The sequence below is a fragment of the Vibrio crassostreae genome, assembly GCF_024347415.1.
GTDB lineage: Bacteria > Pseudomonadota > Gammaproteobacteria > Enterobacterales > Vibrionaceae > Vibrio > Vibrio crassostreae.
Genome location: NZ_AP025476.1, coordinates 2593957 through 2651219, shown reverse-complemented (window position 1 = coordinate 2651219; position 57263 = coordinate 2593957). Strand labels below are relative to the sequence as shown.

Genomic DNA, 57263 nt, shown 5'->3' with positions numbered 1-57263 from the left:
CTCCATTTTAAAACCAGCGAGTTGAGCAGCTTCAATCAAATTGTTTAGGTCATTCTTAACCTCACTGTGAACCAAGAAGGTCTTGGTGCCGATCAGGCTAGACTCTAGGTGAGAATCTGATTGTCCGGTAAGCTGCTCTGGTGTCATAACGAGTCTCTCAATAATTAGATGCTATGAATCGCTGATGAAAGACTATTTAGCGAACAGGTCCACTAATGTTCTTTCGTACATGTCAGTTAGCTTTTCTAAATCAGCCACTTTCACGCATTCGTTAACCTTGTGGATCGTTGCATTCACAGGGCCTAGTTCAACCACTTGTCCGCCCATACGCGCAATAAAGCGACCATCAGACGTACCGCCAGTCGTTAGCAGAGCTGGTTTAACATCATTGACGTGACCCACTGCATCAACAATAGCATCAAGCAGTGAACCTGCGTCTGTTAAGAACGGGTCGCCATTGAATGTCCACTTAAGGTCGTATTCGAAATCATACTTGTCGAGTGTCGTTGTGATGCGCTCAACGATGATGTCGTTGCTTAGTTCGGTACTAAAACGCAGGTTAAACTGAACGTTAAACTCACCAGGGATCACGTTTGACGCGCCAGTACCTGCACTCACATTTGGAATCTGGAAGCTTGTTGGTGGGAAGTAATCATTACCCTTGTCCCACTCAGTTGTTGCCAACTCGTTGATAGCAAGCAGAGAGCTGTGTACTGGGTTGTTCGCTAGGTGAGGGTAGGCAACATGACCTTGTGTACCTTTAATCGTTAGATCGCCTGTGATAGAGCCACGACGGCCGTTCTTCACAACATCACCTACGAACTCAGTGCTTGATGGTTCACCAACAATACACATGTCGATGTTCTCACCGCGCGCCATCAGTGTTTCGACAACACGTACCGTACCGTTGATGAATGGGCCTTCTTCATCCGATGTGATAAGGAAACCGATTGAACCTGTGTGGTCTGGATGCTGAGCGATGAACTGCTCAACAGCAACAATCATTGAAGCCAGAGAGCCTTTCATGTCCGCTGCGCCGCGGCCGTGTAGGAAACCATCTACGATAGTCGGTTCGAATGGCTTAGTGTTCCACTGCTCAATCGGGCCAGCAGGAACAACATCAGTGTGGCCAGCAAAGGCAAACAGAGGCGCTTCAGTACCACGACGAGCCCAAAAGTTCGTCGTATCTTCAAATACCATCACTTCGATTTCAAAACCGAGCGCTTTTAAGCGATTAATCATCAGCTCTTGGCAGCCTGCATCTTCAGGGGTTACCGATTGACGGCTAATGAGGTCTTTTGCCAGAGCCAAAGTTGGGCTATCTGTCATCCTTGAATTCCTTGTTTAAATAAAACGTCTAGTCATTAACTTCAGGCGTTGAACAGAGCACGTTCAACGCCTTGTTATCTGTTTTAATATTGCTTATTGCGCAAATTACTGATTACGCAAAAATAGCAGTGTATTGGTCAGCTTTGAAGCCAATATGAAGCTTGCCATCGACTTTCAAGATAGGGCGCTTAATCATTGCTGGTTGTTCAACAAGCAGAGCGACGGCTTTTTCTTCCGTTAATGTGTCTTTTTGCTCTTGAGAAAGTTGGCGATAAGTCGTCCCACGTTTGTTTAGCACAAGCTCCCAACCAAGCTCTGAACAGAAGCTTGTTACTAGCTCTTCAGTGATGCCTTGTTTGCGATAATCGTGAAATTCGAACTCGATACCTTCAGCTTCGAGCCATTTCTTTGCTTTTTTGATGGTGTCGCAATTTGGGATACCAAACATCGTGATAGTCATTATTCTTCCTTTGGGTGATTTTATTTCATTGTTATGAGTTGAATCCTATCAGGAAGCAGCAATTCAGACAAAATAGAGTGAGGAATATTTCATTGAGCGAAAAAAAACAGTAAGAAAATGTCACTATTGGAGACTTATTGATCAGCCTCAACATGTTGTCAGCGAAAAAAGAAATAATTGAGTTGCACATATATAGGAGGTGTCAATGGAGTTGAGTCCTGTTTTTGCAAGGCGGCTATATTTAGCATTGTTAGTCGAAAGCCTTGATAGGCCAAATGTGCCTAAACTCATCGAAAAAACGGGTTGGCCTCGTCGTACTATTCAAGATGTACTCAAGGCGTTACCGGGGATCGGTATCGAACTTATGTTTGTTCAAGATGGGCGACGTCATAATGATGGTTATTACCAGTTATCCGACTGGGGACCATTTGACAGTCAGTGGGTTCTAGAACGTAAAGGCGATATAGCAACAAGCCTTGGATTTAGTGCATAAGCCAGCGAAAGCTGGCTTTCTTTTGGGCGTTATAAAATCGAAGCATAACGATATGCCGATTTAATTGCTTACTCGCACAGGTAGGCAGTACCAAGCATAGTCACAGAAGTGCTGAAATCTTGAGGTAGGGTAAAGATAACGGTGTCTGCGCCTAGCTCAATGGCATTCGACTTAAGCTCATTCATCGCACCTTGAATCAGGGTGTCATTGGGGAAGAACAAATAGCTGTACCAGTGACCTTCGCTGCCAGTGACTTCCCCTTTATATTCGCATTGGTCGATATTAATCAGGCCGTGGTAGTCCATTTGTACTTTGTCAGCTTCGCTATGGGGCATTGATGTGGGTGTCGTGCAACCTAGCAATGCACCACTTATAATCAAAGCGACCAATTCCTTTTTCATACGATTACCCTGTTATTTCATCAAATAAATTGCGAAGCCTATCCAGCTAGCGACCAATAGTAGCCACGGCAATTTATTGGCGTGATTTGATGCGGTTTCAACGCTAGTGTCGATATCCAGCTCTTGAGCTTGGTGTGCTTGTTGAGTCTGCTTCTCTTTCTGTACACGTTTCTTTGCTTTATCAGCTTGGCGACTGCGCTCTTTTTGCTGTTTCTTATAGAGCGCAATGCCTTTCTCGATACCTTGAGCAATCAGTTTAGTTTGTTCTTTGGTTTGAGCTGGCTTTTGAGTCGCTTTGGCTATCTTCAGTGCTTCTTGTTGAGATTCAACAGACGGCGTATTAGTTTTCTTTTTCATACTGAGTTCGATAATTAAAACGGATTGGCTACTAAGATAACGCAAAGCTAGTTAAGTATGAATGATTTGCGTTAAAGTGTTGGTTTGAAAATAAGTGAAAGTGAGATTTGTGCGGTACTCCATAGAACAATACGACAAGCACGGCTTTTTGAAAGCCCCGATCTTGCTCTGGTTAGGTTGGTTGTTTCTTGCTAAAGCCTTGGTCGTTTTCATTGTTGCAGGCGCAAGCCGAGAATCGGGAACGGATATCCTCGAGATAGTCTACCCAGATCATCAGATGTTTTATGTTGGGATTGCATTGAGTATCCCTAGCTTATTACTGATGTGGTTGTTTGGACTCAGAGCGCCAGATAGAAAACGCCTTAATAAAGTGGTGTCGTGGGGGCGCGGGGTGACCATGATGGCTATCTTGGCACAGAGCTCCCATACGATTTATTTAATCTATTTGGATAACGGATGGTTCCGTTGGTCAAATGGCATCACCCTATTGTTGCTGCTGTGGTTGGCGCTTTACCTAACCAATAGCCATGCTGCAAGGGATTGCTTTAAAGTGGTTGAGCACGAAGACTGATTCTCATCAAAACATTTGTCCCATTCACAATTATACTTAGAAGCTAAAACTGGAAGGAATAATCTATGCTTAATGTTTCAAATGAGCAGCCTAACGTTCAAAGTGCTATTTTGCCTGAAGCTGGGCCTTTCGCTCTTTACGTTCAACTTAAAGTGAACGCTAATACTGCTAATGTACTAGCAGAAATTCAAAAGCTTCCGACTCTAATCGAAGAGCTAAACCAAACTCAACCTGATGCGAACCTAACGGCGTCGGTTGCGTTCTCAAAAGCTTTTTGGGATAAGTTCGAGCAAGCTGCTCCCTCTGATCTAATTGATTTCCCTGCGCTTGGCGAAGGTGATGTGACAGCACCGAGCACACTGTCTGATGTTTTGATTCACTGTCATTCAAACCGACATGATCTGCACTTCTTCATCCTACGTAAATTGCTATCTGAAGTAGCTGCGGACGTGGAAGTGGTTGATGAAACTTACGGTTACCGCTTCCTAGACTCACGTGACATGACTGATTTCGTTGATGGTACTGAAAACCCGAAAGACGCGCAGCGCGCTGAAGTGGCGATTGTACCTGAAGGTGAATTCGCGGGTGGTAGCTACGTGATGGTGCAACGTTTTGTGCATAACCTACCTGCTTGGAACCGATTAAACGTATCGGCACAAGAGAAAGTGGTTGGTCGTACTAAGCCAGACTCCATCGAGCTAGATGATGTTCCAGCGGCGTCTCACGTTGGCCGTGTGGATATCAAAGAAGAAGGCAAGGGTCTTAAAATCGTTCGTCACAGCCTGCCTTACGGCACAGCAACGGGCGATCACGGCTTACTGTTCATTGCTTACTGTAACGTTCGTCATAACTTTGATGCGATGTTAGAGAGCATGTACGGCGTAACCGATGGCAAAACCGACCAACTGCTTCGCTTTACTAAAGCCGTTACTGGCGCTTACTACTTTGCTCCTTCAGCTGAGATGTTGAGTGCATTAACGATTAAGTAAGCCGTCTCAAAAAGAATAAATAAGGGAGCCTCAGGGCTCCTTTTTTATTAAAGCTTTATATGAATTGGTCGATATAAGAGCAATCGTGAGTTTTATTCATCTTTTTGTAAGTGAAGGTCTATGGCTATAACTGTTAATACAAATGTCTCAGCGCTGGTGGCCCAGAGAAACCTCTCTAATGCCAACAACATGCTGAACCAATCTTTGGAGCGCTTGGCTTCAGGGAGTCGTATTAATAGCGCCAAAGATGATGCTGCAGGTCTCCAAATCTCGAATCGACTTGAAGCGCAGATGAGCGGTATTGATGTCGCTGTTCGCAATGCGAATGACGGCATCTCCATTATGCAAACTGCAGAAGGTGCGATGAATGAAACCACCAATATCATGCAACGCATGCGTGACTTGTCCCTACAAGCGAGTAACGGCTCGAATAGTTCATCAGAACGAATCGCCATTCAAGAAGAAGTGACCGCCTTAAATGACGAGTTGAATCGAATTGCAGAAACCACCTCATTTGGTGGAAAAAAGCTCCTTAACGGTAGTTTTGGTAGCTCGTCATTTCAGATCGGTGGTAGTTCTGGTGAAGCGGTGCAAATCGGCCTGAAAAGCATGCGCACCGATGACATCAACATGGGGGGCTTTAGTTATGTCGCAAGTGGCATGGCAAGTGACTCGTGGGAAGTGAAATCCAACCAGAATGATATGACGATGTCTTTTACCGACCGTTTTGGTCAGCCTCAAGAGATCACCATTAATGCTAAAGCGGGCGATGACATTGAAGAGCTGGCGACTTACATCAATGGTCAAACAGACCTGGTATCGGCTTCCGTCAATGACGAAGGGCAACTTCAGATCTACATGTCTGGCGAAGGTACGGCCGGCACGATTTCTTTCTCAGGTTCGTTAGCCAGTGAACTTTCGATGTCGGCGGGTTATTACGAATCTGTCGACGACATCAACGTGACCGATGTGGGTGGTGCGCAGCGTGCTGTCTCTATTTTGGATACAGCGATGAAGTACGTGGATAGTCATCGTTCTGAATTAGGCGCAATGCAAAACCGCTTTGATCATGCGATTAATAATCTCGAAAATGTTCATGAGAACTTGGCGACATCAAATAGCAGAATTAAAGATACTGATTACGCCAAGGAAACCACTCAAATGCTTAAGCAACAAATTTTGCAGCAGGTGAGCACCACAATATTGGCCCAAGCAAAGCAGGCGCCGAACCTTGCCTTAACCTTATTAGGTTAATAAATTACCTAGAATCTTATAAATGTGTTTCGGCTTAACCAGTCCGTTTGGTTAATTAAAACACAAATTATCGCTCGACCGACTTCTTGGCAACTTTAGCGTTTTTCTCATCTTTTTTTGATAATTTTACTGCCAGTCACGCTTTCTTCTCCTTTATCGCTATTTCTTTAATTTTGTTGTTTTTTTCCTAAAGGTTTCGCCAATCACGCCGTTATTAAAAGTAACTTTGAGAGAACTACTTTGGTTTTCCGAGACGTCGGAAACCGCTATACCGGAAAATCAATTGGAGAAATCACCATGGCAGTGAATGTAAATACAAACGTTTCAGCGATGACAGCGCAACGTTACCTAAACAACGCAAACAGCGCACAACAAACATCAATGGAGCGTCTAGCTTCAGGCTCAAAAATCAACAGCGCAAAAGATGACGCTGCGGGTCTACAAATCTCTAACCGTTTGAATGTTCAGAGCCGCGGCCTTGATGTTGCTGTACGTAACGCGAATGACGGTATCTCTATTGCACAAACTGCTGAAGGTGCAATGAACGAGACAACGAACATCCTGCAACGTATGCGTGATTTGTCTTTACAATCTTCAAACGGCTCAAACTCAAAATCTGAGCGTGTAGCGATTCAAGAAGAAGTAACAGCACTGAACGACGAACTAAACCGTATCGCGGAAACGACGTCTTTTGGTGGCAACAAGCTGCTTAACGGTACTCACGGTACTAAATCATTCCAAATCGGTGCGGATAACGGTGAAGCGGTAATGCTTCAACTGAAAGACATGCGCTCTGATAATGCTCAGATGGGTGGTAAGAGCTACCAAACTGAGAACGCGAAAGACAAAGATTGGAACGTTCAAGCTGGCTCTAACGACCTAAAACTGTCGTTCACTGATAACTTCGGTCAAGCACAAGAAATCGACATCAGCGCAAAAGCGGGTGACGACATCGAAGAGCTAGCAACGTACATCAACGGTCAACAAGACTCTGTGAAAGCGTCTGTAACTGAAGATGGTAAGCTACAAATGTTTACTGGTAACAACAAAGTTGAAGGTGAAGTGGCATTCTCTGGTAGCCTTGCTGGCGAACTAGGCATGCAACCTGGCAAAGACGTAACGGTTGATACTATCGACGTAACGTCTGTTGGCGGAGCACAAGAATCTGTAGCAGTAATCGATGCGGCACTTAAGTACGTAGACAGCCACCGTGCTGAGCTAGGTGCTTTCCAAAACCGTTTCGACCACGCTATCAGCAACTTAGACAACATTAACGAGAACGTTAACGCATCTAAGAGCCGTATTAAAGATACCGACTTCGCGAAAGAAACGACTCAGATGACTAAGTCTCAGATCCTTTCTCAAGCTTCAAGCTCGATTCTTGCTCAAGCGAAGCAAGCACCGAACTCGGCACTTAGCCTACTAGGTTAATCGATTAAAAAGCCACGTTGACTATAAGTATTTTTGATCATAAGCGTTAACGTTAGGCTTCCACAAATTAGCTCGTGGTGAGAGATGAGCGCTAAACAGACCCAGCTTCGGCTGGGTTTTTTATTGCCTGAAATTTGGTGAAGGTGTATTTGGAAAAGTGTAGTGCGGGTAAACAGAAGCAAAAGCGAGATTCCCTATCACGCTTTTTCCTCACTGTAGGGAATGACGACTACAGGGTGGTATTGATCTTCTATTGCTTACCTGAATCGAAGTCTTTAGTCGTCATCTCAGAATCGAGTAGAACGAGATATCAGAGAACTGCTGTTTGTTACACATCACAAGTGTAATTTGATGTATAGGCGAAATGCATTGAATAGCGCTTAATAACGTTTAGTCAAAACCTAGTTGGGTAGTAGGGCGCAAACGGTCAGTGTGGTTGTGATTCTTTGAGGGAGCTTGGAGAAGAGTTTTGGTGTGATAGTCAGTATTGCTATCTGAGGTATTGAAAAAAACAGCAGGCACAAAAAACGCCACCCTTAGGTAGCGTTTTAATTAAAGCAGATAAGTAATCGAAATTACTTAGTTACTTTAAGAACTGGAGTTTCGCCAACAGTTACAGAACCAGAAAGCTTGTTCAGCTCTTTGATTTCGTCCATGTTAGAGATAACAACTGGAGTAAGCGTAGATTTCGCTTTCTCTTCTAGAAGCGCTAGGTCGAAAGTGATGATAGTGTCACCAGCTTTAACAGATTGACCTTCTTCAGCTACACGAGTGAAGCCTTCGCCTTTAAGTTCAACAGTATCGATACCGAAGTGAACGAAAAGCTCAACACCGTCGTCAGACTCGATAGAGAATGCGTGGTTAGTTTCGAAGATCTTACCGATAGTACCGTTAACTGGAGCTACCATTTTGTCGCCAGCTGGTTTGATCGCGATGCCGTCACCAACGATTTTTTCAGCGAAAACTACATCTGGCACATCTTCGATGTTTACGATTTCACCAGAAAGAGGTGCGATGATTTCGATTGCACCAGCATCAGCGCTGTCATCAGATACAAGCTTTTTCAGTTTGTCAAACAGACCCATTGTGTCATGCTCCTAACGTTTAGTTTTATTCTGTAGAATATACTATACCAATCTAACAAATTAGACGACTATTTTTAGCCGTCTAACTTTATTAAGCATTTGGCGATTACTGAGTTTTCTCAGCGATGAATTTTTCTACGCAAGCTTCAATTTCTGCAGCTGTAGGTAGAGATAGTGCTTCGTCAGCCATAGCTTTAACTTCAGCGAAGTTAGAGTTACGAATTACCTTCTTAACTTTAGGGATAGAGATACCGCTCATAGAGAACTCATCTAGACCCATACCAAGAAGAAGTAGCGTTGCACGCTCATCACCAGCAAGTTCACCACACATACCAGTCCACTTACCTTCAGCGTGTGATGCGTCGATCACTTGCTTGATTACTGTAAGAACAGCAGGAGATAGTGGGTTATATAGGTGAGAAATCATTTCGTTACCACGGTCTACCGCAAGAGTGTATTGCGTTAGGTCGTTAGTACCGATAGAGAAGAAAGATACTTCTTTCGCTAGGTGGTGTGCGATTGCAGCAGCAGCTGGAGTCTCAACCATTACGCCGATTTCGATTTCTTCATCGAAAGCTAGGCCTTCAGCGCGAAGTTCAACTTTGTACTCTTCGATTGCTTTTTTCAGTTCACGGATCTCTTCAACAGAAATGATCATTGGGAACATGATACGTAGTTTACCGTGTGCAGATGCGCGTAGGATGCCACGTAGTTGGTCACGTAGGATTTCACGACGATCCAAGCTGATACGTACTGCACGCCAGCCTAGGAAAGGGTTCATCTCTTGTGGAAGGTCCATGTATGGTAGGTCTTTGTCGCCACCGATATCCATAGTACGGATAATCACTGACTCGCCTTCCATTGCTTCAGCTACTTCTTTGTAAGCAACGTATTGCTCTTCTTCAGTAGGAAGCGCGTCACGGTCCATAAATAGGAATTCAGTACGGTACAGACCAACGCCTTCACCGCCGTTACGCAGGATACCGTCACAGTCTTTTACTGTACCGATGTTGCCACAAACTTCTACACGGTGACCGTCTAGAGTTTCAGCATGCAAATCTTTTAGTTTTGCTAGTTCAGCCGCTTCTGCTTCGAAATCTGCTTTGATTTTCTTAGCTTCCGCTAATTCAGCTTCAGAAGGGTTGATGATGATCTTGTTGTTCATCGCGTCTAGCACAAGCATGTCGCCGTTCTTAACTTGCTTAGTGATATCGTTAGTACCAACGATAGCTGGAAGCTCAAGAGAACGTGCCATGATTGAAGTATGAGATGTACGACCGCCGATGTCACAAGCGAAACCAAGAACGTAGTCTAGGTTGATTTGTGCAGTTTCAGATGGCGTTAGGTCGTAAGCTACTAGGATAACTTCTTCATTGATGTCTGCTAGAGATACAATGTTGATGCCTAGAGCATTTTTAACGAAACGAGTACCGATATCACGGATATCAGTTGCACGTTCTTTTAGGTACTCATCATCAAGAGACTCTAGTGCAACAGCTTGCTCTTCGATCACAGTGTGGATCGCGTTGTCTGCGTGCATTTTGTCTTTCTTGATGAGTGCTAAAATCTCTTCTTCTAGCTCTTCATCTTCAAGCAGCATGATGTGGCCTTCAAAGATTGCTTCTTTTTCTTCGCCAAAAGTTTCAAGTGCTTTTTGCTTAACAACTTCAAGTTGCTGAGAAGATTTGTTACGAGCGTCAAAGAAACGCTGTACTTCTGCTTCAACTTGGTCGTCAGAGATAGATTGAGTGTTTAGGACAATTTCATCTTCTTGAAGTAGTAGTGCTTTACCGAAAGCAATACCAGGAGATGCTAGGATGCCTGAAATCATAGCCTTACCTTAGTTGTTCAACTGTAAACGGGAGAGTGTGTGACTTTAAGTCGTCGACTAATGTCGCGCTTATTCCTATCTATTTCGAACAAAGCCACTTTGCTATGCAAAATGGCTTTGAAAGAAGGAGACCGTATTAGTGTAGTTGATCCATAAGAGCAACTAGGTGGTCAACTGCTTGCTGAGCTTGAGGACCTTCAGCTGAAATAGTAACGTTAGTACCTTTTACTAGGCCTAAAGTTTGTAGTTTGAACAGGCTTTTCGCGCTAGCGCTTTTGCCATTAGAAGTCACTGTGATGTCAGCGTCGAAAGATTTTGCTTCTTTAACGAACTGTGCAGCTGGACGAGTGTGAAGACCGTTTTCTGCTGTGATTTCTACTTGCTTCTCGTACATTTTATATACCCCAATTAATTTATTTTTTGTAAGTTTGTAACCAGATTAGCTTAACTGCTTTAGCCCAAATGCGCTAGAGGCTAGTACGCCATGTTCGTGTTAGAACTTAGACTGGTTATAAATTTTTATCCAGCCATGGTCGTCTTTTGTTGAGTACTCATGACTTTCAGAATTTGTTTATTGCTTCTTTTATTTTGAAGCGAAAAATAAAACAGACCCGATATTACCAAAGGTGGGGCAGGGATCAACAAAAAAGCCCCTAAACGGGGCTTTTTTGGACGAAAAATTGATTTGACCACATATTATTGTTGGTTCTCTTTTTCCGTAAAGATGCCAGCAAATAGGGCTGTACTTAGGTAACGCTCACCAGAGCTTGGTAGTACGGTAACGATAGTTTTTCCTGCAAATTCAGGCAGTTCTGCGATTCTGTTCGCAGCTACAACTGCCGCGCCAGATGAGATACCTGCAAGAATACCTTCTTCTTTCATTAGGCGTTGAGCCATCTCAATCGCTTCTTCAGAAGTTACCGATTCAACACGGTCAATAATATCTAAATCTAGGTTTCCAGGGATGAAACCTGCACCGATACCTTGAATTTTGTGTGGAGCTGGCTTGATTTCTTCGCCTGCAAGCGCTTGTGCAATGACTGGAGACTCAGCTGGTTCAACTGCTACTGAAGTAATCGCTTTGCCTTTTTCACCTTTAATGTAACGACTTGTACCAGTGATAGTACCACCCGTACCAACACCCGCTACAAACACGTCGATTTCGCCGTCTGTTGCTTCCCAAATTTCAGGACCAGTCGTCTGCTCGTGAATTTGTGGGTTTGCTGGGTTATTGAATTGTTGTAGTAGTAGGTATTTACTTGGATCTGAAGCAACAATCTCTTCTGCTTTAGCTATCGCGCCGTTCATGCCTTTTGGCGCTTCAGTCAGCACTAGGTTTGCGCCAAGCGCTTTAAGCAACTTACGACGTTCTAGGCTCATTGACTCAGGCATCGTTAGTGTTAGCTTGTAACCGCGCGCTGCAGCTACGAATGCAAGAGCAACACCAGTGTTACCACTAGTCGGTTCAACAAGCTCAATACCTGGCTTCAGCGTACCTGCTTTTTCTGCTTCCCAGATCATGTTTGAACCGATACGACACTTAACACTGAAGCTTGGGTTACGAGCTTCGATCTTAGCTAGGACGTTACCTTTGCTTACTTTGTTAAGGCGGACTAGAGGTGTGTTACCAATCGTTAGGGTGTTGTCTTCGTAGATCTTGCTCATGCGATATTCCTTCATTTAATGACAGAACTAAACGTAGTATATCAATCACTTTACCGTCTAGTGTCTTTCGATGTTTGTTCAGCTTGAATTTAGATTAAACAAGTTGAAAAAAAGGTAAAAGGATTAAAAAGTTATATCATATAGATATGTAGCAGAATTGACGCCTATCTTTATTGAAATCAGAACTTCAAAAAGATAGGCGAAACTAGGAAGTATAGGCAGGGTTAAAGACGAGAACTATAGACGTGAGCGTAGGGCTTGGTCTTTAAACTCAGCAACCCACATTGCTGTTGCGCCACAAACGGCAACGGGCATTACAATCAGGTTTAAAATTGGAATGGTCGTGAAAACAGAAACAAGCGCACCGAAGCTGTAGCTCTTACCTTGTTTTTGTTTCAAATTGTTTCTCATGTCATCGAACTTGATTTTATGATTATCGAACGGGTAGTCAGCGTATTGAATCGCTAACATCCATGCTGTGAAGATGAACCATAAAAACGGTGCAACGGTTTGCCCTAGTGCTGGAATTAACAAAAGTAGGAATAAACCGATCGCTTTTGGCAGAACGTAGACAAGCTTGCGCCATTCTCTCGCTAATATACGTGGGGTATCTTTGAGAACATCAAGTAAACCATCGTCATTCACTTTTTTACCGCTCAGCAACTCTTCAACTTTTTCCGCGAGCAAGCCGTTGAACGGTGCGGCAATGAAGTTAGCGAGCGTACTAAAGAAATACGAGAACGTGGCCAAGATGGTTAACACTAGTAATGGCCATAAAATGTATGACAACCACGATAAGAAGCTTGGTAACGCACCAATCCAACCTTCAATCCAAGTGTTTAGGTTGGAGAAGATATAAAACAAGGCACCACCAACGAGTAACACGTTCGCGATAAGTGGCATGAGTACAAACTTACGAATGCTCGGTGACAAAGCGATTTTTATTCCGAAAATAAAATAGCCAAAGCCGGAGCGGGGAACAGATTCAATAGTCATATTTAAATTAGGTCACATGTGAATTTGATTAAATAGCAAACATGTCTAGTGTACTCGACCAAAATTAAGAAAAAAAGCGTGGTGAAAATCACACCATGTAAGGAACTAATTGTATTAAGTTGTTCTAAAACAGTAGCTACTTTTGATAGAGTAGTGAGATTAGCCAAATTAACCCAACTTAGTGACAGCGTGTTTATCGCTAGTTGACTAAGAAAGCTGAGAGCGAAAAATGCAGGAATTGCGATTTGTACTCATTATTGTTGGCGCACTAGCTATCGCCGCATTATTGTTCCACGGTCTGTGGACGAGTAAAAAAGAAGGGAAAGCAAAGTTTGGTGATAAGCCGCTTGGTAAGCTTGATAACGATAGCTTAGATGAAGCAGAAACTATCCCAAACCGTTCATTCGCCCCAGAAGATGATTTTGAGATAATCCGAAAAGAACGTAAAGAACCGGATTTTGCTGTTTCGCCATCTGCGACTGATCCTCTGATCGATTCAGATCCACTGACAGCGCCAAAAATGAAAGAAGCTCACGAAGACGACATCGAATTGAATGATCTTCCTTCTTTCAGTGTTGAAGACCCAATCAAGGTTGAAAGTGAGTCGGAAGAGCTTGAAGAAGAGAAGGTTATTGAACCTGAAGTTCCAAGCTTTGAGTTGACCGACGAACAAAAAGAAAACCATGCTGGCTTTAAAGAGCAGTACGGTTCGTTTGAAGAAACTTCTGAGACGGTTGATGACCCACTTGTTTCAAACGAAACGTTCACTCAAAGTGAGCCTGTTGTTGCGAAAGAAGACGTTACTCCACAAAGCGTACCTGTTGAAGAAGCGAAGCCAGACGAAGAACTTGGCTTAGAAGTGATCGTTCTTAATGTTCACTGTGCTGGAGAGATCCCATTTGTGGGTACTGAGCTTTTCCGCAGTATGGAGAACAACGGTTTAACTTACGGTGAGATGTCTATCTACCACTGCTTTGCGCAATCGAGTGACGAACCAAAAGTTATTTTCAGCGTAGCGAACATGATGCAGCCGGGTACTCTAGAACATGACGACCCTGCTGACTTCACGACGAAAGGTATTTCGTTCTTTATGACGTTGCCTTGTTACGGTCAAGCAGATCAAAACTTCAATGTGATGCTGAGTGCAGCGCAGAAAATTGCTGATGATATGGGCGGAAACGTTTTGGATGAGTCACGCAACCTAATGACACCAAACCGTTTGTCTGACTACCGCAAGCAAATCAGAGACTTTATGACGGCATCGAATGCCTAGCCGTATTGTTTAGCCTTGTAAATAATCTATATTTATAGAAAAGGGCTCCTAAGGGAGCCCTTTTTGATATTTCAATCACGACAGAGAATGATATGAAAGAATCGATTCAAGTTACCTTAGAGCAGTTAAGAGACACTCTGCATTATCACGCCGTTCGTTATTACGTAGAAGATAGCCCTGAGATCCCTGATGTCGAGTACGATCGATTAATGCAGCAATTGCTAAAGATCGAAGAAGAGAATCCAGAGCTTGTTACGGTGGATTCACCAAGCCAACGTGTTGGCGGTCAGCCTTTAGATGGCTTCACGCAAGTGACTCACGAAATCCCAATGCTTTCTCTAGACAATGCATTCTCTGACGAAGACTTGGATGCGTTCAATAAGCGTATGTCCGATAGAGCACCAACCGCGAACCTTAAAACTTTCTGTTGCGAGCCTAAACTCGATGGCCTCGCTGTGAGCTTGCTTTACGTGAACGGGACATTAGTTCAAGCGGCGACTCGTGGTGATGGCGCAACGGGTGAAAACATCACGGAAAACGTACGTACCATCAGCTCAATTCCACTTAAGCTACAAGGCGAAGGTTGGCCAGAACGTATTGAAGTGCGTGGCGAAGTGTTTATGCCAAAAGCCGGCTTCGATAAACTGAACGAAATGGCGCTGAAGAAAGGCGAGAAAGTCTTTGTTAACCCACGCAATGCCGCTGCAGGTAGCCTGCGTCAGCTTGATTCTCGTATTACAGCGAAGCGTCCACTGGCTTTCTACGCATACAGTGTCGGTGTTGTACAAGGTGCTGAGCTATCAAATAGTCACTACCAACGCTTTTTACAGCTTAAAGGTTGGGGTCTACCTATGTGTCCTGAGACCAAGCAATTGAGCTCTCTTGAAGACGTAAAAGCCTATTACCAAGATATTATGACTCGTCGTGATGCACTAGCTTATGAAATCGACGGCGTGGTGATTAAAGTCGATGATATCGCGGCTCAAGAAGTACTTGGCTTTGTTGCTAGGGCTCCTCGTTGGGCGATTGCTTACAAATTCCCAGCGCAAGAAGAAATCACTCTGCTTAACGATGTTGAGTTCCAGGTGGGCCGTACTGGCGCTATTACGCCGGTTGCTAAACTGGAACCTATCTTCGTTGGCGGCGTGACAGTCAGCAATGCCACTTTACACAATGCCGATGAGATTGCGCGTTTAGGCGTGAAGGTAGGAGACAGCGTTATTATTCGCCGTGCAGGTGACGTTATTCCACAAATAGTGGCTGTTGTACTAGATCGTCGCCCTGAAACGGCTAGAGACATTGTTTTCCCTGATGCTTGCCCAGTATGTAGTTCTGCGGTTGAGCGTGTAGAAGGCGAAGCGGTAGCGCGTTGTACCGGCGGTTTAGTGTGTCAGGCGCAGCGTAAAGAAGCCCTTAAACACTTTGTTTCTAGAAAGGCGCTAGACGTTGATGGACTGGGCGTGAAAGTAATTGAGCAGCTTGTGGACCGTGAAATGGTCGAAACACCTGCTGATTTATTTAAGCTAAGTGCTGGCGTGATTACTGTTCTTGACCGAATGGGGCCTAAATCGGCACAGAACGTCATGAGTGCGTTGAATAAAGCTAAAGACACGACGTTAGCGCGTTTCCTCTATTCACTCGGTATTCGTGAAGTCGGTGAGGCGACAGCGATGAACTTAGCGCAACACTTTAAGACGCTGGAACTGGTTCAAGCAGCTACTCATGAACAATTAGTTGAAGTGTCAGATATTGGTGACATCGTTGCTAGCCATATCACCAGCTTCTTCTCACAAGAGAAAAACAGAGCGGTCGTCGATCAGCTGATAGAGCTAGGTGTGAATTGGCCAATCATCGAAGAAGCTGCCGATGACCAAGAGCTACCATTAGAAGGTAAAGTCGTTGTGTTAACAGGCTCATTGTCGCAATTAGGTCGAAGTGAAGCTAAAGCTGCGTTACAAGCATTAGGTGCGAAAGTGACGGGTAGCGTATCGAAGAAAACGGACATCTTGTTTGCCGGTGAAGCTGCGGGTTCTAAATTAACTAAAGCACAAGATTTAGGTATCGAAATAAGAACAGAAGAAGATCTAATAGCCCTTATTTCGTAAGTAAATACAGATAAAAAAAGCTCAAAGGCACTCCTTTCAAGGGAGTGCCTTTTTTGTTTCTGATATAAAAATGAGGGCTTTTTAATTGTTGAGAATTTTGTTCCTATACGAACTCTAAAATCAGGACAGTGACGCTGCTCAACATTAATGAAATACCATTGTAGTTGTATCAAAAATGCGAGTCACTTCTATTTTTATAAGGGCGAGCTCCATTCAAGTGGTTGATATTTATTGTTTTTATTGTTTTTGGTTGTGAGCTTTACAATTTGTCGATCTGGATCACTAAGTACCTACTAAATTTGCACCAACTCATATTTTTTTAGATGAAAATTAAGTTCTCATTGATCTTTTTGAGGGCGAAGTTAGTCTTAATGCCATGGATGCACACGATGTGTATAACCAGAAAGGAAATAGAGAATTCAGAGTTTAGGGTTCTCAAACAAGAAAAGGTATTTCTCTCTACGGCGGCCAACTTTAGGCGGGGAATATTCAAACAGCTATATCCATTTTTAGGAGTTTTATTCCATGGAAAACAAAATTTTCAAACGTACTCTACTAGGTGCATCTGTTGCACTTTTATCGACAGGCGTAATGGCGAAAGAAGTTGGTATCAACTCTGACTTCAACGTTGACGTTTACGGTGTTGCAGCTATCTCTCTAGTGAACTACAACACAACTGACAACAATGACTCTAGCTCTGGTTACGCAGTAGAGAACGAATCTCGTATCGGCTTCCGTGCTCACAAAGATATGTTTGAAGACGTTACTATCACAATGCAGATCGAATCTGGCTACGTAGATAGCACAGACTGGTCTCACGGTGGCGTTTCAGGTGGTGTTCTAGGTTTCCGTGATACGTTCGTTGGTGCTTCTGGCTCTTGGGGTAACCTTCGTGTGGGTCGTGTTCTTACACCACTATACGAAATCGTCGACTGGCCATTCTCTAACCCTGGTTTAGGTTCTGTATTCGATTGGGGCGGCATCAACGGTCACTACGATCGTCAATCTAACCAAGTACGTTACGATTCAGCTAAATTTGGTGGTTTCTCTTTTGCAGCTTCTGTTGGTCGTGATGATAACGACAACGGTGGCGGTGCAGCGACTCGTGATGCAAACTTTGTTGGTGCAAGTGCTAAGTACAGCTTCGAAAAAGTAACATTCATGGGTGCGGTTGAATCTGGTACTCGTGTAGTAGCGGAGACTGGTGGTGAGTATGTTGTAGCTCAAGAAGACATTAAAGATGCAAACGGCAACGTAACTACGCCTAAAGGTGAAATTTACCTAACTGATACTGTAGCTGGTTACGATGACGATACATTCGCATACATCGTAGGTTTTGAAGCTAGTCTACCAGCTGGTTTCGGTATCGCAGCAGCATATAAAGGCGAAGAGCTAGATAACGGAATCCGTAAAGTGACTCAAGATTCTTACTCAATCATTGGTCAATACTGGAATGGTCCAATCGGTTTCAAACTAGGTTACGCAGCTAACCTTGAGTCTGAAACAAATGGTTCTAAAGATGCTAACTCAGACAGCAACACTATTTCTGGTCAGCTAATGGCTGTTCATAACGGTTTCGTACCTTACCTACGTGTAGCGGGTCGTACTGTTGGTGACGCTGATACAGATATCGTAACTCGCGTTGGTCTTGAGTACGGTTTCTAAGCTAGAATCTTTAGCTTAAACAGTTAGATAAAAATCAAAACGCTGGTAAATTTTGTTTGCCAGCGTTTTTCCATAGTGAACATAAGGAATTAGTCATAATGAATAAAGTTAGTGTAGTTGTATTATCATTATTTTTGGGAGCTTGTAGTTCACTCGATTCACAAAGTAATTTTGCAGACTCAGTTGCAGATGTACAGCCAAAAGGTGGTTACATTCAAGTGACTGGACAATCTTATGTAGCGGAAAGTAAAGCGAACGTCGGTGCTGATATCCTGAAATCGTCACTTTACTTTACATACAACAAAGAAGTAACACAGAACTCGGCTCCAGAATCTTCAATTATCATGGATGTGAGTTACTTCCAGAGCTATAAAGAATACGAAACCGTAAGCTTTTTTGGAAAGACGATAGACCTTGAAGAGAGACAGGTTCCAAGAGAGAGCTGCAGCGAACACTGCACAAAGACTCAATATATTGAATTTCCATTGAGCGAAGCTGACATTCAGCAAGCAAGAGAAAAGAACTTAGAATTTACACTTGATGGACAAAACTCAGTAATGAGTACAACTTTCATTGTGCCGAAAGCGTATATCGACACAATCTATAATGGCGCAAATAATCATACAGCTATCGCTGTTGCTCCAGTAGCGGTGCCTGTTGCGGCTGTAGTTGCTGAAGAACCAAAAGCATCACAAGCACAAGAGATGGTGAATTACTGGTATGGTGAAGCAACCAAAGAAGAGCAAGCTGCAGTGACAGATTGGGCATTCAAGAATCGTAAGAACGCGAACCCAGCACCACTAGAAGGCTCAAAAGAGATCGAAATGGTTTCATACTGGTTCAACAAGCTAGATAGTGAAGAAAAATCTCAAACTATTATTTGGTTGTTAGAGCAAGAGTAAGCCTTTAACGTTACGCCCTAACTATGTTTTTCAACCGCAGTATTGTATAACAGCAGTACTGCGGTTTTTCATTTTAGGCTTACAGGTAAGATTGTGAATATTGGCGAAGTAGCGAAGCGTGTTGGTACAACAGCGAAATCCATTCGTTTTTACGAAAGTAAAGGCATGATGAGTCCTCCACATCGTTCAGAAAACGGCTATAGGCAATACGGCGAGATTCACATCGAACAGTTGGAGTTTGTACTAAGAGCTAAAATGGTTGGATTTACCCTTGATGAGTGTAAAGCACTAGTTGATTTGGCAATGAACCCCGATAGAGAAAGCTACGAGGTAAAAAAGAAGGCAACGCAGAAGTTAGACGAAATAGAGTTGAAGCTTGCTGAATTAAATAAGATGAAAGCTCAACTGCAATCTTGGGTTCATGATTGCCCTGGTGATGCTTCAACGGAATGTCCTATCTTAAACAATTTATCTGGCCGCAGTTAGGTTATGTCAGCTAAAAAGAATCGTCAGGCCGCAATTACATTACTAGCCTGACTTTAGTCTCCTATCACAGCACTTTTCCGCCGTAATGTTTACAGATCAGCAATGGTACGTGAGTGACTGCATTACCATCTGAGCATTTTACAATTGGCCCCATGTTTCCGTTACCAGGAGACTGACTGCTCGCGAGAGCACTTCCGAATGATAAGCTGAAAATAGCCGTTAGAATGATTAAAAAATGTCTCATACAAACTCCATTAGGTTTATCTCTGATTGAGATAAATGAAAGTATGGACAAGGGAAAGAAAATTTCAAAAATTGGACGGACTTAACATTTTTAATAATTATAATTAAGCGAGAGTCACGCTAATTATTCATATATATCTTGGGCAAGAAATCTGGCTTTCTTATACCTTTTTAGCTTAATCAAACTTTTTAGCTTTACGAAATAAGAACTTATTTTTTTTTCAATTCAATCTATCGCAATGATAATTCGAATATTATTAAGGTTCAAAAATAGAAAAAGCCTGCATTTATTGAAAATGCAGGCTCCATATAGCACTTGATTATAAAGGTTCTATTATTAGAACTATTCCGTCTAAAGCGACGATCTTAATTTCGGTGCCTGATGGGATATCTTGACTCGCCTTTGCAGACCAAGAAGAGTCACCGAACTTAATTCGACAGCTACCTTTCTTTACGTCTTCACTTAGAATAACGGTTTGACCTACCAGTTGCTTTTCTCTTTGGTTTAACTCTCGTTCTGCATCTGATTGCTTGTCATTCGAGAGTTGTCTTCTCCACCACAACCAAGTCGTGATCAATGAGAAGCTTGCAAAGGACAGCCATTGCATCTGCCAACCAATTGGTAGAGCACCCAAAAGTGCACCGACCAACATGGCAGATATGCCTATCCATAAAAAGTAACCAGCGGTTCCAACCAGTTCAAGTGCAAGCAGTGCTAGACCAAATGCCAGCCAGTGCCAGTGGTTTACTTGTTCTAGTAATTCGACCATAAGTTAGTCCTTACTACCTTTGTCATTCTTATGTGCAAACATCTCTGCAATACCAGCCACAGAACCCATTAGGCCTGTTGCTTCAAGCGGTAGCATGATGATCTTGCCGTTTTCTGCTTGGCCAATTGATTTCAGTGCGTCGGTGTAGCCTTGTGCAATAAAGTAATTTACAGCTTGCATGTCGCCTTGAGCAATCGCCGTCGATACCATTTCTGTCGCTTTCGCTTCTGCTTCTGCAGCACGTTCACGAGCTTCGGCTTGAAGTATTGCAGCTTGTTTTTCACCTTCCGCTTTCAGGATTTCTGACTGCTTGTGACCTTCTGCTTTTAGGATCTCTGCTTGTCTTACGCCTTCTGCTTCTAAGATATCAGCACGTTTGTTTCGTTCTGCCTTCATCTGAGCATTCATTGCAGCGGTAAGATCGGCTGGCGGTTGTACGTCTTTAATCTCAATACGCGTAACTTTTACGCCCCAAGGATTAGTTGCTTCATCGACGATGTTAAGCAATTTGGTATTGATCATGTCACGTTGGCTGAGCATTTCATCCAGCTCCATCGAGCCAAGTACAGTACGGATATTGGTGAGGGTTAAGTTACGGATCGCGTGCTCAAGGTCATTTACTTCATAAGCTGCTTTAGGGGCGTCGATAACCTGAACAAAACACACCGCATCAATAACTACGTTCGCGTTGTCTTTAGAGATGACTTCTTGTGCTGGGATGTCGAGTACACGCTCCATCATGCTGATGCGCTGTCCAACTTTATCAATAAATGGAATGATTAAGTTAAGACCCGGTTTGAGAGTATGTGTGTATCGTCCGAAGCGTTCAACGGTCCAGTTGTTGCCTTGTGGAACGGTTTTTACACCAGCGAAAATAAATAATAGTGCGACGGCAGTAAAGACGCCAATAGTAATCAAGGTATCAATAGGCATACAAAGTCCTTTGCAAGTTTAAGTTTTTGAATGTTTATTACTCATACTGGCGCATATTTAAAGGTGGGGCAAATTTATAAATGAGAAATGGGCCATAAAACATTGATTTTATGGCCCATTGTGATGTTTTACATTCGAAAATCTAATAGGTGGATTTGCTTGAATTTAGATTTGATAGTTAACTTACGACTCAGCTGTTACAGAACCTGACTAGTAAAGCAGAGAGTACAACTGTCGACGGTATTTACTCGCAACCGCGTTACCTTGTCCAAGCGCACTCAAGATATCCATGAATTCTTTCTTCATGTCACCATCGAGAGTATTAAGATCTTTTGCTAGGAAAGACCACAGTAGATCCATTGCTTCTTCGCTACGGTTCACTTGGTGGTATTGCAGTGCTAATTCAGAGGCCGTTTTAGCATCGCTTGGGTTTTGCTGAAGAGCGGATTCTAGGGCTTGAATCTCAGGGCTGTCTGCTGCCTGTTTATGAAGTTCAAGCTTCGCAACTAAGCCTTTGTAGTAATTATCTTGGTACTCAAGAGGGATGGTTGCTAGCTGAGTTTCAGCAAGGTCAAACTGTTGTGTTTCTAACAAACACTCTGCTATCGCCAGTTTTACTTCACCTTTGCTTGTAAGCTCAGCAGGAAGTTGCTGCATTGCCGCTAGAGCTTGAGTGTGATCGCCTGCTTGCATTAACTCAAGAGCTTGGCGCAGCGCGAGTTCATCTTGACTAGGAAGGTGTTTGCTTAGCATCTCTACAATCGCGTCTAAGCTTTGAGGACCACCCAATCCATCGACAGGTTGACCGTTAACAAACAGTGCAATCGTAGGCAGTGCTTGAACACCAAACTGGCTAGCAATCGCTTGTTCTTGCTCGCAATTCAGTAGGGCTAACGTGAAAGCACCGTTGTATTGCTGAGTTAATGTTTGGAGTTCAGGAATGACTTGGGCGCTCTCTTGGCTCATTGGTGCCCAAAAATGGATGAGTACAGGGGTCTGCATCGAACCTTCTAATACTTGACGAAAGTTCTGCTCATTAAGTTCAACAATATGCGGAGATTGCATTTACGTTCCTTGAGGTTTGTTTTGTGGATACGTTGCAAATATGGGGTGAGAAGTCGGTAACTTCAAGATCTAACTCAGTTATCTCAGATAAAAAGCGCTAAAAATAGAAAAACGCCATGCTTCGATGCTGATAGAGTTGTTATCTCAACACGGAAGACACAGCGTTCTCATTGAGGTGGCCAGTGAGGTATTACTTAAGATATTCAAAACAGAATAAACAACGTAATAGCCAAACTCACACCTACCCAATTAAGGCGGTTTAAAGTCATGAAATATCCAGAAGTAGCTTCATCAATTGGGAATAATTGATGAGATAGCCTAAATCATGACATCTTATTGTTACGAATAAATTACATCGTTACATTAAAGTTTGCGACTGTGCATTCAAAGTTACTCATTTATGCTGCTTTTCTTAAAATAGGGTCTAGCAAGCGGCTTGGTAGGAGTCTTTTTAACACAGCGAATACCTTGGTTGGTGTCGTAACTCGGTACCTTAACTTAGGTTTATCGGCAGTCAGCGCATGAAAAACGGGTTCAATACAGCTTGCAGCAGGCAGGACAAAAGCGTTGTTCGACGACTCTTTTTCAAGTCGGTCTTTTTGCTGTTGGTAAGCTTCTTGGTGGACACTGCCAGAAATGTTGATCCATTTATTGAACGCTTTCAGGGCGTTGGCTCTAAACTGGGTTTCGATAGGGCCGGGCTGAAGTAATGAAATGTGTATACCGCTGCCATGTAGTTCTAAACGTAGAGTATCAGTCCAACCTTCAATAGCGAACTTTGAAGCGTTGTAGGCGCCGCGATATTTCATAGCGGCGAAGCCTAACACTGAACTGTTTTGTACGATTCGGCCTTCGCCACGTTCACGCATATGCGGAAGGATCTGACAAACAAGATGGTGCCAGCCGAAGAAGTTGGTTTCGAATTGCTCTCTGAGGCCTTGAGTCGGTAAGTCTTCTAGCGCCCCCGCTTGGCCGTAAGCACCGTTGTTGAATAATCCATACAACCCGTCAGGTGCGAGTTCAATCGCAAGCTTGGCACCATTTTCAATACTTTCTTGGTTGGAAAGATCGAGTTGAATGCAGGTGAGACCTTCATCTTGAAGGCGTTGAACATCTTGTGGGTCACGACAAGATGCAATGACATGAAAGCCGCGCTTTTGAAGTGCATGGGCACATGTATAGCCAATACCTGTTGAGCAACCGGTAATAAGAATCGACTTGTTCACACTTAATCCTTTATTAGAGTCTCTATCGCTCTAGGGTAAAGAATTAGTCTTGATGTTGTAACAAGTTTTTTAATGCAGGTTCGATCCTAGAGTAACTAAAGTTGAATCCCGTTTCAGTGAGCTTCTTCGGTTTGGATCGAATGCTGTCAAATAGCAAACAAGATGATTCTCCCATCAGAAGCGACATAGCCCATTTCGGAGTGAACAAGAAATGCGGTCGGCGTAGTTGCTTGGCTAGTGTGCTGCTGAACAGTTTATTGGTGACAGGGTGCGGAGCACACATATTAAACTCCCCTTGAGCGTGAGGAATCGACAATAAGTGGTTGATGGCTCTCACCATATCAAGCATGTGAATCCAAGGCATGTATTGTTCCCCAGAGCCTAATGGGCCGCCTACTCCGAGCTTGTACGGCATAAGCATCTTCTTGAGTGCACCGCCATTTTCGCCAAGCACAATCCCTGTTCGCAATAGTATCACGCGTGTGCTTTCTGATTGTGCTCTCTTAGCTATCTCTTCCCAGTGAGCACACACTTTATGAGGAAAGCTTTCATCTTCTACTTGCAGTGATTCGTCAAACGGGTGTTGTTGTTGGTCACCATAGTAACCTACGGCTGACCCGCTAATAAAAGCTTGTGGTGGGTTGCTACTGGCCTGAATTAATTCGACCAGTTTTTCAGTGATGTGCCAGCGACTATTACAGATCCTCTCTTTTTGCTCTGTACTCCAACGCTTATCTGCAATCGGTTCACCTGCGAGGTTGACTACAACGTCAAAATCATTGAGATCACTGAGCTCATCAAGGGATTGAATGTAATGAAGATTGTTCTGGTTGAGGTGATTTAGGTTTTGTTTCGCATTTTCAGGACTCCGCGTCAGCAATGTTACGTCGTCAGTGTTCCAACTCTTGACCAATTCAGAGCCAATAAATCCAGTACCACCCGTTAACAATATCTTCATACCAATCTCCCTATTAAACATAATTATAGACACGGCTTGTTTTTAATCGCCAATCAATACGAAAAAATCACTATAACGATCAGTTGGTTTCAATAGTGTGATCCCCAAATTACGCCTTTTTAAATTTAAGAATGAGTGAAATAAAATTCATTTGGCTAGGAAGTATACCGCTATCACACTTATGGGTTTTACTCGGATATGTTACCAACTGCGTAATACTTATCACATAAGGAATGATAAGGATTTGCCATGATTATTAGTAACTCATAATCAGCGACAAGGAATTGCGATGACGGCGGTGCTTGCTTTGTTTCGAGCCATGTTAGGTAGCCTGAGAGATCTATTGCCGATCGTGGCGGTGATCGCTTTTTTCCAGCTTGCTGTCTTGCAAGAGCCACTTCCTCATCTGTTATCAATTCTAACTGGCTTAGTGCTGGTGGTGTTTGGTCTGACTTTCTTTATCTTTGGCCTTGAAATGGGGTTGTTCCCGATTGGCGAATCGATGGCTCAAGCTTTTGCGCGAAAGGGCAGTGTGTTTTGGCTATTGACCTTCGCTTTCTGTTTAGGTTTTGGTACCACCATTGCCGAACCTGCGTTAACCGCAGTGGCGGCCGAAGCCGCGGAAGTGGCCGCCGAGGGAGGCGTCATCCCCAATACGTTAGATGAAATGGAAGAATATGCAGATGGTCTGCGTTTCACCGTAGCATTGTCTGTCGGTATCGCTATTTTACTTGGGGTGCTGCGAATCTTAAAAGGTTGGCCAATTCAGTACATGATCATCGGTGGCTATATTGGAGTTGTGGTGCTTACTGCATTTGCTCCGGAAAACATTATTGGGATTGCGTATGACTCTGGTGGAGTGACAACATCGACGATCACCGTTCCACTGGTGACAGCACTGGGGGTGGGGTTAGCCTCGGCGATTAAAGGACGAAATCCTATGATTGATGGCTTTGGATTGATTGCATTTGCTTCGTTGTTGCCGATGATGTTCGTCATGGTTTATGGGATGGTGGTGACATGATCAGTGTGCAGCAATTTATCGACACCTTTTTAGGTACCGTGATGGATGTAATTCCGATTGCGGTGATCATCTTTGGTTTTCAGTTGGCGGTATTACGTAAGCCTGTGAACAATTTAGCTAAGGTGCTGATTGGTTTCTTTTACGTCATCCTTGGTTTGTCTCTTTTCTTGATGGGATTGGAACTTGCACTGTTTCCCTTAGGGGAGACGATGGCCATGCAACTGACTGAGCCAATTTTCCTGACTGAGTTTAAGGTCAGCTCTGGCCTTACGTTGGTTTGGTTTGACTATTATTGGGTTTATCTTTTTGCATTCTGTATTGGTTTTAGCACCACAATCGCCGAGCCTTCGTTGATTGCTGTGGCAATTAAGGCGAATCAAGTCTCGGGCGGCAGTATCAGTGTTAATGGGCTGAGAATCGCCGTGGCATTGGGTGTCGCTATTGGTATCTCGCTTGGAAGCTATCGGATTGTTGCTGGAGACCCGATCCATTACTACATCATTTTTGGTTATGTCGTCGTGGTCATTCAAACCTTTTACGCCCCAAAACTCATTATTCCATTGGCCTATGACTCGGGCGGTGTAACCACATCAACGGTGACAGTCCCTTTGGTGACGGCGCTCGGGCTTGGGCTTGCTTCAACCGTACCAGGAAGAAACCCTGTCATTGATGGTTTTGGATTGATCGCTTTTGCCAGCTTATTTCCCATTATTTCAGTGATGAGCTATGCCCAAATAACACAATGGTTAAACCGTTTACACACCTCTAAGGAGAGCAAAGATGCGCTTTAAACTTATCTTAGCGTTTGTAGAAGAGAGCAAGACAGACAGTGTGCTCGATGCCGCGCGTGATGCGGGCGCAACCGGAGCAACCGTGATTAATAATGCCAGAGGGCAGGGCTTAAACCAAAAAACCACCTTCTTTGGCTTAACGTTAGAGGTGCAAAAAGATGTGTTGCTGTTTGTCGTCGAGGAGCATCTAGCAAGGCATATTCTCGAAAGAATTAGTGACGTGGGTGAGTTTGACCAAGAATCGGGACAAGGTATAGCAGTGCAGATTGATGTCGAAGATGCAGTCGGGGTAGCACACCAGGTCGAGACATTAACTAAGGTTGTGGAGGATGAACTATGAATACCAATGACAAGATTCGAGTCAGTGACGTAATGGCCAACACCTATGTGATTATTGATGGGCTAACTACAGTGTTAGAAGCGATAGAGATGGCTAAGAAGCATAAAGTGAAAGCCATCATTGTCGATAAGCGCCACGAAGATGACGAATACGGCATCGTATTGATGAATGATATTGCTAAGAAAGTACTGGCTAAGAACCGTTCTCCGAAGCGAACCAATGTTTATGAGATCATGACCAAGCCAGCGCTAAGCGTGTCTGCTGAGATGAACGTAAAATATTGCGCTCGCCTATTTGAACGCTTTGGTATTAGTCGTGCGCCAGTCGTTTGTGACAACAAGATAGTCGGTATGGTTAGTTACAATAATATCGTAATCAACGGTATGGCGAGAGATGACGTGTAGCATTTTGATACGTACAATAGGCTGATAAATTTTATGGAGAAGTACGTGTGAAATTATTTTTTGCTTCAGACCTACACGGTTCGCTGCCAGCAACAGAAAAAGTATTAGAGCTATACCAAGCCTCTGGTGCACAATATTTGGTTCTATTGGGTGATATTCTGAATCATGGTCCAAGAAACCCGATTCCAGAGGGATACAACCCGCCGGCGGTTGCAGATAAGTTGAATGCGTTTTCTCAAGAGATCATTGCCGTTCGTGGTAACTGCGATAGCGAAGTGGATCAGATGTTGTTGTCTTTTCCAATGATGATGGATTACTCGTGGGTGCTATTAGAATCAGGCCAACGTATCTTCCTAACCCATGGTCATTTGTACAATACCAATAAACGCCCTGCGCTGAAGGCAGGCGATATTATTGCACACGGCCATACCCATATCCCAGTTGCTGAATACCAAGATAATATCTTTATCTTTAATCCTAGCTCGGTGACATTCCCACGAGAGGGACACGCGGCGAGCTATGGCATCTATGAAAACAATACCTTCAAAGTCATTAGCCTTGAAGGTGATGCTCTCGTGAGTGGCCAGCTTTAAACCATTGGATCGGCGGTAAAAGGGCTTATTTTGAGTCTACGTGGCCGAGGTCTCTGTCTGGAGCAATGATGTTTCGCCCTCTTTGTTTCAGAACTTTCGCCTCAGGAAAGCCGCCATCTGCTTTTCTTTCCCAGATTTGCACACCATTGCAAAAGATTTCGAACCTGCCTCCTGTGTCTGGGTGTAAACTGACTTGTTCAATTTCTTCACTGAAGGTATGCAGTAGCTCTTGGCATAACCAACTAGAACGAAGCATCCAATTGCATTGACGGCAATAGTGTATGGTGATTGTTGCTCTAGTGATAGGGGAAGCTGTTTGATCTGACTCTGTACTCATGGGTAATCCTTTTAAATGCGAGTAAATTCTTAATACCAATATCACTGTATCAATGAAAAAACAGATGCTAAGGGTAATAAAAAAGGAGCATCATGCTCCTTTTTTATTACTATGGCGTAAAGAGCTATTCGATTTTAGTTCGAAAACAATACGGTTGAACCGTGATTTAAGCTAGTCAATAACAGTGCTTTCGGGTTAACGATGTCGATGCGTCGGCTTTGCTCTGCATCCATCTTAATAACCTGAGTGATCAGTTCGAGTTGCCCTTCCGAAAAATCTTGGCGCTGAGCTGAAGTCACATCTTTAAACTCTGTTGGTGAAACCAAAAGGTAGTTGTCGTTGATATCCCACTGACCCGTCTCCGAAATGTTGATGACATTCGCAGGCTCAGTTTGAGTACCATACAGTCTAACCACTGACATTCTCAAATATGTACCATTTGGCAGGTACTTCGCATTCGATGATAGTTCAACTCTACGAAGTGGGCCGATTGAGTCAGCTTGCTTGTTATCGCTAATCAGCGTCACCATCTTAGATTGCCATTCATGCTGAGTGAGCAAGCGCTCTACTTTTGCATCGCTGCCCCAATACAACCAACCACTCAAAAATGCAGATAGAACCAGTAAAATAATCGATACTTTTAATTTCATGTTACTGACCACCGTTACAAATGTCGTTTACATCCGACTGGTTTGCGTAAATTCTTAGAGTTACATTTTCGCTTGAGTATTCTTGCGGGTGAATGTAGTTGAGGGCAAGGTTATTGGTTTGCCCACCTGTTGCAATCACTTCAGTCGGCTTTAGCATGCCAGTGTGATTGGTGTTGTAACGTAATACACACTTCTCTATCGCTGGCAGCCAACTGCTAAGATCTGGGTGGTTAATCGGTGATTGAACCTTTACGCCATCTATTTCAGCCAATGTTTTGAACTCGGACTCTGCCGGGTTGGTAAACGTCAAAACGAGAATCGGCATGATGAAAGCGGCAAGCAGTAACCAAAATGTTAGCCACTTATTGGTGTTTTTAGCGGGAGCCGTAACAGGAGCGGTTGCTGGTTCTAGTTCTACCTTGGTCTCTTGAACTTTTGCAATTGGCTCTGATTCAACCGTTTCAGTGATCGTTTCTTCAGTCGCTGCAGGCGTTGCAAACGTCAAGATAGGTTCTACGTCATTTTCGGTAATTTCAGCCGCGACTGGCTGATCATTTGATGAAAGTGGGGCAGAGCGCTCAACGGTTGCAATAAATTGATAACCGCGTTTAGGCACGGTCTTTACGAATTCTGGAGATTTGGTCGAATCTTTCAGCATCTTTCTTAGTGTCGATACTGCTTGCGTTAAGCTAGAGTCATCAACCTCAAAGCCTTGGTCTCGCCAAACATACTCGTGTAATTCATTACGAGTGATAACTTCATTGGGTCTTTCTGACAGCATCAGGAGAATGCGGCTTTCATTGCTGCCAAGGCGTACGACTTCGCCGTCGCTCATTTGGTCAACAAGTGAGTTGCTGTTTGGATCGAAGACAAACCGCTGTGCGAGAATAAACTTTGTGCCGATATTGCTCATTGAATTCTTCTACTTTTGGATGATTTGGGGTGCGAAATAGACAAATCTCAGGTGAAGTTCAGTTAATTCTTCACCAAATCATGGCTTCTTTTATGTTCTTTTATATTTATCAGACTCAAGGATAATAAAAACAGATCAAAAAAACAGTGTTTTTATGATTTTTGACCTTGAATTTACATTTGTCATCCTCATGTTAATGAACATAAGAGTGGCATCAAGTGTTACTCCCCCTATGGTTATTCAACATAAAGTATAGATGTTTTGGAGTAAAAATGAGCGAAACGGCAACGCAAAATAAAGAGACTCGTGGCTTTCAATCTGAAGTAAAACAACTACTTCATCTAATGATTCACTCACTGTATTCAAATAAGGAAATCTTCCTACGTGAGCTGATCTCTAACGCATCTGACGCGGCTGACAAGCTTCGTTTTCAAGCTCTATCTAATGGTGACCTTTACCAAGGTGATGCTGATTTAGGTGTGAAACTTTCATTCAATGCTGAAGCAAACACCTTAACGATTTCTGATAACGGTATCGGCATGAGCCGTGACAATGTTATTGAGCATTTAGGTACGATTGCTAAATCAGGCACTGCAGATTTTTTCTCAAAGCTATCTGAAGACCAAAGCAAAGACTCTCAATTGATTGGTCAATTTGGTGTTGGTTTCTATTCTGCGTTTATCGTTGCTGACGCGGTAACGGTTCGCACTCGTGCAGCTGGCCTAGAAAACAATGAAGCCGTTCAATGGCACTCTGCTGGCGAAGGCGATTACACCATCGAGGACATCACCAAAGAATCTCGCGGTACTGACATCATTCTTCATATGCGTGAAGACGGTAAAGAGTTCTTAAACGAATGGCGTCTGCGTGAAGTGATTGGTAAGTACTCTGATCACATCGGCATTCCTGTTTCTATCTTCACAGCAGTGAAAGATGACGAAGGTAAAGACACCGAAGAGAAGCATTGGGAACAGATTAACAAGGCGCAAGCGCTTTGGACTCGTAACAAATCTGATATCGAGAAAGAAGAGTACCAAGAGTTCTACAAGCACGTATCTCACGATTTCGCTGATCCACTAACGTGGAGCCACAACAAGGTTGAAGGTAAGAACGACTACACAAGCTTGCTTTACATCCCAGCGAAAGCACCTTGGGACATGATGAACCGTGACCACAAGAGTGGCTTGAAACTTTACGTGCAGCGTGTATTCATCATGGATGACGCAGAGCAGTTCATGCCATCTTACATGCGTTTCGTTCGCGGTCTGATTGACTCAAACGATCTGCCATTGAACGTGTCTCGTGAAATCCTGCAAGACAACAAGGTAACTCAGTCTCTTCGTGGCGCATGTACCAAGCGTGTACTAACTATGCTTGAGCGCATGGCAAAGAATGACAATGACAAGTACCTAGAGTTTTGGAAAGAGTTCGGCCTAGTATTGAAGGAAGGCCCAGCTGAAGACATGGCGAACAAAGAGAAGATCGCTGGTCTACTCCGTTTCTCGTCAACGGAAGTGGATTCTGCTGAACAAACCATCAGCCTTGAATCTTACGTTGAACGCATGAAAGAAGGCCAAGATAAGATTTACTACCTAACAGCGGATAGCTATGCTGCAGCTAAGAACAGCCCACACTTGGAGCAGTTCAAAGCAAAAGGTATTGAAGTGGTTCTAATGTACGATCGCATTGATGAGTACGTAATGAACTACCTAACTGACTTTGATGGCAAACAGTTCCAATCGATCACAAAAGCGGGCTTAGATTTAAGCAAGTTTGAAGGTGAAGAAGAGAAAGAGAAGCAAAAAGAGACTGAAGAAGAGTTCAAGTCTGTTGTAGAGCGCACTCAATCTTACCTAGGTGGTCGTGTTAAAGAAGTTCGCACGACATTCAAGTTAGCAACAACGCCGGCTGTTGTTGTGACTGACGACTTCGAAATGGGTACGCAAATGGCTAAGCTTCTTGAAGCTGCGGGTCAAGCGGCACCTGAAGTGAAGTACATCTTCGAGATTAACCCTGAGCACGCTCTGGTTAAACAGATGGCCGACGAAGCAGACGAGCAAGCGTTTGGTCGCTGGGTTGAGTTGCTACTTGGTCAAGCGATGCTGGCTGAAAAGGGCTCAATGGAAGATCCGTCACAATTCTTGGGTGCAATCAACGAGCTACTGACAAAGCGTTAGTCTTTCGACTTTAGGTTAAGCCAATAACTGTAATAAAAAGCTCGCAAATGCGGGCTTTTTTTATGAACGTCGCTGAAAATCTATTAAACGTGGTCAACGTCACCGTTATCGTCACAACAAATGTTGCCGATACATTCTTTAGTCGTAAATTCAGCCAAATTGAATATTAATGTGATAGAATGCTCGACCTAATCAGCTGGAGCTAGGAACTAACTTCTTCCAGTTGTATGATTTTTAAACGTTATACCGAAACTTACCGTTTTGCTTCTGTTTACAGTTTTGCTTAACCTCAGCTGTTACCTAACTTTTCCTATTTATCTTAAATATGAACGAGGAAGGTGGGATAGTGAGCTTCGGTATAAATCATAATTTTATAAGAGGATTAAACATGCGCATCATTCTTCTAGGTGCTCCTGGCGCGGGTAAAGGTACTCAAGCTAACTTCATCATGAACAAATTTGGTATCCCTCAAATTTCAACTGGTGACATGCTACGTGCTGCTATCAAAGCGGGTACTGAGCTTGGTAAGCAAGCAAAATCAGTAATCGACGCTGGTCAGCTAGTTTCTGATGAAATTATCCTTGGTCTTATCAAAGAGCGTATCGCTCAAGATGACTGTGAGAAAGGTTTCCTACTAGACGGTTTCCCACGCACAATCCCACAAGCTGATGGCCTAAAAGAAATGGGCATCGCTGTTGATTACGTTGTTGAATTCGACGTAGCTGACGATGTGATTGTTGAGCGTATGGCTGGTCGTCGTGCTCACCTTCCTTCAGGCCGTACATACCACACTGTGTACAACCCGCCTAAAGAAGAAGGTAAAGATGACGTAACTGGCGAAGAGCTAGTTGTACGTGATGACGACAAAGAAGAAACAGTTCGTGCACGTCTAGGCGTATACCACGATCAAACAGCTCCGCTTATCTCTTACTACGGTAAAGAAGCTGAAGCAGGCAACACTCAGTACCTTAAGTTTGACGGTACTAAGCAAGTTGCTGAAGTTAGTGCAGAACTTGAGAAAGCACTAGCATAATTGGCTAACAGCCAGTTTTAGAATTTGATATATTGGAAGCGACCTTAAGGGTCGCTTTTTTTGTTTCAGTTTTTAGTACGATACCAATCTAGATAATTCGATTACACACCATTCAAGATGAAACCGTTTTTGATGAAGGTGGCTCACAATCGAGAGTAGATGTTGCGATATCCCATTTAAAGAATGATTATTCAGACATTTAGTGGGAACCAATGATCTTAAACTTATGCAGATTAGTATATTACTTTCCAGAAAATCACATATTGGTCTCAGGTATCTATGGAAAATAATAAAAAGCAGGGCGTTTTACTGGTGAACTTAGGAACACCAGATTCGGCGACCCCAGCTGGCGTTCGTCGATTTTTGAGTGAATTCTTACACGACAAGCGAGTAGTAAACCTAACCCGTTGGCTTTGGTGCCCAATCTTGCACGGGGTGATTTTACCGATTCGAGCACCCAAAGTAGCCAAGTTGTATCAATCTGTCTGGATGGATGAAGGCTCACCACTGCTTGTGTATTCTCAAAGACAAGCTGAAAAGCTCCAGAAGAAACTAGAGATGCCGGTTGCACTGGGTATGACCTATGGTAACCCAAGCATTAAGACTGGTGTTGAGCAACTGATGGACCAGGGTGTTGAGGACATCATCGTACTGCCTTTATATCCTCAGTACTCTGGCACAACCACAGCGGCAGTTTCTGATGGTTTAACCAAAGCCTTTAAACAGATGCCAGTTATCCCAAGCTATCGCTTTATTCGTGACTACTACTCACACCCTAGCTATGCCAAAGCATTGGCTGAAAGCGTTCGTAGCCATTGGGAACAAAATGGCAGAGCCGATCACTTGGTTTGTTCGTTCCACGGTATTCCGAAGCGCTTAGCTGATGAAGGCGATATCTACCCACAGCATTGTGAAGCAACGACAAAGCTGCTTGCTGCTGAGCTAGGTTTATCTGAAGAAGACATCACCATGACCTACCAATCGCGATTTGGTCGAGAGGAGTGGTTGAAGCCATACACTGACGAGACACTTGAATCACTGCCAAGCAAAGGTATCAAGAAGATCGACATCATGGCACCTGCATTTTCGGTTGACTGTTTGGAAACGTTAGAAGAGATTTCAGACCAGTGTAAAGATACTTTCATTGACGCTGGTGGTTCGGACTTTAGCTACATTATGTGTTTGAACGACAGAGACTCGCACATCGATATGATGGCAGAGTTAGTCGCTCTATATCGCTAACAGCTGCTGAGCCTTTATTACGGCTTATCGCATAAATAGCAAAAGGGCTGCTCATTGAGCAGCCCTTTTTGATCTTGATGTTTCTTCTTGAAATAGATCTAGATATTAAGCAACAGAGGTTTCTGCTGTCTCAGCTTTTGGCTCTGCTTCAAGCGTCATGTTGGTTTCTACACCATGCATCCATGATACAAGCTTACCAGCACAAAGAAGCAGTAATACGCCACTAATTGTTGCTGTAATCGCGATACCACCAAAGATAGACATTGCGCCCAGCTCACCAACGTGAGAACCCACTAGGCCTGCTACGTAGTTTGCAACCGCATTGAAGCCGAACCAAGCACCCATCATTAGTGATGCTAAACGAAGTGGAGCTAGCTTAGTGACCAACGACAGGCCAATAGGCGATAGACAAAGCTCACCAAGAGTATGGAAGAAGAATGCACCTACTAGCCATAACATCGATGTTTTCACTGCTAGGTCGCCACCTTGCTCCATTACCGCGCCCATCATGCACACAAAGCCAAGTGCTAAGAAGAATAACGCCATCGCAAACTTAACCGGTGAGTTTGGTTCACGCTTACCTAATTTCACCCAAAATGCAGCGATGATCGGTGCAAGTGTAATAATGAAGAATGGGTTCAGAGATTGGAACCAAGCAGCAGGAACTTCAAAACCACCAATCATACGGTCAGTATATTGTTGAGTGTAGATGTTCATTAGGCCGCCAGCTTGTTCAAAGCCAGCCCAGAAAACAATCACGAACAGACCCATAATCAGAATAACTTTTAGTCTGTCGAACTCTTCTTTAGTCAGTGGCGCTTTCTCTTTCGATTTGTTCAGCTCTTTTGCTCGAGCAGCCGCAGGTACAGAACCGATGTTGCCTAACCAAGATTGAGCCATCGTCATTTGCATGATCAAGCTAATAACCATACCAATACCGGCAGCCAAGAAGCCTGCTTTCCAACCGAATGAATCCACTGCAGCACCGGAAATCAAGCCACCAAGTAGTGCGCCTAAGTTGATGCCCATGTAGAAAATGGTGAAAGCACCATCACGGCGGTTATCGCCTTCTTGGTACAGATCGCCAACCATAGTTGAGATGTTCGGCTTAAACATACCGTTACCACTGATTAGTAGTGCTAAACCAAGGTAAAGAGCGTTCACTTGGTCTAACCCTATGAAACCGTTAGGTAATGCCAGTGTAAATTGGCCTAGTGCCATTAATACACCGCCAACTAGGATAGACTTACGCTGCCCTAAGTAGTTATCGGCAATCCAGCCACCGATTAATGGTGTGATGTAGACTAAGCCGGTGTAAATACCGTAGAGATCGAGTGCGTCTTTCGTTGACCAACCAAGTCCACCGTTGAGGGTAGTGTCAGTCAAAAATAAGACAAGGATGGCACGCATTGCATAGTATGAGAAACGTTCCCATAGCTCTGTGCTAAAAAGTAGAAATAGGCCTCTAGGGTGGCCAAAGATGTTGTGGTTGCTTGGCATAAGTTTTACTAATTTTAGGTATTAAAAGATTTTATAGTCATTCATGTATACACAGTGGGATAAAAGTCTGCAATAGACGTATTTTATGGTCACGATAACTTAGCCTAGCTAAGATGTTGATATTAATGATCTTTACTTTTAATGCTGCCCGTTTTGGATGTGCTGCAAACTAATTTTCCAGATTTGAGTTGGTTGGTTAATAACCTTTTTTAACGTTCAATTGAATAAATATGTTTAGATACATTTCTCTGGTGTATCATTATGATTTTAAATGGAGTGGTATTCGCATTAGGTTGGGTGTATATATGCTTACAACAATGAGCCTTTTGATCTCTAAATGATCCCTGTAGAATGCTTAACCACTTTCGACACCTATAACTTTTTGTTGATAAATTGGTCTGCTACGCATTATTTTTCGTTAGCAACGATTCATTTTATTAATGGCGATTCAACCGTTTTAGGCATGTGGTAAAATATCTAAAAATATAAAATGGCTAGTTAAATGAAACGTTGGTATTTGCTTTACTGTAAGCGTGGTGATCAAAAACGCGCTCAGCAGCACTTAGAGAATCAAGGGGTAGAGTGCTTTTATCCTCAAATAGAAGTCGAAAAGGTGGTGAGAGGGAAAGAAAAGCAGGTCAAAGAGCCGCTGTTTCCATCTTACATCTTTGTTCGCTTTGACTATGAGCAAGGTCCTAGCTTCACGACCGTTCGTTCAACGCGCGGTGTGGTGGACTTTATTAAGTTCGGCGCAAGACCGCATGAGGTCCAAGGTGACTTGGTTTTTGAACTCAAAGAGTTTGAGAAGTGCTACAGCATCGAAACTGAAGATTGTTGTGTTGAGTTTGAATCTGGGCAGGTGGTTAAGATTCAGAGTGGCCAGTTTGCCGGGGTTGAGGCTATTTTCGATCAGAAAGACGGTGAGGCTCGATCGATTATGTTGGTAAAAATGATCAGCCACGTGGTTCCTATCAGTATTGAGAACGAAGCACTACAAGCTCACGCATAACTGCAACAATAAAAAATAGGCTTAAAAATAAAAAGGCGCATCATGCGCCTTTTTTAGTCTTTAGTCTTTAGGGTTTGTTCAAAACGCTCTAAGCGTTGTAAGCATCGTTGTGAACGGCTTGTACTGCACGGCCCGATGGGTCGACACAGTTTTTGAATGACTCATCCCACTCAATCGCTTTTGCTGATGAACAAGCAACTGAAGGTCCACCTGGTACACATTCTGCCGCTGATTCTAGAGGGAATAGCTCCTCAAAGATTTCACGGTAAGCATAACCTTCCTTGGTTGTTGGCGTGTTGTAAGGGAAACGGAACTTAGCAGCTTCCATTTGTTGATCCGTTACTTTTGCTTCAGCCGTTGCTTTCAATGTATCAATCCAATCGTAGCCAACACCATCAGAGAACTGCTCTTTTTGACGCCATGCGATTGAATCTGGTAGGTAGTCTTCAAAACACTCACGCAGGATGTGTTTCTCCATCTTACCGTTACCACACATCTTGTCTTCAGGGTTCAGGCGCATTGCGACATCGATAAACTCTTTGTCTAAGAATGGTACACGACCTTCAACGCCCCATGCTGCCAATGATTTGTTTGCGCGAGCACAGTCGAACATGCTTAGAGCAAGTAGCTTACGTACTGTTTCTTCGTGGAACTCTTTTGCGTTTGGCGCTTTATGGAAGTAAAGGTAGCCACCAAAGATTTCATCAGCACCTTCACCAGACAATACCATTTTGATGCCCATTGCTTTGATCTTACGAGCAAGCAAGTACATTGGCGTTGATGCACGAATCGTCGTTACATCGTAAGTCTCGATATGGTAGATAACATCACGGATCGCATCTAAGCCTTCCTGAATGGTGTAAGTCATCTCGTGGTGCACAGTACCGATCTTGTCCGCAACTTCACGAGCAGCGATAAGATCTGGTGCGCCTTCAAGGCCAACTGCGAATGAGTGCAGTTGTGGCCACCAAGCTTCAGATTGCTCATCATCTTCGATACGCATTGCAGCAAAGCGTTTAGCGACCGCTGAAGTAATTGATGAATCAAGGCCACCAGATAGAAGTACACCGTAAGGAACGTCAGTCATTAGTTGACGTTTAACTGCTGCTTCTAGCGCTTCAGTCAGTTCTTCTTTGCTTGTGCTGTTGCCTTGTACCGCAGCGTACTCGTTCCAATCGCGTATGTAGTAGCGTTGAGGTTCTGCATCTTTCGAAGAGTAGAAGCTACCAGGAGGGAATTCACTGATCGTCTTACATACTTCAACCAATGCTTTCATCTCTGAAGCAACGTAGTAGTTACCGTGCTCATCGTAACCTTGGTAAAGCGGGATGATACCAATATGGTCGCGGCCCACTAGGTATTCGTCTTTGTCTTCATCGTATAAAACGAAGGCGAAAATACCGTTAAGCTCTTCTAGAAGGTCTGCACCCATCTCTTGGTATAGCGCTAGGATAACTTCACAGTCAGAATCAGTCTGGAACTGGTACTTATCTTCATAGCGTGCGCGAAGTTCTTTGTGGTTATAAATCTCACCGTTCACTGCAAGAATGTGCTTTTTGTCTTGGCTGTATAGTGGTTGAGCACCACTGTTCAAGCCAACAATAGCAAGACGTTCATGAGCAAGGATTGCTTTTTCACCTGCATAGATACCAGACCAGTCTGGACCACGATGACGAAGCTTTTTAGACATTTCTAAAGCAATAGGGCGAAGTGCTGCGGCATCACTTTTAATGTCGAGAATGCCAAATACTGAACACATAGAACTTCCTTTTAAATAATTTCCAAATCAACTGCATTCAATTTGCCATTCTGGCTAAAAAAAGCAACCGGATGTGAGCAAAAAAATAATATAAAGGGTGTTCTGTTAGAAATTATCTAATTTTTATGTGCTTTTGGTGTGTGATGTTTAATTGCGGTTGGTTTTTTAAACAAAAACCTCTCAAAAGTGCGAAAAATAGTCAGTTTTGAGAGGTTTAGTTGAACACGGTCTAATACTAGATTTTATTGATATTTGGATTTAACTGTTCGCAAACGTGGCGAGCAAAACCACTACCAGCCTCGCTGTAAATGTTAAATGCCGCATCAACGCCATTCTCTTTCAGTGTTTCGAGTTGATCTGGATATTCAGCAATAGCCGCAATTTGGCCTTTAAAGTTACGTGACTTCAATTGCTCTAAAGCGGTTTGATTACCTTGGTGGTGAGGCATAGCCAGGATCACTAGCTTTACGTTTGCTGTATCTAGAATTCGTTCCCAGAAATCCGGGTCAGTCGCGTCACCAGAGATCACGTTCCTGCCATGGCTTCTGTGATTGTGCGCGGCTTCTTCGCGAACTTCAACACCTAGGCTGACTTTGCCATAGCGAGAGCGTAATTCGTCATAAGCACCAGTACCAATTCGTCCCATACCAAGAATCAGCACTTGGGCCCGACCTGGGTCAATTCGCTTATCACGTCGGTGAAGTTTTTCTGACGCATGCTCTTTTAGCCATTTACCTGACTGCTGATAAAGCTTGTGACCAGCTCGGTTTAAAGGTGCTGCGATTAAGAACGACAGTGAAACAGCAATTGCCACAGCCACCAAGATGTCACCTGACATCCAGCCCATCTTGAAGGCGAGACCACCAACGATGAGGCCAAACTCGCTATAGTTAAACAGTGATAGCGAGGCAAGTAGAGACGTTCGAACACGGAACTTGAAGCGGTTGAGTACCAAGAAGTAGAGAACACCTTTCACTGGCAGCATCAGCAAGAACAAGATTGCGAGCATAAAGCCTTGAATGGTTGGTTGCTCTGACAAACCAATGTTCAAGAAGAAACAGACAAGGAAAAGTTCTTTAAGGTTAAACAGCGACTTTGATAATTCTGAGGCTTTTGGGTGACCAGCAAGTAACATACCTAAAACAAGAGCCCCCAAGTCTGGTTTCACACCAACCAAATGGAATAAACCAGCACCGACGACTAATGCGAAGAAGATGCCTGAAAGAACCAGCATCTCACCGTGACCAACCCAATCGAGCACTTTGTAGAACAGTGGGCGTAATAAGGGTAGGGCAAACAGAGCAATCGCATACCACTCAGGTATTTTGCCCGTAGAAGCCGTTAAGAATACTACGGCGAAGATATCCTGCATGACCAAGATACCAATCGCTAACGTTCCGTAGGTCGCATTCATTTCGCCTTTCTCTTGCAGAGTCTTAACCGCAAATACCGTACTAGAGAATGAAAGAGCAAAACCGAGCAGAACGATCTGTTCTACCGACATGGCAGCTAGCGATGAAATACCTAAGAACTTAAAGCCAAACAGGGCGACGGCGAAAAACAGAGTGGACAAAAGGTTGTGGATTGTCGCGCCAGCCCAGATCTCTTTAGAGAGTAGGGTTTTGATATCGAGCTTTAAGCCGATAGTAAATAGAAGCAGCGTGACACCAAGGTCAGCTAAAGTAATGATGGTGTCATTGGTTTCAAAGCCAAAGGCAAAAAGCCCAAAGCCTGCAACCAAAAAACCAACTAATGGGGGAAGGTGACACTTTAAAGCAATAAATCCTGCGATAAACGCAGTGGATATTAATATAAGTTCCATAACTTGTTGTTGTAGTTCCCTAGCTTAAAAAAACGGGCCGTGTTTATACAAACACGGCCCGCGGAAAATCAGAATTGTTTTTCTCTAGTCTTCGAGAAGCTTCTGCAGTAACACGCCGTTGAGCATGGCGCGCTTAATCATGGCAAAAGCTCCCATCGTAGGATGTTTATCGATCTGTGATGCTACAATAGGCAAGCCGCTATGGAAAGTCGTTAACGACTGATTCTCTACATTGCGCTTAATTGCAGGGAAAACAATCTCTTGTGCCTTGGTAATATCACCAGCAATGATAACTTTTTGAGGGTTAAATAAGTTAATCGTCATCGCGATAGCCTTACCTAACTGGTTTCCTACTCGAACTAAGCTTTGCTTGGCTAGCTCATCACCATTAATCGCGTGGTCACAAACGTCTTGAATCGTAATATGCTCAAGCTCTGTTAAAGAAGACTCATAGCCTTGTTTAATCAGCTTCTGCACGCGTTCAACGATTGCTGGGTTTGCTGCTACGGTTTCAAGACAACCGAAGTTACCACATTGGCATTGCTCGCCTAGCGGATCGATTTGGATATGGCCAATCTCACCTACGTTGCGGTTGTGACCTAAGAAAACCTGACCATTTACGATAATACCTGCGCCGGTACCACGGTGAACACTCACTAAAATAGAGTCTTGGCTGTCTTTACTTGCACCGAAGTAGTGCTCTGCAAGCGCCATTCCGCGAACATCGTTACCCACAAAACAAGCGACATGGAATGTGTCGCGAATAATGTCACTTAAAGCCAGGTTATCGATATCCGTGTTTGGCATGTACTCAACAACACCAGTCGTTGGGTTAACCAAGCCTGGAAGTGTGACACCAATAGCAATCAGCTGATCGATCTTTGGTTGGTGTTCAGCAATGAAAGCCTTCAAATTATTAACCAAGCCTTGGGTAAGGTCTGACTGGTCTGAATAATTCAGGTCTTGCTGTTGGAAAGCCAACTCACGACCGCCAAGGTCATGAAGGCTTATTTGAATGTAGTCTCGACCTAAACGCACAGCGACAGAATGAAAAGGTTCTACTTCTGTGGTTAGGGAGATAGCGCGTCTACCGCCAGTAGACGCTTGCTGCGCAACCTCTTTGATTAGGCCGCGCTCTAAAAGTTGGCGGGTAATTTTTGTAACACTTGCCGGTGCGAGTTGGCTTACATCAGCCACTTGTATACGACTGATAGGCCCTTGTTGGTCTATAAGTCGGTATACCGCCGCACTGTTTAGTTGTTTAACTAAGTCTACGTTACCTATTTGTCCGCCATTCATACTTAATTGTGCTCGTATTGTCCGTTAACAACAGTCGCTTTAACGTTAAAGTCTCGGTCAAATACAGCTAGGTTTGCAACCATGCCTTTTTTGATTCGACCTAGCTTGCTTTCTACACCGATAGCCGTAGCTGGGTATAGCGTAGCCATGCGAAGAGCTTCGTCTAAAGCGATACCAGCGTGCTCAACTGTATTCTGAACTGCTTCAATCATAGTCAGAGCTGAGCCGCCCAGTGTGCCGTTTTCATCAACACACTTACCATCACGGTAATATACTTTCTTACCGACAAAAATAAAGTATTCCATGTCAGCACCTGCAGGAGCTGTGGCATCCGTCACTAATACCAACTTTTCTCCCTTGGTTTTATGCGCAATTCTGATGTTTGCGTAATCAACGTGGAAACCGTCGGCAATGATCCCAGCGTAAACCTCTGGTGTGTCGTAAATCGCGCCTACAACGCCCGGTTCACGACCGACCATAGGGGTCATTGCATTGAATAGGTGAGTAGCGAACGTGATACCAGATTCAAAACCTTGGCGTGCTTCTGCGTAAGTTGCGTTGGTGTGGCCGATAGAAACCACAACGCCAGCTTTGTGCAGGCGTTCAATGTGTTCAGGGTCGTTTAACTCTGGAGCTAATGTAACTTTTGCAACAAGGTCACTGTTGTCACAGATAAGCTCAATCATTTCGTTGTCAGACTTACGAATGTGATCGACGCTGTGGATGCCTTTTTTCGCAACGTTCAAGTACGGACCTTCTAGGTGCAGACCTAAAGATTGGTTTTGGTACTGGTTGTGGTACTCACGAGCTGCCGTAATAACCGCACGCATATCTTCGTCTGAAGAGGTGATAAGCGTTGGTAAGAAGCTAGTACAGCCAGATTTCAGATTTGCTTTGTGCATGATCTGCATGGTTTCTGCAGTGATCTCATCGTTAAGCATTACACCGCCACAACCGTTCAGTTGTAGGTCAATGAAACCTGGACTTAGGTTTGCTCCGTCTAGGTCGCGAACCTCGATTCCCTCTGGCAATTCAGAGATAGGACAGACTTTTTTGATCAGTTCGTTTTCGATTACAACAGCATGATCGGTCAGAACATCACTACCAGTGTAAATTTTACAGTTACTTAGCGCGTACATAGTCAGCTAATCCTTATTTCGTGAGATCTTTTAAATTCGTTCGTTACCTAAATGTGGACTTAGTTTGCGAGCATCATTTACGTAACGATTTATCTTTTATGGGCAAACGGCTTCAATATGGGAAGCTATTTAAGTAGTTGAAAAATATATGAACAACTGATCGTTATTATACATTTAGGTTCATTGTTAATGATTATTCATACGGCAATAGAAGCCCGCAGATACCATCTTTTTACCTAATGATTAGATTTGGATTTTATCTATAAATGTTCATTTTTTTGAATGATAAAATAAGTTTTATGATCTCGCTAGCAAAAACCTCTGGATTTGGTAAAAACTGGTGATTAGGATCACAAATGGTAAGGTTTTAATTTGCGGAGCAAAATTAATTGAATACACTGAATAGGACTAAATTGAGCGACTAAAATAAGTTTCTCAAACGAATTCTAAAAAATCCTATAGGGGGAAACAACTGGTGAATATTCTAGGATATGCACAGAAGCTTGGTAAGGCGTTAATGCTACCAATCGCAACGCTTCCGATTGCGGCGCTTCTTTTACGTTTAGGTCAAGGCGATCTACTTGATATTCCATTCATGGCGCAAGCTGGTGGTGCTATCTTCGGTAACCTACCATTGCTCTTTGGTCTAGGTATCGCGATTGGTCTTTCTAAAGACGGTAACGGCGCAGCAGGTCTTGCTGGTGCAGTTGCTTACTTCGTACTAACTGCTACAGCAACGACAATTAACGCAGACGTTAACATGTCATTCTTCGGCGGTATCTTCGCAGGTATCATCGCAGGTCACTCTTACAACGCTTTCCACGCGACACGCCTTCCAGAGTGGCTGGCTTTCTTCGCGGGTAAACGTTTAGTACCTATCATGGCCGGTCTATTTGCACTTGTTGCAGGTGCTGTGTCTGGTGTGGTTTGGCCTGGTGTTCAATCTGGTCTAGACGCACTGGCTCACGCAGTATCAACGTCTGGCGCTATCGGCCAATTCGTTTACGGTACTCTTAACCGTGCACTTATCCCTGTAGGTCTACACCACGTATTGAACTCATACTTCTGGTTTGGTATGGGTACATGTCAAGAGATCATCGTTGCTGGTCAAGGCGCATTCGCTAACATCACTCAACTTTGTGTTGACCCAGCACTGGCTAAAACTCTAGTTGTTGGCCAAGAGCACACATTCACATTCGCTAACTCTGTAACTCCAGAAATCACTACTGTAGTTAAAGAAGTGACTGAAACTGTTAAATCTGGTGACCTACACCGTTTCTTCGGCGGCGATAAAGGCGCTGGCGTATTCATGAACGGTTTCTTCCCAGTAATGATGTTCGGTCTACCAGGTGCTGCACTTGCAATGTACCTAGCTGCTCCTGCTGAAAAACGTAGCCAAGTTGGTGGCGCACTATTCTCAGTTGCATTCTGTTCATTCCTAACAGGTATCACAGAGCCGCTAGAATTCATGTTCGTATTCCTAGCTCCTGCTCTATACGCAATGCACGCTGTATTTACAGGTCTGTCTCTAGTAGTTGCTAACATGTTTGGTACTCTGCACGGTTTCGGTTTCTCTGCTGGTCTTATCGACTTCGTATTGAACTGGGGTCTAGCAACTAAACCATTCGTACTACTACTAATCGGTCTTGGTTTCGGTGCTCTATACTTCTTCACTTTCTCTTTCGCAATCCGCGCTTTCAACTTGAAATCGCCAGGTCGTGAAGATGATGACGAAGCTGTTGCAGCTCCTGCTGGCGACGCACCAAAGGGCGACCTTGCACGTCAATACCTGAAAGCTCTAGGTGGTCACGACAACCTAACTTCAATCGACGCTTGTATCACTCGTCTACGCCTAACTCTTAAAGACCGCTCTGTCGCTGATGAAGTTGTTCTTAAGAAACTAGGTGCTAAAGGTGTGGTAAAACTAGGTGAAAACAACCTACAGGTTATCCTAGGCCCACTAGCTGAAATCGTAGCTGGCGAAATGAAAGCTATCGGTGCAGGTGAAGACCTATCTGATGTAAAACTTCCATAGTAAAGGAAGTACTTAATTAAGACGTAAAGTTACTCTTAAGTAAGTATCAAATTGAAAGCCTCCCACATGGGAGGCTTTTTTGTGCCTGCTGTTTAAGGCTACTGAACACGGTTCGTTCTATTCTTCATCGAATAGCAGAAATATTCGCAATTAACGGACGGTTCTTATTGTGCAAAGGCAAAGAATTGTGGATGATTAGCAACAATGATCTTTCAATCTTTGACCGGTGCTAAAAGCGACCGTTTTCTTGGGGACGAAAGATAACTTTCTCTGACAATACTAAATACATAGAGGTGCTATAGATGAGTGAAGCTGAGGCTCGTCCATCGAATTTCATTCGCCAAATTATTGATAAAGATTTAGCGGATGGTACACACAGTAGCGTGCATACTCGTTTCCCGCCGGAGCCAAATGGCTACCTGCACATTGGTCACGCTAAATCTATTTGCTTGAACTTTGGTATTGCTCAGGACTACCAGGGACAATGTAATCTTCGTTTCGATGATACAAACCCTGAAAAAGAAGACGTTGAATACGTTGAGTCAATTAAGAATGATGTAAGCTGGTTAGGCTTCGAATGGTCTGGTGATATTTGTTACTCATCAAACTACTTCGATACGCTTTACGCTTATGCTGTGGAATTAATTAATAAAGGCTTAGCGTATGTTGACGAGCTAAGTCCTGATCAAATCCGTGAGTACCGTGGCACGCTAAAAGAGCCAGGTAAAGCGAGCCCATACCGTGACCGCAGCCCTGAAGATAACCTAGCGTTGTTTGAAAAAATGCGTGACGGTGGCTTTGAAGAAGGTAAAGCGTGTTTGCGTGCTAAGATCGACATGAGCTCTTCGTTCATGGTTATGCGCGATCCTGTTATCTACCGTGTTCGTTTTGCTCACCACCATCAAACAGCTGACAAGTGGTGCATTTACCCAATGTACGACTTTACTCACTGTATCTCTGATGCGCTGGAAGGTATTACGCACTCTATCTGTACGCTTGAATTCCAAGATAACCGTCGTTTGTACGATTGGGTTCTAGATAACATCACGATTGATTGCCAACCTCGTCAGTACGAGTTTAGTCGCCTGAATCTTGAATACACAGTGATGTCTAAGCGTAAGCTGAACCAACTTGTGGTTGAAAACCTAGTTCAAGGTTGGGATGACCCACGTATGCCTACTATTTCTGGCCTGCGTCGTCGTGGTTTTACTTCAAGCTCTATTCGTGAATTCTGTAAACGTATTGGCGTGACAAAGCAAGAGAACATGATTGAGTTCGGTTCACTTGAGTCTTGCATTCGTGATGATCTGAACGAAAATGCACCTCGTGCAATGGCCGTTCTGGATCCAGTTAAGATCGTTATCGAAAACTACGAAGCAGATGCAGTAGAAACGTTAACTGTTGCAAACCATCCAAACAAGCCAGAAATGGGAACTCGCGAAGTACCATTTACCCGTGAAGTTTGGATTGAGCGTGATGACTTCCGTGAAGAAGCAAACAAGAAGTACAAGCGTTTGGTTCTAGGCAAAGAAGTTCGTCTACGTGGCGCTTATGTGATCAAAGCTGAACGTATCGAAAAAGATGCAGAAGGCAACATTACGACTATCTTCTGCTCTTACGACAATGAAACATTGGGTAAGAACCCTGCAGATGGCCGCAAAGTGAAAGGCGTTATCCACTGGGTATCTGCTGATAAAGCGCTGCCTGCTGAGATTCGTTTGTACGATCGTCTATTCACAGTGCCAAACCCAGCCGCTGCTGATGACTTCGCTGCAACGCTAAACCCTGAATCACTTGTTACGCTAAATGGTTTTGTTGAACCTAGCCTAGCAGAAGGTGTTGCAGAGCAAGCGTACCAGTTTGAACGTACAGGCTACTTCTGTGTGGATTCGAAAGACTCTAAAGCAGATGCACTAGTCTTCAACCGCACGGTTGGTCTACGTGATACTTGGGGTAAAACTGAAGCTTAATGCTTGAGCATTTAGTTTGTTAAAAACGACCCAATAAAAAACCGGCTTAGAGCCGGTTTTTTTGTGTCTGAATAATATCGGATATTCGTACTTATATAGTGATGATATAAAAAACGCCGGCCTAAGCCAGCGTTCTGTATTACTTCTTCGCTTTATGCGCGTCTGGATTGCCTTTGCAATCTCCGCTAATGCTTTTGCCGTACAAGTACAAACTGTGGTTTGTCAGTTGCACGTTGTAACGCTGAGCAATCTCTTTCTGTCTTTCTTCGATGATGTCATCAGAGAATTCGATCACTTCGCCACAATCTAAACATACAAGGTGGTCGTGGTGGTGCTGTGTAGAAAGTTCAAATACAGACTTGCCGCCTTCGAAGTGGTGACGAGTTACAATGCCAGCGTCATCGAATTGGTTAAGTACTCGATAAACGGTTGCAAGACCGATTTCTTCACCTAGGTCGATCAGCTTCTTATATAAATCTTCAGCACTAATATGTTGGCAGTCTGGCTGTTGTAATACTTCTAAAATTTTGAGCCGTGGAAGGGTCACTTTAAGACCTGCATCTTTTAGCGCTTGATTATTGTCTGACATATACTTTCCTGTTGATGATCTGCAGCAATTAACAGAATTCAATATTAATACCATTATAGTTTAGTCAGGCATAACAATAAACCACGAACTTCAAAGGGTTACTTACTGACATCACAATCTGTTTTGTAAATTGGAAGTATCTCACTTATAGTGGAGGTACGACCAGTCAAGGTGACGGTGTTTCTGATATGAACATGGAATGTTGTTATGAATAAGCAACTCGCAAAAATATATAAACCCAACATTGTAAAATTTGCTCTTAATATTTGGCCTCCCTTTTGGGGAGCGGGTATTCGAATAGCCCACATTAGCGCTGACTTTAGGGTTGTTAAGACGGTACTTAAGCTACGCTGGTGGAATAAGAACGCCAATCGTACTCAATATGGCGGCAGTATCTTTTCTCTTACCGATCCCGTTTACTCATTGATGTTAATGGGAATTTTAGGTGAGCGATATTATGTTTGGGATAAAGAAGCGAGCATTAACTTCATCAAGCCGGGGCAATCGGACTTGTATGCAGATTTTGAGATAAGCCAAGGGCAGCTTGACGATATCTATCGTCAGACACAGCTCGGTGAAAAGTGTTTTCCTGAATTTATTATTCACGTGAAAGATAAGCAGGGTAATGTGGTCTCAGAAATTCAACGCACCCTCTATGTAAGAAAGAAGCCGCAATTTAGAGATGATGATGAAGCATTAGAAGCTGAGTGCTAATTAATAGATTTTAAATAGCAAAAAACCTCCCATAAGGAGGTTTTTTCATATCTATATAATGGTTATTAATTGTAACAATTAACAACCACTAGAGAATTAGTCTTCTAGCTCTGCTAGGCACATCTCTTCGTGGATTTGTTTAACCCAGTTAGATACGCGCTCATCAGTTAGCTCAGGTTGACGGTCTTCATCGATACATAGACCAACGAATTGGCTGTCATCGCCTTCAACTAAACCTTTCGATGCTTCGAATTCGTAGCCTTCAGTTGATGTGTGACCTAGGATAGTACCGCCTTTCGCTTCAACGATGTCACGGATAGTACCCATAGCATCGCAGAAGTATTCTGCGTAATCTTCTTGGTCGCCACAACCAAAGATAGCAACAAGCTTAGTTGAGAAATCAATAGCTTCTAGCTCTGGGAAAAAGTCATCCCAATCACATTGTGCTTCGCCGTAGTACCACGTAGGGATACCAAGCAGCAGTAGATCGAAGTTATCGATATCTTCTTTGCTGCTTTTTGCAATGTCTTGAACGTGAACGAGCTGTTTGCTCAATTGCTTTTGAATCATCTTAGCAACAGCTTCAGTGTTACCTGTATCGCTACCAAAGAAGAGACCTACACTTGCCATAGAATCATTACCTTTCATTTTGTCTGTTGTCGGTGTAATAAAGTTCGGAAGAGAATCATTAGATCCCAGTTCCTTCCCAGCTTAGTTGGATTATCCCTTTGGCGATAAAACCCGCACAGCCAAGGAAAAGTACTAACCATACGATGCGACGACCAAATGGAGGAACATTTCCCTGCTTGAGAACGTCCTTAATTGCCATACCGATTAAAAAGAAAATCGCGGCAAACAGGAGATCTAAACCAACAGATTCAATGATGTTCATGTAGTCGTAAAGCATGGGAACCTTATATACCAATTTTGCTTGGGCGCACTATATCACTGTTGCGAGATAAAGTTAATCTGCAGTGATTACTCAGCTCTCATTTATCTGCATGAAAAAGCGCGCTTAAGCGATGAATTTTCGTATTGCTCTGAGTACTTCAGCTGGCTTTTCTGCGTGTAGCCAATGACCCGTATTGGCAATGACGTGCGCCTTTGCGTTAGAAAATTGCTGCTGAACTGCAGTTTGGTGCTCAGCCGTGAGGTAGTCAGAATCCCCACCTTTTATTAGCAAGGTTTTGACAGAGGTTTTGTCGATCGGTTCCCAGCCAATGATGTGAGCGTAGTTTGCAAGTAGTGACGCGACGTTAAAGCGCCACTCCATAATGCCTTGTTCTGACTTGAACAGTGATTTCGTTAAGAACTGGCGAACCCCGTCGATTTCAATATGTTTTGCGAGTACTTTAAGTGCTTCAGAGCGAGATTCTGGTTTTTCTTCGATCACGGCTTGAAGGCCTGCGAATACGTTATCATGGCGACTTTGGGTGTAAGCGACCGGTGCCATGTCCAGTACGATCAGTTTACGTAGCTCTAGGTGTTGGGTGAGTGCCATGGCAACCTTGCCACCCATCGAGTGACCAATGACAGTGACGTCGTCTAACTCGAGATCTTTCAACAGTTGAGAGACATCTTGCGCCATCGCTTGGTAGTCATGAGTGTCACTATGGAAAGATTGGCCGTGGTTACGTAGATCGATACTAAGCACTTGATGATCGGCTTTTAGATCCCTAGCGAGCAAGCCAAGGTTGTCCAGATTACCGAATAATCCATGGATCAAAACAATGGTGTGACCCTCACCTTCAATTTTATAGTTGAGCTGTACTGACATTTTTATCTTATTCATGGTGGGTTTGACGTAGAGTATCCGCGCGGATCTCGCTATAATCCCCCAGAGTTTAAACATTGAGATTGTGAAAAGCGAATGAAAACAATTGAGGTTGATGAGGACCTATACCGTTTTATTGCGGGTCAGACAGAACGTATTGGCGAAAGCGCTTCAGATATTCTGCGCCGCTTGTTACAGGTTGATAGCCAAGGCATGGCTCCGATCGAAGAGATCGTTGAGCCAAAAGGTATCGTTGTTAGCAAAGAGGTAGGCTTTACTCCAGAGAAATTCGATGGCGTTAAAGAAATGCGCTCACTACTAATATCAGATGAGTTTGCATCACTAAAGAAAGCCATTGATCGTTTCATGCTTGTGTTATCAACACTGCATAAAATCGACCCTTTAAGCTTTTCAGAAGCAACTCAAGTAAAAGGCCGTAAGCGTGTTTACTTTGCAGACAACGAAGCGACGTTGCTAGCAAACGGTAACACCACTAAGCCTAAAGCTATTCCACAAAGTCCTTTTTGGGTTATTACTAATAACAATACAAGCCGCAAAAGACAGATGGTTGAGCAGCTTATGAGCCGCATGAGTTTCCAAGCAGAATTGATAGAAAAAGTAACAGGTTCAATTTAACGAAATCTGATTTAAACCTCATAATATCCATGGATAAGAAGATATTATGAGGTTTTTTTGTTTTTAAATTTTATATATAAGGATGTCGAAAAATGGCTATGCACCCTCGTGCTGGGCAGAAAGCTCAGCAGGAAGATCTTCATAATATCCCGGCTTTAGTTGCTAACTATTTCTTACAGCAACCGGATGCTACGAACCCAGATCATAAAGTACTTTTCGGTACTTCAGGTCACCGCGGTACAGCAGACAAATCAACATTTAACGAAAATCACATTCTAGCAATTGCACAAGCGGTTGCTGAAGTTCGTGCCGAGCAAGGTACAACTGGCCCTCTTTTCTTAGGTAAAGATACTCACGCGCTATCTGAGCCTGCGTTCTCTACGGTTATCGAAGTGCTTGTAGCGAACGGTGTTGAAGTTATTATTCAAGAAAACAACGGCTTTACTCCAACACCGGGTATCTCGCACGCGATTCTTACGCACAACCTAGTGAATGACAAAAAAGCCGACGGCATTGTTATCACGCCTTCACATAACCCACCTCAAGACGGCGGTATTAAATACAACCCGACACACGGTGGCCCAGCTGAAGCTGAATTGACTCAAGCGATTGAAGACCGTGCGAACGTGATCATTGCTGAGCAAATGCAAGGTGTTAAGCGTACGCCTATCGCACAGGCTAAACAGTCTGAGCTAGTAAAAGAAGTCGACCTAGTGGCGCCATACGTCGCTGATTTGGTTAACGTCGTTGATATGGAAGCGATCCAGAAAGCAAACATCAAGATTGGTGTTGATCCACTGGGTGGCAGCGGTATTGATTACTGGCGTCAAATTGGTAAAGCGTACAATCTAGATCTTACTTTGGTAAGTGAAGCGGTTGACCCTTCATTCCAATTTATGTCTCTAGATAAAGATGGCGTGGTTCGTATGGACTGTTCTTCTCCATACGCAATGGCAGGCTTACTGGCTCTTAAAGACGAGTACGCTCTAGCGTTTGGTAACGACCCAGATTACGATCGCCACGGCATCGTGACGCCTAAAGGCTTGATGAATCCAAACCACTTCTTAGCGGTTTGTATTGATTACCTATACCGTAACCGTGAAGGTTGGGGTAAAGACGTTGCTGTTGGTAAGACACTAGTATCAAGCGCATTGATTGACCGTGTTGTTGCTGACTTAGGTCGCGAACTTTGTGAAGTGCCAGTTGGTTTCAAATGGTTCGTTGATGGTCTTTACAACGGCCAGTTTGGTTTTGGTGGTGAAGAGAGTGCAGGTGCTTCTTTCCTACGTAAAGATGGTACGCCTTGGTCAACAGATAAAGATGGACTGATTCTTTGCTTACTTGCGGCTGAGATCACAGCTGTGACAGGTAAGAACCCACAAGAATACTACGAAGAACTTGCCGCTAAACACGGTGAATCTAAGTACAACCGTATTCAAGCGGTAGCAAATGGCGCACAAAAAGACGTGCTTAAAAAGCTATCTCCAGAGATGGTTGCTGCTGAGACGCTGGCTGGTGATGCAATTACTGCACGCTTAACACACGCTCCAGGTAACGGTGCTGCGATTGGTGGCCTAAAAGTGACAACTGAGAACGGCTGGTTTGCTGCTCGTCCATCAGGCACTGAAGACATCTACAAGATCTACTGTGAAAGCTTTAAGGGTGAAGAGCACCTGAAAGCAATCGAAGCAGAAGCTCAAGAGATTGTGAACCAAGTATTTGCAGCGGCTGGTCTGTAATCGAAATTTGATTACTGGATATAAAAGCTAAATAGATAGAAGGGTTGATGTGAAAACATCAGCCCTTTTTATTTGTGCTGGTTGCGTGTAATAAGCGGGAAAAGGTAAGTGAGTTAGCTTAGACGACTAACCGTGTGGCCAACTTTGTGGCATCACAAACCAGAATTGCCCGGACTTGGTTTGCCCATGGACGAAGCGATCACCAAACTCGGTGATAGGCTGACTGCTGAAATCATCCGTACCTGCCGCCCATTGTTCTTTGGTGAGAGGGTAGAGCGCTTCAGTGATTAGATGAGCTTGGTTTTGATAGCACCAAAAGCCGTTTACTTGGCTCGGGTTAATGTCGTAGCCCAAACATTCAGTAGGTACGTTTTGCTCTAAGAATGGGTTGGTGTATAGACGACCTTGCATGAGGAGATGTTTTGAGTCGACATCGATCTCTGGATACTGCTCAATAAAAGCGGATGAAGATGACATACCAAGCTGGTGGCTGAGCATCCTTTTGAGCTTCTTATCCAATTGATCGTGAGAGTTGGGGCCAAACCAAGTTTGTTCGTGGAGCAGGTAAAACTTAATCGCCACTTCCCAGTGTTCTAACTTTTGGTTGTTCGCTTTTTCGAGAATAAAGTCGATTGCGCCGAGTGTTCTACCCTCAACATTAATCTGGATCTCATCGTGCTTGATTGAATAATTATCCGAAGCAGTGATGACTTGTTCACATAAGTGTTGGTAGAGAAAGCCTAATCTAGGATTACCATCATAAGTATGTGCGTCGTCGAGCTCTTGGTGGCTTGAGAATGCAGTGAGATCAGAAATCGGTGGCTTGATTTCTAGTAATGGTGGTGAGTCGATGACCCATTGGTAAAAACGTTGCAGTGCTGTCATCTCTTCCTCATAAACATAGCTCTTTATAAACATAGCCCTGGGGCTTTCGACATTCTACCCGTAAATTGATATAACGACGTTATTATAAAGGTAAGCTGGAAATTAAAATGAATAACTTACAATTAGAAAAGCTACTTAACGAAAAACTGCAGCCACAACAGATTAAAGATTACTGCCCGAACGGTCTTCAAGTCGAGGGTGCATCTGAAGTGAAGCGCATCGTTACTGGTGTAACAGCCTCTCAAGCTCTGATTGATAAAGCGGTAGAATTGAATGCCGATGCTTTGTTGGTTCATCACGGTTTCTTTTGGAAAGGTGAGTCAGAAGCGATTCGTGGCATGAAGGGCAAGCGCATTCGTACTCTGATTAAGAATGACATTAATCTTCTAGGTTATCACTTACCTCTCGATATCCACCCTGAACTTGGTAACAACGCCAAGCTCGCTGAGCTGCTTGATATTGAGGTAGAAGGTGGCTTGGAAGGGCACCCACAATCGGTTGCAATGTTTGGTAAATTAAAAAAACCAATGACAGGTGCTGAGTTTTCAGAAAAAATTGATCATGTTCTAAATCGTAAACCACTGCATATTGCTCCTGAAAACGCCGATAAAATGATTGAAACGGTAGGTTGGTGTACTGGTGGTGGTCAAGATTACATTGAGCTGGCGGCTTCTCAAGGTATTGATGCATTTATCTCAGGTGAAATTTCAGAGCGCACAACTTACTCGGCTCGTGAGCAAGACATCCATTACTTTGCCGCAGGTCACCATGCAACAGAACGCTACGGTGTTAAAGCATTGGGCGAGTGGTTAGCAAAAGAGCATGGATTGGATGTTGAGTTTATCGATATCGATAATCCGGTTTAAGAACAGATGCGAGATGAGGGATACGAGTCGATTGTATCTCGTAGAAAAGAAAAGGGGTTGATGTTCTTACATCAACCCCTTTTTACATTATGCTTTATAGCGACTATTCACGTTCGTAAAGTGCTTTAAAGTCACGTTGTTCTTCACCAGTATATAGCTGACGAGGGCGACCGATACGGTTCGTCGGATCGCTGTGCATCTCGTTCCAGTGTGCAATCCAACCGATAGTACGAGACATCGCGAAGATTACTGTGAACATAGACACTGGAATGCCGATTGCTTTCAGAATGATACCTGAATAGAAATCTACGTTCGGGTATAGCTTCTTAGAAACAAAGTACTCATCAGATAGAGCGATACGCTCAAGTTCCATTGCTACGTCTAGTAGTGGATCTTGGATGTTTAGCTCTTTAAGTACTTCGTGACACGCTTCGCGCATTACTGTTGCACGTGGATCGTAGTTCTTGTAAACACGGTGACCGAAGCCCATCAAACGGAATGGGTCATCTTTGTCTTTTGCTTTCGCAACGTATTCTTCAATATTATCTACGCTACCGATCTCTTCAAGCATACGCAGACAAGCTTCGTTTGCACCGCCGTGAGCAGGGCCCCAAAGTGATGCGATACCTGCAGCGATACATGCAAACGGGTTAGCACCAGATGAACCAGCAAGACGTACTGTAGACGTAGAAGCATTCTGTTCGTGATCAGCGTGTAGAGTAAAGATTTTATCCATTGCACGAGCGACGATAGGGTTCACTTCATACTCTTCACATGGGTTTGCAAACATCATGTGTAAGAAGTTTTCTGCGTAGCCAAGATCGTTACGTGGGTAGATAAACGGCTGACCGATTGAATATTTGTAACACATTGCTGCCAGTGTCGGCATTTTTGAAATCAGGCGGTATGCCGCAATTTCACGGTGTGTATCGTTGTTTACATCAAGTGAGTCGTGGTAGAACGCCGCTAGAGCACCTACAACACCACACATTACAGCCATAGGGTGAGCGTCACGGCGGAAGCCGTGGAAGAAACTAGCAATTTGCTCATGCACCATAGTGTGACGTGTCACGGTAGTCTTGAACTTTTCGTACTCAGCTCGAGATGGGGCTTCACCGTAAAGAAGTATGTAACATACTTCTAAGTAATCAGCGTTATTGGCAAGTTGGTCAATTGGGTAACCACGATGTAAAAGAATACCTTTTCCACCGTCAATAAAAGTGATTTGAGACTCACAGGATGCAGTGGCAAGAAAACCAGGGTCAAAAGTGAAAAAACCATTAGAACCTAGTGTACGAACATCGATCACTGGAGTACCAAGTACACCTTCTGTAATCGGCAGCTCGATTGGCGCTTGACCTTCAATGTGAAGGGTAGCTTTCTTATCCGCCATAACAATCTCCTTTGTTTATTATTTAATCCGTCCAGGATGTTTATGTGCCATTTTTTTACTGGTCTTACGTGGGAAAGTCAATTTTTCTGCAGCTTTGTGTGCACTTGTTAGTGTTTTTTACATTAAATTCGTTAAAAATCTGGTCTGTGTAGCATTATTTGTTACATCAATTGTATTAGAATGTTGCCAGCCGTATAGTGGCGCTGAAAAGTTTGGTTAAAACCTTATAAATGCAAGGCTAAGAAGAAATGTGAGGTGTCTTTCTTAATCGAGCGGTTAACAATTATTTTACAATTATCTAAGGCTCAACTTCAGTTATTTGTTAAGTTAATGTTAAATTTTGAAGGTTAGCAATCAAATTTTGTCCATAACAATATCATAAGGTTATTTAATGACCATAATGCTCAATGGAGCTGAGTGAGCAAGCCCGTGAAAGAAAGAAAGACAAGACCTGTTAATTTAGATTTACAGACCATCCACTTTCCAATCACAGCAATAGCTTCCATCCTACACCGTGTGTCTGGGGTGATAACTTTTGTCGCGATTGGAATTTTGCTTTGGTTACTATCCATTTCCCTCTCATCCCCAGTAGGCTTTATGGAAGCTAGCGACATTGTCGATGGTTTCTTCGTGAAGTTTATTCTGTGGGGCATTTTAACCGCTTTGGCTTACCACATTGCTGGTGGTATTCGTCACCTTCTTATGGACCTAGGTCACTTTGAAGAGCTGGAATCTGGCGCTAAGAGCGCTAAGGTTGCATTCGCAGCAACAGCGGTATTGTCTCTACTAGCGGGGATCTTAGTATGGTAAACAACGTTTCTACTTTTGGTCGTAATGGTGTTCATGATTATCTACTGATTCGTGCAACTGCCATCATTATGACTCTTTACACTATCTACCTAGTAAGCTTCTGTGCTTTCTCTGGTGATATCTCTTACGCATCTTGGACGCAATTCTTTGGTGGAACATTCACTAAAGTCTTCACCATGTTAGCGCTTACTTCTGTTTTGGTTCACGCGTGGATCGGCCTATGGCAAGTACTAACTGACTACATCAAATGCGCAAAACTGCGTGTTGGTCTTCAAGTTGGTGTTGTTGCAGTTCTTCTTGGATATTTCTTCTCTGGTCTGTTTATTTTGTGGGGTGCGTAAGTGACTATTCCTGTTCGTGAGTTTGATGCCGTAGTTATCGGCGCTGGTGGTGCAGGTATGCGTGCCGCACTGCAAATTTCTGAGCAAGGCCTATCTTGTGCATTGCTTTCTAAAGTTTTCCCTACTCGTTCTCATACGGTTTCTGCACAAGGCGGCATCACTGTTGCTCTTGGTAACGCGCACGAAGACCATTGGGAACAACACATGTATGACACAGTAAAAGGTTCTGATTACATCGGTGACCAAGACGCGATCGAATACATGTGTAAAAACGGTCCTGAGTCGGTTATCGAATTAGAAAAAATGGGCCTACCTTTCTCTCGTTTTGAGAACGGCACTATTTATCAACGTCCTTTTGGCGGTCAATCTAAAAACTTTGGTGGTGAGCAAGCGGCTCGTACCGCAGCTGCAGCCGACCGTACTGGTCACGCACTGCTTCACACGCTTTACCAACAAAACATTAAGCACAAAACGACGGTTTTCTCTGAGTGGTATGCACTGGATCTTGTTAAGAACGAAGACGGTGCAATCTTAGGTACAACCGCGCTTTGTATGGAAACGGGCGAAGTTTGCTACTTCAAAGCGAAGGCAACAATCCTTGCTACTGGCGGTGCTGGTCGTATCTACGCTTCGACAACTAACGCACACATCAACACTGGTGACGGTGTTGGTATGGCGATTCGTGCTGGCGTTCCAATGCAAGACATCGAAATGTGGCAGTTCCACCCAACGGGTATCGCTGGTGCAGGTGTATTGGTAACGGAAGGTTGTCGTGGTGAAGGTGGTTACCTTCTCAATAAAGACGGCGAACGCTTCATGGAACGTTACGCACCAAATGCTAAAGACTTAGCAGGTCGTGATGTTGTTGCTCGTTCAATGATGGTTGAAATCCGTGAAGGTCGCGGCTGCGATGGTCCTTGGGGTCCACACATCAAGCTGAAACTTGATCACCTAGGTAAAGAGACACTTGAATCTCGTCTTCCTGGTGTAT

The 57263-nt window shown here is 43.7% G+C and carries 58 protein-coding genes (2 of these 58 only partly in view); 28 read left to right on the top strand and 30 right to left on the bottom strand.

Annotated features, from left to right (window positions below; translation table 11 throughout):
• The 3 genes from OC193_RS11745 to OC193_RS11735 form a co-directional block, all read right to left on the bottom strand.
• Window positions 1-147, bottom strand: the start of a protein-coding gene (locus OC193_RS11745) for a M15 family metallopeptidase (protein ID WP_048664608.1). It extends 528 nt beyond the left edge of the window; the window shows 147 of its 675 coding nt (coding positions 1-147); it begins with the start codon at window positions 145-147; its stop codon lies beyond the left edge, outside the window.
• A 45-nt stretch (window positions 148-192) separates the two neighbouring features.
• Window positions 193-1329, bottom strand: coding sequence for a succinyl-diaminopimelate desuccinylase (gene dapE / locus OC193_RS11740; RefSeq protein ID WP_048664609.1), 1137 nt, complete (start codon window positions 1327-1329; stop codon window positions 193-195).
• Window positions 1330-1441: 112 nt separating this feature from the next.
• Window positions 1442-1789, bottom strand: a complete 348-nt coding sequence (locus tag OC193_RS11735) for an ArsC family reductase (protein ID WP_048664611.1) — start codon at window positions 1787-1789, stop codon at window positions 1442-1444.
• Between the two features lie 205 nt (window positions 1790-1994).
• Between OC193_RS11735 and OC193_RS11730 the strand changes: the two genes are divergently transcribed.
• A complete protein-coding gene (locus OC193_RS11730; RefSeq protein WP_004741665.1) occupies window positions 1995-2282 on the top strand; it encodes a winged helix-turn-helix domain-containing protein in 288 nt (95 codons plus the stop codon).
• A 68-nt stretch (window positions 2283-2350) separates the two neighbouring features.
• Here OC193_RS11730 and OC193_RS11725 read toward each other — a convergent pair whose 3' ends face one another.
• On the bottom strand, window positions 2351-2683 hold the full coding sequence (locus OC193_RS11725) for a DUF4156 domain-containing protein (protein ID WP_048664612.1): 333 nt from the start codon (window positions 2681-2683) through the stop codon (window positions 2351-2353).
• 12 nt (window positions 2684-2695) lie between these two features.
• Window positions 2696-3040, bottom strand: a complete 345-nt coding sequence (locus OC193_RS11720) for a DUF2956 domain-containing protein (protein ID WP_048664614.1) — start codon at window positions 3038-3040, stop codon at window positions 2696-2698.
• Between the two features lie 109 nt (window positions 3041-3149).
• Here OC193_RS11720 and OC193_RS11715 point away from each other — a divergent pair, with 109 nt between their 5' ends.
• From OC193_RS11715 to OC193_RS11700, 4 genes are all read left to right on the top strand, one after another.
• On the top strand, window positions 3150-3611 hold the full coding sequence (locus tag OC193_RS11715; RefSeq protein ID WP_048661250.1) for a DUF2919 domain-containing protein: 462 nt from the start codon (window positions 3150-3152) through the stop codon (window positions 3609-3611).
• A 65-nt stretch (window positions 3612-3676) separates the two neighbouring features.
• On the top strand, window positions 3677-4600 hold the full coding sequence (locus tag OC193_RS11710) for a Dyp-type peroxidase (protein ID WP_048661251.1): 924 nt from the start codon (window positions 3677-3679) through the stop codon (window positions 4598-4600).
• A 120-nt stretch (window positions 4601-4720) separates the two neighbouring features.
• Window positions 4721-5854 (top strand): flagellin, encoded by a 1134-nt coding sequence (locus tag OC193_RS11705; protein WP_048661252.1) that lies wholly within the window; start codon window positions 4721-4723, stop codon window positions 5852-5854.
• 297 nt (window positions 5855-6151) lie between these two features.
• Window positions 6152-7285 (top strand): flagellin, encoded by a 1134-nt coding sequence (locus tag OC193_RS11700; protein ID WP_048659821.1) that lies wholly within the window; start codon window positions 6152-6154, stop codon window positions 7283-7285.
• A 575-nt stretch (window positions 7286-7860) separates the two neighbouring features.
• On the opposite strand, the gene crr is transcribed toward OC193_RS11700, so the two are convergent.
• From crr to cysZ, 5 genes are all read right to left on the bottom strand, one after another.
• Entirely contained in the window at window positions 7861-8370 is a 510-nt protein-coding gene (gene crr / locus OC193_RS11695) for a PTS glucose transporter subunit IIA (RefSeq protein WP_004737851.1), read from the bottom strand.
• 106 nt (window positions 8371-8476) lie between these two features.
• On the bottom strand, window positions 8477-10201 hold the full coding sequence (ptsI, locus tag OC193_RS11690; RefSeq protein ID WP_048660880.1) for a phosphoenolpyruvate-protein phosphotransferase PtsI: 1725 nt from the start codon (window positions 10199-10201) through the stop codon (window positions 8477-8479).
• A gap of 136 nt (window positions 10202-10337) precedes the next feature.
• Complete coding sequence (locus tag OC193_RS11685; protein WP_004734263.1) at window positions 10338-10595, bottom strand: HPr family phosphocarrier protein; 258 nt, start codon at window positions 10593-10595, stop codon at window positions 10338-10340.
• Between the two features lie 302 nt (window positions 10596-10897).
• Window positions 10898-11866: a cysteine synthase A gene (gene cysK, locus OC193_RS11680; protein WP_048660879.1), complete on the bottom strand. Its 969-nt coding sequence runs from the start codon at window positions 11864-11866 to the stop codon at window positions 10898-10900.
• Between the two features lie 237 nt (window positions 11867-12103).
• The gene (gene cysZ / locus OC193_RS11675; protein WP_048660878.1) at window positions 12104-12862 is read right to left on the bottom strand and encodes a sulfate transporter CysZ; all 759 of its coding nucleotides are present in this window, start codon (window positions 12860-12862) and stop codon (window positions 12104-12106) included.
• A gap of 229 nt (window positions 12863-13091) precedes the next feature.
• Here cysZ and zipA point away from each other — a divergent pair, with 229 nt between their 5' ends.
• The 5 genes from zipA (at window position 13092) to cueR (ending at window position 19293) form a co-directional block, all read left to right on the top strand.
• Window positions 13092-14135, top strand: coding sequence for a cell division protein ZipA (zipA, locus tag OC193_RS11670; protein WP_048660877.1), 1044 nt, complete (start codon window positions 13092-13094; stop codon window positions 14133-14135).
• Between the two features lie 92 nt (window positions 14136-14227).
• Window positions 14228-16240 carry an NAD-dependent DNA ligase LigA gene (ligA, locus tag OC193_RS11665; protein ID WP_048664660.1) on the top strand — a complete coding sequence of 671 codons (2013 nt, stop codon included), beginning with the start codon at window positions 14228-14230 and terminating at the stop codon, window positions 16238-16240.
• A gap of 525 nt (window positions 16241-16765) precedes the next feature.
• Window positions 16766-17905, top strand: coding sequence for a porin (locus tag OC193_RS11660; protein WP_048660875.1), 1140 nt, complete (start codon window positions 16766-16768; stop codon window positions 17903-17905).
• A 98-nt stretch (window positions 17906-18003) separates the two neighbouring features.
• The gene (locus OC193_RS11655; protein ID WP_048660874.1) at window positions 18004-18807 is read left to right on the top strand and encodes a DUF2057 family protein; all 804 of its coding nucleotides are present in this window, start codon (window positions 18004-18006) and stop codon (window positions 18805-18807) included.
• A gap of 93 nt (window positions 18808-18900) precedes the next feature.
• On the top strand, window positions 18901-19293 hold the full coding sequence (gene cueR, locus OC193_RS11650) for a Cu(I)-responsive transcriptional regulator (RefSeq protein WP_048660873.1): 393 nt from the start codon (window positions 18901-18903) through the stop codon (window positions 19291-19293).
• 64 nt (window positions 19294-19357) lie between these two features.
• On the opposite strand, the gene OC193_RS11645 is transcribed toward cueR, so the two are convergent.
• The 6 genes from OC193_RS11645 to OC193_RS11620 all read right to left on the bottom strand — a co-directional run bounded on the left by OC193_RS11645 (window position 19358) and on the right by OC193_RS11620 (window position 24488).
• Entirely contained in the window at window positions 19358-19537 is a 180-nt protein-coding gene (locus tag OC193_RS11645) for a hypothetical protein (RefSeq protein ID WP_017061927.1), read from the bottom strand.
• Window positions 19538-19856: 319 nt separating this feature from the next.
• On the bottom strand, window positions 19857-20306 hold the full coding sequence (locus OC193_RS11640; RefSeq protein ID WP_048664659.1) for an NfeD family protein: 450 nt from the start codon (window positions 20304-20306) through the stop codon (window positions 19857-19859).
• A gap of 3 nt (window positions 20307-20309) precedes the next feature.
• Window positions 20310-21239, bottom strand: a complete 930-nt coding sequence (locus OC193_RS11635) for an SPFH domain-containing protein (protein WP_017063395.1) — start codon at window positions 21237-21239, stop codon at window positions 20310-20312.
• A 210-nt stretch (window positions 21240-21449) separates the two neighbouring features.
• Entirely contained in the window at window positions 21450-22304 is an 855-nt protein-coding gene (locus OC193_RS11630; RefSeq protein WP_048660871.1) for a co-chaperone YbbN, read from the bottom strand.
• Between the two features lie 398 nt (window positions 22305-22702).
• On the bottom strand, window positions 22703-23530 hold the full coding sequence (locus OC193_RS11625; protein WP_048664658.1) for an SDR family oxidoreductase: 828 nt from the start codon (window positions 23528-23530) through the stop codon (window positions 22703-22705).
• Window positions 23531-23573: 43 nt separating this feature from the next.
• A complete protein-coding gene (locus tag OC193_RS11620) occupies window positions 23574-24488 on the bottom strand; it encodes a TIGR01777 family oxidoreductase (protein WP_048660869.1) in 915 nt (304 codons plus the stop codon).
• Window positions 24489-24777: 289 nt separating this feature from the next.
• Here OC193_RS11620 and OC193_RS11615 point away from each other — a divergent pair, with 289 nt between their 5' ends.
• From OC193_RS11615 to yfcE, 5 genes are read left to right on the top strand one after another with little or no spacing between them, the layout of a single operon-like run.
• Window positions 24778-25512 carry a DUF1538 domain-containing protein gene (locus OC193_RS11615; RefSeq protein ID WP_048660868.1) on the top strand — a complete coding sequence of 245 codons (735 nt, stop codon included), beginning with the start codon at window positions 24778-24780 and terminating at the stop codon, window positions 25510-25512.
• Window positions 25509-26303, top strand: a complete 795-nt coding sequence (locus OC193_RS11610; protein ID WP_048664656.1) for a DUF1538 domain-containing protein — start codon at window positions 25509-25511, stop codon at window positions 26301-26303. Before OC193_RS11615 ends, OC193_RS11610 begins: the two co-directional genes overlap by 4 nt.
• A complete protein-coding gene (locus OC193_RS11605; RefSeq protein WP_048660866.1) occupies window positions 26293-26643 on the top strand; it encodes a P-II family nitrogen regulator in 351 nt (116 codons plus the stop codon). The genes OC193_RS11610 and OC193_RS11605 overlap by 11 nt, the downstream gene beginning before the upstream one ends.
• Entirely contained in the window at window positions 26640-27047 is a 408-nt protein-coding gene (locus OC193_RS11600) for a CBS domain-containing protein (RefSeq protein WP_048660865.1), read from the top strand. The genes OC193_RS11605 and OC193_RS11600 overlap by 4 nt, the downstream gene beginning before the upstream one ends.
• A 47-nt stretch (window positions 27048-27094) precedes the next feature.
• Entirely contained in the window at window positions 27095-27640 is a 546-nt protein-coding gene (yfcE, locus tag OC193_RS11595; protein WP_048660864.1) for a phosphodiesterase, read from the top strand.
• Window positions 27641-27665: 25 nt separating this feature from the next.
• On the opposite strand, the gene OC193_RS11590 is transcribed toward yfcE, so the two are convergent.
• From OC193_RS11590 to OC193_RS11580, 3 genes are all read right to left on the bottom strand, one after another.
• On the bottom strand, window positions 27666-27977 hold the full coding sequence (locus OC193_RS11590) for a SelT/SelW/SelH family protein (RefSeq protein ID WP_048664655.1): 312 nt from the start codon (window positions 27975-27977) through the stop codon (window positions 27666-27668).
• Between the two features lie 134 nt (window positions 27978-28111).
• Window positions 28112-28627, bottom strand: a complete 516-nt coding sequence (locus OC193_RS11585; RefSeq protein ID WP_048664653.1) for a regulatory protein ToxS — start codon at window positions 28625-28627, stop codon at window positions 28112-28114.
• Between the two features lies 1 nt (window position 28628).
• Window positions 28629-29540: a transcriptional regulator gene (locus OC193_RS11580; RefSeq protein WP_048660862.1), complete on the bottom strand. Its 912-nt coding sequence runs from the start codon at window positions 29538-29540 to the stop codon at window positions 28629-28631.
• 272 nt (window positions 29541-29812) lie between these two features.
• On the opposite strand from OC193_RS11580, the gene htpG reads away from it, so the two are divergent.
• The 3 genes from htpG (at window position 29813) to hemH (ending at window position 33992) form a co-directional block, all read left to right on the top strand.
• Complete coding sequence (gene htpG / locus OC193_RS11575) at window positions 29813-31717, top strand: molecular chaperone HtpG (RefSeq protein WP_048660861.1); 1905 nt, start codon at window positions 29813-29815, stop codon at window positions 31715-31717.
• A gap of 388 nt (window positions 31718-32105) precedes the next feature.
• Window positions 32106-32750, top strand: a complete 645-nt coding sequence (adk, locus tag OC193_RS11570; protein ID WP_048660860.1) for an adenylate kinase — start codon at window positions 32106-32108, stop codon at window positions 32748-32750.
• 279 nt (window positions 32751-33029) lie between these two features.
• Window positions 33030-33992 carry a ferrochelatase gene (hemH, locus tag OC193_RS11565; RefSeq protein WP_048660859.1) on the top strand — a complete coding sequence of 321 codons (963 nt, stop codon included), beginning with the start codon at window positions 33030-33032 and terminating at the stop codon, window positions 33990-33992.
• A 105-nt stretch (window positions 33993-34097) separates the two neighbouring features.
• Here the strand turns inward: hemH and OC193_RS11560 are convergent, their stop codons facing one another.
• Complete coding sequence (locus OC193_RS11560; protein ID WP_048664652.1) at window positions 34098-35492, bottom strand: peptide MFS transporter; 1395 nt, start codon at window positions 35490-35492, stop codon at window positions 34098-34100.
• A 502-nt stretch (window positions 35493-35994) separates the two neighbouring features.
• On the opposite strand from OC193_RS11560, the gene rfaH reads away from it, so the two are divergent.
• Window positions 35995-36501, top strand: coding sequence for a transcription/translation regulatory transformer protein RfaH (rfaH, locus tag OC193_RS11555; protein ID WP_048660857.1), 507 nt, complete (start codon window positions 35995-35997; stop codon window positions 36499-36501).
• Between the two features lie 88 nt (window positions 36502-36589).
• Here rfaH and asnB read toward each other — a convergent pair whose 3' ends face one another.
• From asnB to nagA, 4 genes are all read right to left on the bottom strand, one after another.
• Entirely contained in the window at window positions 36590-38260 is a 1671-nt protein-coding gene (asnB, locus tag OC193_RS11550; RefSeq protein ID WP_048664650.1) for an asparagine synthase B, read from the bottom strand.
• Window positions 38261-38495: 235 nt separating this feature from the next.
• Window positions 38496-40082, bottom strand: a complete 1587-nt coding sequence (locus tag OC193_RS11545) for a cation:proton antiporter family protein (RefSeq protein WP_019820253.1) — start codon at window positions 40080-40082, stop codon at window positions 38496-38498.
• Window positions 40083-40166: 84 nt separating this feature from the next.
• Window positions 40167-41381, bottom strand: coding sequence for a DNA-binding transcriptional regulator NagC (gene nagC / locus OC193_RS11540; protein WP_017062194.1), 1215 nt, complete (start codon window positions 41379-41381; stop codon window positions 40167-40169).
• 2 nt (window positions 41382-41383) lie between these two features.
• Window positions 41384-42520 carry an N-acetylglucosamine-6-phosphate deacetylase gene (gene nagA / locus OC193_RS11535; RefSeq protein ID WP_048664648.1) on the bottom strand — a complete coding sequence of 379 codons (1137 nt, stop codon included), beginning with the start codon at window positions 42518-42520 and terminating at the stop codon, window positions 41384-41386.
• A gap of 517 nt (window positions 42521-43037) precedes the next feature.
• On the opposite strand from nagA, the gene nagE reads away from it, so the two are divergent.
• Together nagE and glnS are read left to right on the top strand one after the other, a co-directional pair.
• Window positions 43038-44555, top strand: a complete 1518-nt coding sequence (nagE, locus tag OC193_RS11530; protein ID WP_230682295.1) for an N-acetylglucosamine-specific PTS transporter subunit IIBC — start codon at window positions 43038-43040, stop codon at window positions 44553-44555.
• Between the two features lie 302 nt (window positions 44556-44857).
• Complete coding sequence (gene glnS / locus OC193_RS11525; protein WP_048664646.1) at window positions 44858-46525, top strand: glutamine--tRNA ligase; 1668 nt, start codon at window positions 44858-44860, stop codon at window positions 46523-46525.
• Between the two features lie 139 nt (window positions 46526-46664).
• On the opposite strand, the gene fcrX is transcribed toward glnS, so the two are convergent.
• Window positions 46665-47114 carry a ferric iron uptake transcriptional regulator FcrX gene (fcrX, locus tag OC193_RS11520; protein WP_048606469.1) on the bottom strand — a complete coding sequence of 150 codons (450 nt, stop codon included), beginning with the start codon at window positions 47112-47114 and terminating at the stop codon, window positions 46665-46667.
• Between the two features lie 207 nt (window positions 47115-47321).
• Here fcrX and OC193_RS11515 point away from each other — a divergent pair, with 207 nt between their 5' ends.
• Window positions 47322-47828: a DUF4442 domain-containing protein gene (locus OC193_RS11515; RefSeq protein ID WP_019820496.1), complete on the top strand. Its 507-nt coding sequence runs from the start codon at window positions 47322-47324 to the stop codon at window positions 47826-47828.
• Window positions 47829-47924: 96 nt separating this feature from the next.
• Here the strand turns inward: OC193_RS11515 and fldA are convergent, their stop codons facing one another.
• From fldA to OC193_RS11500, 3 genes are all read right to left on the bottom strand, one after another.
• A complete protein-coding gene (fldA, locus tag OC193_RS11510; RefSeq protein ID WP_010436745.1) occupies window positions 47925-48458 on the bottom strand; it encodes a flavodoxin FldA in 534 nt (177 codons plus the stop codon).
• Window positions 48459-48516: 58 nt separating this feature from the next.
• On the bottom strand, window positions 48517-48735 hold the full coding sequence (locus OC193_RS11505; RefSeq protein ID WP_004737900.1) for a DUF2788 domain-containing protein: 219 nt from the start codon (window positions 48733-48735) through the stop codon (window positions 48517-48519).
• Window positions 48736-48843: 108 nt separating this feature from the next.
• Window positions 48844-49605, bottom strand: coding sequence for an alpha/beta fold hydrolase (locus OC193_RS11500; protein WP_048660854.1), 762 nt, complete (start codon window positions 49603-49605; stop codon window positions 48844-48846).
• A 93-nt stretch (window positions 49606-49698) separates the two neighbouring features.
• Between OC193_RS11500 and seqA the strand changes: the two genes are divergently transcribed.
• The gene (gene seqA, locus OC193_RS11495; protein WP_019820493.1) at window positions 49699-50238 is read left to right on the top strand and encodes a replication initiation negative regulator SeqA; all 540 of its coding nucleotides are present in this window, start codon (window positions 49699-49701) and stop codon (window positions 50236-50238) included.
• Window positions 50239-50330: 92 nt separating this feature from the next.
• The gene (gene pgm / locus OC193_RS11490; protein WP_048606461.1) at window positions 50331-51977 is read left to right on the top strand and encodes a phosphoglucomutase (alpha-D-glucose-1,6-bisphosphate-dependent); all 1647 of its coding nucleotides are present in this window, start codon (window positions 50331-50333) and stop codon (window positions 51975-51977) included.
• Window positions 51978-52103: 126 nt separating this feature from the next.
• On the opposite strand, the gene OC193_RS11485 is transcribed toward pgm, so the two are convergent.
• Window positions 52104-52862 carry a DUF1853 family protein gene (locus OC193_RS11485; RefSeq protein WP_048664644.1) on the bottom strand — a complete coding sequence of 253 codons (759 nt, stop codon included), beginning with the start codon at window positions 52860-52862 and terminating at the stop codon, window positions 52104-52106.
• Between the two features lie 107 nt (window positions 52863-52969).
• Here OC193_RS11485 and OC193_RS11480 point away from each other — a divergent pair, with 107 nt between their 5' ends.
• Window positions 52970-53728: a Nif3-like dinuclear metal center hexameric protein gene (locus OC193_RS11480; protein ID WP_019820488.1), complete on the top strand. Its 759-nt coding sequence runs from the start codon at window positions 52970-52972 to the stop codon at window positions 53726-53728.
• Window positions 53729-53831: 103 nt separating this feature from the next.
• Here OC193_RS11480 and OC193_RS11475 read toward each other — a convergent pair whose 3' ends face one another.
• The gene (locus OC193_RS11475; protein ID WP_019820487.1) at window positions 53832-55121 is read right to left on the bottom strand and encodes a citrate synthase; all 1290 of its coding nucleotides are present in this window, start codon (window positions 55119-55121) and stop codon (window positions 53832-53834) included.
• A gap of 417 nt (window positions 55122-55538) precedes the next feature.
• Between OC193_RS11475 and sdhC the strand changes: the two genes are divergently transcribed.
• The 3 genes in view from sdhC to sdhA are tightly spaced (each overlapping or abutting the next) and all read left to right on the top strand, a layout consistent with a single transcriptional unit that may run on beyond the window.
• Window positions 55539-55931: a succinate dehydrogenase cytochrome b556 subunit gene (gene sdhC, locus OC193_RS11470; protein WP_019820486.1), complete on the top strand. Its 393-nt coding sequence runs from the start codon at window positions 55539-55541 to the stop codon at window positions 55929-55931.
• Window positions 55925-56272 (top strand): succinate dehydrogenase, hydrophobic membrane anchor protein, encoded by a 348-nt coding sequence (sdhD, locus tag OC193_RS11465; protein ID WP_010436768.1) that lies wholly within the window; start codon window positions 55925-55927, stop codon window positions 56270-56272. The genes sdhC and sdhD overlap by 7 nt, the downstream gene beginning before the upstream one ends.
• Window positions 56273-57263, top strand: partial view of a succinate dehydrogenase flavoprotein subunit gene (sdhA, locus tag OC193_RS11460; RefSeq protein WP_019820485.1) — the 5' portion only. The gene runs 776 nt beyond the window's last position; the window shows 991 of its 1767 coding nt (coding positions 1-991); its start codon is at window positions 56273-56275; the stop codon falls past the right edge of the window. It begins immediately after the preceding gene.

What these genes read in the sequence shown, in the direction of transcription:
- dapE (WP_048664609.1), bottom strand. Translation starts at nt 1,329, where the DNA reads ATGACAGATAGCCCAACTTTGGCTCTGGCAAAAGACCTCATTAGCCGT.
- OC193_RS11735 (WP_048664611.1), bottom strand. Translation starts at nt 1,789, where the DNA reads ATGACTATCACGATGTTTGGTATCCCAAATTGCGACACCATCAAAAAA.
- OC193_RS11730 (WP_004741665.1), top strand. Translation starts at nt 1,995, where the DNA reads ATGGAGTTGAGTCCTGTTTTTGCAAGGCGGCTATATTTAGCATTGTTA.
- OC193_RS11725 (WP_048664612.1), bottom strand. Translation starts at nt 2,683, where the DNA reads ATGAAAAAGGAATTGGTCGCTTTGATTATAAGTGGTGCATTGCTAGGT.
- OC193_RS11720 (WP_048664614.1), bottom strand. Translation starts at nt 3,040, where the DNA reads ATGAAAAAGAAAACTAATACGCCGTCTGTTGAATCTCAACAAGAAGCA.
- OC193_RS11710 (WP_048661251.1), top strand. Translation starts at nt 3,677, where the DNA reads ATGCTTAATGTTTCAAATGAGCAGCCTAACGTTCAAAGTGCTATTTTG.
- OC193_RS11705 (WP_048661252.1), top strand. Translation starts at nt 4,721, where the DNA reads ATGGCTATAACTGTTAATACAAATGTCTCAGCGCTGGTGGCCCAGAGA.
- OC193_RS11700 (WP_048659821.1), top strand. Translation starts at nt 6,152, where the DNA reads ATGGCAGTGAATGTAAATACAAACGTTTCAGCGATGACAGCGCAACGT.
- crr (WP_004737851.1), bottom strand. Translation starts at nt 8,370, where the DNA reads ATGGGTCTGTTTGACAAACTGAAAAAGCTTGTATCTGATGACAGCGCT.
- ptsI (WP_048660880.1), bottom strand. Translation starts at nt 10,201, where the DNA reads ATGATTTCAGGCATCCTAGCATCTCCTGGTATTGCTTTCGGTAAAGCA.
- OC193_RS11685 (WP_004734263.1), bottom strand. Translation starts at nt 10,595, where the DNA reads ATGTACGAGAAGCAAGTAGAAATCACAGCAGAAAACGGTCTTCACACT.
- cysK (WP_048660879.1), bottom strand. Translation starts at nt 11,866, where the DNA reads ATGAGCAAGATCTACGAAGACAACACCCTAACGATTGGTAACACACCT.
- cysZ (WP_048660878.1), bottom strand. Translation starts at nt 12,862, where the DNA reads ATGACTATTGAATCTGTTCCCCGCTCCGGCTTTGGCTATTTTATTTTC.
- zipA (WP_048660877.1), top strand. Translation starts at nt 13,092, where the DNA reads ATGCAGGAATTGCGATTTGTACTCATTATTGTTGGCGCACTAGCTATC.
- ligA (WP_048664660.1), top strand. Translation starts at nt 14,228, where the DNA reads ATGAAAGAATCGATTCAAGTTACCTTAGAGCAGTTAAGAGACACTCTG.
- OC193_RS11660 (WP_048660875.1), top strand. Translation starts at nt 16,766, where the DNA reads ATGGAAAACAAAATTTTCAAACGTACTCTACTAGGTGCATCTGTTGCA.
- OC193_RS11655 (WP_048660874.1), top strand. Translation starts at nt 18,004, where the DNA reads ATGAATAAAGTTAGTGTAGTTGTATTATCATTATTTTTGGGAGCTTGT.
- OC193_RS11645 (WP_017061927.1), bottom strand. Translation starts at nt 19,537, where the DNA reads ATGAGACATTTTTTAATCATTCTAACGGCTATTTTCAGCTTATCATTC.
- OC193_RS11640 (WP_048664659.1), bottom strand. Translation starts at nt 20,306, where the DNA reads ATGGTCGAATTACTAGAACAAGTAAACCACTGGCACTGGCTGGCATTT.
- OC193_RS11635 (WP_017063395.1), bottom strand. Translation starts at nt 21,239, where the DNA reads ATGCCTATTGATACCTTGATTACTATTGGCGTCTTTACTGCCGTCGCA.
- OC193_RS11630 (WP_048660871.1), bottom strand. Translation starts at nt 22,304, where the DNA reads ATGCAATCTCCGCATATTGTTGAACTTAATGAGCAGAACTTTCGTCAA.
- OC193_RS11620 (WP_048660869.1), bottom strand. Translation starts at nt 24,488, where the DNA reads ATGAAGATATTGTTAACGGGTGGTACTGGATTTATTGGCTCTGAATTG.
- OC193_RS11615 (WP_048660868.1), top strand. Translation starts at nt 24,778, where the DNA reads ATGACGGCGGTGCTTGCTTTGTTTCGAGCCATGTTAGGTAGCCTGAGA.
- OC193_RS11610 (WP_048664656.1), top strand. Translation starts at nt 25,509, where the DNA reads ATGATCAGTGTGCAGCAATTTATCGACACCTTTTTAGGTACCGTGATG.
- OC193_RS11605 (WP_048660866.1), top strand. Translation starts at nt 26,293, where the DNA reads ATGCGCTTTAAACTTATCTTAGCGTTTGTAGAAGAGAGCAAGACAGAC.
- OC193_RS11600 (WP_048660865.1), top strand. Translation starts at nt 26,640, where the DNA reads ATGAATACCAATGACAAGATTCGAGTCAGTGACGTAATGGCCAACACC.
- OC193_RS11590 (WP_048664655.1), bottom strand. Translation starts at nt 27,977, where the DNA reads ATGAGTACAGAGTCAGATCAAACAGCTTCCCCTATCACTAGAGCAACA.
- OC193_RS11585 (WP_048664653.1), bottom strand. Translation starts at nt 28,627, where the DNA reads ATGAAATTAAAAGTATCGATTATTTTACTGGTTCTATCTGCATTTTTG.
- OC193_RS11580 (WP_048660862.1), bottom strand. Translation starts at nt 29,540, where the DNA reads ATGAGCAATATCGGCACAAAGTTTATTCTCGCACAGCGGTTTGTCTTC.
- htpG (WP_048660861.1), top strand. Translation starts at nt 29,813, where the DNA reads ATGAGCGAAACGGCAACGCAAAATAAAGAGACTCGTGGCTTTCAATCT.
- adk (WP_048660860.1), top strand. Translation starts at nt 32,106, where the DNA reads ATGCGCATCATTCTTCTAGGTGCTCCTGGCGCGGGTAAAGGTACTCAA.
- hemH (WP_048660859.1), top strand. Translation starts at nt 33,030, where the DNA reads ATGGAAAATAATAAAAAGCAGGGCGTTTTACTGGTGAACTTAGGAACA.
- OC193_RS11560 (WP_048664652.1), bottom strand. Translation starts at nt 35,492, where the DNA reads ATGCCAAGCAACCACAACATCTTTGGCCACCCTAGAGGCCTATTTCTA.
- rfaH (WP_048660857.1), top strand. Translation starts at nt 35,995, where the DNA reads ATGAAACGTTGGTATTTGCTTTACTGTAAGCGTGGTGATCAAAAACGC.
- asnB (WP_048664650.1), bottom strand. Translation starts at nt 38,260, where the DNA reads ATGTGTTCAGTATTTGGCATTCTCGACATTAAAAGTGATGCCGCAGCA.
- OC193_RS11545 (WP_019820253.1), bottom strand. Translation starts at nt 40,082, where the DNA reads ATGGAACTTATATTAATATCCACTGCGTTTATCGCAGGATTTATTGCT.
- nagC (WP_017062194.1), bottom strand. Translation starts at nt 41,381, where the DNA reads ATGAATGGCGGACAAATAGGTAACGTAGACTTAGTTAAACAACTAAAC.
- nagA (WP_048664648.1), bottom strand. Translation starts at nt 42,520, where the DNA reads ATGTACGCGCTAAGTAACTGTAAAATTTACACTGGTAGTGATGTTCTG.
- nagE (WP_230682295.1), top strand. Translation starts at nt 43,038, where the DNA reads ATGCTACCAATCGCAACGCTTCCGATTGCGGCGCTTCTTTTACGTTTA.
- glnS (WP_048664646.1), top strand. Translation starts at nt 44,858, where the DNA reads ATGAGTGAAGCTGAGGCTCGTCCATCGAATTTCATTCGCCAAATTATT.
- fcrX (WP_048606469.1), bottom strand. Translation starts at nt 47,114, where the DNA reads ATGTCAGACAATAATCAAGCGCTAAAAGATGCAGGTCTTAAAGTGACC.
- OC193_RS11515 (WP_019820496.1), top strand. Translation starts at nt 47,322, where the DNA reads ATGAATAAGCAACTCGCAAAAATATATAAACCCAACATTGTAAAATTT.
- fldA (WP_010436745.1), bottom strand. Translation starts at nt 48,458, where the DNA reads ATGGCAAGTGTAGGTCTCTTCTTTGGTAGCGATACAGGTAACACTGAA.
- OC193_RS11505 (WP_004737900.1), bottom strand. Translation starts at nt 48,735, where the DNA reads ATGCTTTACGACTACATGAACATCATTGAATCTGTTGGTTTAGATCTC.
- OC193_RS11500 (WP_048660854.1), bottom strand. Translation starts at nt 49,605, where the DNA reads ATGTCAGTACAGCTCAACTATAAAATTGAAGGTGAGGGTCACACCATT.
- seqA (WP_019820493.1), top strand. Translation starts at nt 49,699, where the DNA reads ATGAAAACAATTGAGGTTGATGAGGACCTATACCGTTTTATTGCGGGT.
- pgm (WP_048606461.1), top strand. Translation starts at nt 50,331, where the DNA reads ATGGCTATGCACCCTCGTGCTGGGCAGAAAGCTCAGCAGGAAGATCTT.
- OC193_RS11485 (WP_048664644.1), bottom strand. Translation starts at nt 52,862, where the DNA reads ATGACAGCACTGCAACGTTTTTACCAATGGGTCATCGACTCACCACCA.
- OC193_RS11480 (WP_019820488.1), top strand. Translation starts at nt 52,970, where the DNA reads ATGAATAACTTACAATTAGAAAAGCTACTTAACGAAAAACTGCAGCCA.
- OC193_RS11475 (WP_019820487.1), bottom strand. Translation starts at nt 55,121, where the DNA reads ATGGCGGATAAGAAAGCTACCCTTCACATTGAAGGTCAAGCGCCAATC.
- sdhD (WP_010436768.1), top strand. Translation starts at nt 55,925, where the DNA reads ATGGTAAACAACGTTTCTACTTTTGGTCGTAATGGTGTTCATGATTAT.